52 protein-coding genes, 3 tRNA genes, 3 pseudogenes and 2 riboswitches (2 of these 60 only partly in view) are annotated in these 57,671 nt (G+C 43.6%); of the genes and pseudogenes, 48 read left to right on the top strand and 10 right to left on the bottom strand.

Annotated elements, in window-relative coordinates:
• The 3 genes in view from cbiQ to VZF35_RS14130 are tightly spaced (at most 14 nt apart) and all read left to right on the top strand, a layout consistent with a single transcriptional unit that may run on beyond the window.
• Positions 1-298 carry the end of a cobalt ECF transporter T component CbiQ gene (cbiQ, locus tag VZF35_RS14140; RefSeq protein WP_407305770.1) on the top strand. The gene continues 641 nt to the left of window position 1, outside the view, so 298 of the gene's 939 nt are visible here — the last part of the coding sequence; the start codon falls outside the window, past its left edge; its stop codon occupies positions 296-298.
• A gap of 14 nt (positions 299-312) precedes the next feature.
• Positions 313-675 carry an ATP-binding cassette domain-containing protein gene (locus VZF35_RS14135; RefSeq protein WP_407305769.1) on the top strand — a complete coding sequence of 121 codons (363 nt, stop codon included), beginning with the start codon at positions 313-315 and terminating at the stop codon, positions 673-675.
• Complete coding sequence (locus VZF35_RS14130) at positions 618-1,094, top strand: energy-coupling factor ABC transporter ATP-binding protein (RefSeq protein WP_407305768.1); 477 nt, start codon at positions 618-620, stop codon at positions 1,092-1,094. The genes VZF35_RS14135 and VZF35_RS14130 overlap by 58 nt, the downstream gene beginning before the upstream one ends.
• Before the next feature lie 24 nt (positions 1,095-1,118).
• Here VZF35_RS14130 and VZF35_RS14125 read toward each other — a convergent pair whose 3' ends face one another.
• The 3 genes from VZF35_RS14125 to VZF35_RS14115 form a co-directional block, all read right to left on the bottom strand.
• Entirely contained in the window at positions 1,119-2,306 is a 1,188-nt protein-coding gene (locus VZF35_RS14125; protein WP_407305766.1) for an MFS transporter, read from the bottom strand.
• Positions 2,307-2,363: 57 nt separating this feature from the next.
• Positions 2,364-2,705, bottom strand: coding sequence for a PadR family transcriptional regulator (locus tag VZF35_RS14120; protein WP_407305764.1), 342 nt, complete (start codon positions 2,703-2,705; stop codon positions 2,364-2,366).
• Positions 2,706-2,920: 215 nt separating this feature from the next.
• Positions 2,921-3,106, bottom strand: coding sequence for a ferredoxin (locus VZF35_RS14115; protein ID WP_407305762.1), 186 nt, complete (start codon positions 3,104-3,106; stop codon positions 2,921-2,923).
• 488 nt (positions 3,107-3,594) lie between these two features.
• On the opposite strand from VZF35_RS14115, the gene VZF35_RS14110 reads away from it, so the two are divergent.
• Both VZF35_RS14110 and VZF35_RS14105 read left to right on the top strand, forming a co-directional pair.
• Positions 3,595-4,263, top strand: a complete 669-nt coding sequence (locus VZF35_RS14110; RefSeq protein WP_407305759.1) for a GntR family transcriptional regulator — start codon at positions 3,595-3,597, stop codon at positions 4,261-4,263.
• 138 nt (positions 4,264-4,401) lie between these two features.
• The gene (locus VZF35_RS14105) at positions 4,402-5,502 is read left to right on the top strand and encodes a chromate transporter (RefSeq protein ID WP_407305757.1); all 1,101 of its coding nucleotides are present in this window, start codon (positions 4,402-4,404) and stop codon (positions 5,500-5,502) included.
• A 150-nt stretch (positions 5,503-5,652) separates the two neighbouring features.
• On the opposite strand, the gene VZF35_RS14100 is transcribed toward VZF35_RS14105, so the two are convergent.
• Positions 5,653-6,318 carry a uracil-DNA glycosylase gene (locus VZF35_RS14100; RefSeq protein ID WP_407305755.1) on the bottom strand — a complete coding sequence of 222 codons (666 nt, stop codon included), beginning with the start codon at positions 6,316-6,318 and terminating at the stop codon, positions 5,653-5,655.
• Positions 6,319-6,683: 365 nt separating this feature from the next.
• On the opposite strand from VZF35_RS14100, the gene rsgA reads away from it, so the two are divergent.
• From rsgA to VZF35_RS14005, 19 genes are all read left to right on the top strand, one after another.
• On the top strand, positions 6,684-7,739 hold the full coding sequence (rsgA, locus tag VZF35_RS14095) for a ribosome small subunit-dependent GTPase A (RefSeq protein WP_407305753.1): 1,056 nt from the start codon (positions 6,684-6,686) through the stop codon (positions 7,737-7,739).
• Between the two features lie 233 nt (positions 7,740-7,972).
• Positions 7,973-8,206: an exonuclease subunit SbcD gene (gene sbcD, locus VZF35_RS14090; RefSeq protein WP_407305751.1), complete on the top strand. Its 234-nt coding sequence runs from the start codon at positions 7,973-7,975 to the stop codon at positions 8,204-8,206.
• A 119-nt stretch (positions 8,207-8,325) separates the two neighbouring features.
• On the top strand, positions 8,326-9,282 hold the full coding sequence (locus VZF35_RS14085) for an exonuclease SbcCD subunit D (RefSeq protein ID WP_407305749.1): 957 nt from the start codon (positions 8,326-8,328) through the stop codon (positions 9,280-9,282).
• Positions 9,279-12,893 (top strand): AAA family ATPase, encoded by a 3,615-nt coding sequence (locus VZF35_RS14080; protein ID WP_407305747.1) that lies wholly within the window; start codon positions 9,279-9,281, stop codon positions 12,891-12,893. The genes VZF35_RS14085 and VZF35_RS14080 overlap by 4 nt, the downstream gene beginning before the upstream one ends.
• 276 nt (positions 12,894-13,169) lie before the next feature.
• Positions 13,170-13,946: an IclR family transcriptional regulator gene (locus tag VZF35_RS14075; protein WP_407305745.1), complete on the top strand. Its 777-nt coding sequence runs from the start codon at positions 13,170-13,172 to the stop codon at positions 13,944-13,946.
• Positions 13,947-14,276: 330 nt separating this feature from the next.
• Positions 14,277-15,527, top strand: coding sequence for a (Fe-S)-binding protein (locus VZF35_RS14070; protein WP_407305743.1), 1,251 nt, complete (start codon positions 14,277-14,279; stop codon positions 15,525-15,527).
• Positions 15,528-15,667: 140 nt separating this feature from the next.
• Positions 15,668-16,972, top strand: a complete 1,305-nt coding sequence (locus VZF35_RS14065) for an FAD-binding oxidoreductase (RefSeq protein WP_407305742.1) — start codon at positions 15,668-15,670, stop codon at positions 16,970-16,972.
• A gap of 18 nt (positions 16,973-16,990) precedes the next feature.
• Positions 16,991-18,367 (top strand): FAD-binding oxidoreductase, encoded by a 1,377-nt coding sequence (locus VZF35_RS14060; RefSeq protein ID WP_407305740.1) that lies wholly within the window; start codon positions 16,991-16,993, stop codon positions 18,365-18,367.
• A 242-nt stretch (positions 18,368-18,609) separates the two neighbouring features.
• Positions 18,610-18,957, top strand: a complete 348-nt coding sequence (locus tag VZF35_RS14055; RefSeq protein ID WP_407305738.1) for a cupin domain-containing protein — start codon at positions 18,610-18,612, stop codon at positions 18,955-18,957.
• Positions 18,958-19,261: 304 nt separating this feature from the next.
• On the top strand, positions 19,262-20,539 hold the full coding sequence (locus tag VZF35_RS14050) for an ATP-grasp domain-containing protein (protein ID WP_407305736.1): 1,278 nt from the start codon (positions 19,262-19,264) through the stop codon (positions 20,537-20,539).
• A 10-nt stretch (positions 20,540-20,549) separates the two neighbouring features.
• Positions 20,550-20,837, top strand: a complete 288-nt coding sequence (locus VZF35_RS14045) for a hypothetical protein (RefSeq protein WP_407305734.1) — start codon at positions 20,550-20,552, stop codon at positions 20,835-20,837.
• A 72-nt stretch (positions 20,838-20,909) separates the two neighbouring features.
• The gene (locus tag VZF35_RS14040) at positions 20,910-21,806 is read left to right on the top strand and encodes a CoA-binding protein (protein WP_407305732.1); all 897 of its coding nucleotides are present in this window, start codon (positions 20,910-20,912) and stop codon (positions 21,804-21,806) included.
• Positions 21,807-21,874: 68 nt separating this feature from the next.
• On the top strand, positions 21,875-22,756 hold the full coding sequence (locus VZF35_RS14035; protein ID WP_407305730.1) for an HpcH/HpaI aldolase/citrate lyase family protein: 882 nt from the start codon (positions 21,875-21,877) through the stop codon (positions 22,754-22,756).
• A gap of 95 nt (positions 22,757-22,851) precedes the next feature.
• A complete protein-coding gene (locus VZF35_RS14030) occupies positions 22,852-24,081 on the top strand; it encodes an NADP-dependent malic enzyme (protein WP_407305728.1) in 1,230 nt (409 codons plus the stop codon).
• A 191-nt stretch (positions 24,082-24,272) separates the two neighbouring features.
• Positions 24,273-24,404 carry a hypothetical protein gene (locus VZF35_RS14025; RefSeq protein ID WP_407305726.1) on the top strand — a complete coding sequence of 44 codons (132 nt, stop codon included), beginning with the start codon at positions 24,273-24,275 and terminating at the stop codon, positions 24,402-24,404.
• A 179-nt stretch (positions 24,405-24,583) separates the two neighbouring features.
• Positions 24,584-25,993, top strand: coding sequence for a group II intron reverse transcriptase/maturase (ltrA, locus tag VZF35_RS14020; protein ID WP_407305724.1), 1,410 nt, complete (start codon positions 24,584-24,586; stop codon positions 25,991-25,993).
• Between the two features lie 392 nt (positions 25,994-26,385).
• The gene (locus VZF35_RS14015; protein WP_407305722.1) at positions 26,386-26,889 is read left to right on the top strand and encodes a DinB family protein; all 504 of its coding nucleotides are present in this window, start codon (positions 26,386-26,388) and stop codon (positions 26,887-26,889) included.
• Between the two features lie 102 nt (positions 26,890-26,991).
• Complete coding sequence (locus VZF35_RS14010) at positions 26,992-27,915, top strand: RluA family pseudouridine synthase (protein WP_407305720.1); 924 nt, start codon at positions 26,992-26,994, stop codon at positions 27,913-27,915.
• A 53-nt stretch (positions 27,916-27,968) separates the two neighbouring features.
• The gene (locus VZF35_RS14005) at positions 27,969-28,280 is read left to right on the top strand and encodes a nitrous oxide-stimulated promoter family protein (protein WP_407305718.1); all 312 of its coding nucleotides are present in this window, start codon (positions 27,969-27,971) and stop codon (positions 28,278-28,280) included.
• A gap of 95 nt (positions 28,281-28,375) precedes the next feature.
• Here VZF35_RS14005 and VZF35_RS14000 read toward each other — a convergent pair.
• Together VZF35_RS14000 and VZF35_RS13995 are read right to left on the bottom strand one after the other, a co-directional pair.
• A pseudogene (locus VZF35_RS14000) lies at positions 28,376-28,947 on the bottom strand (NUDIX domain-containing protein).
• A gap of 38 nt (positions 28,948-28,985) precedes the next feature.
• A complete protein-coding gene (locus VZF35_RS13995) occupies positions 28,986-30,203 on the bottom strand; it encodes an MFS transporter (protein WP_407305716.1) in 1,218 nt (405 codons plus the stop codon).
• A gap of 175 nt (positions 30,204-30,378) precedes the next feature.
• Here VZF35_RS13995 and rbr point away from each other — a divergent pair, with 175 nt between their 5' ends.
• The 20 genes and pseudogenes from rbr to VZF35_RS13895 all read left to right on the top strand — a co-directional run bounded on the left by rbr (position 30,379) and on the right by VZF35_RS13895 (position 46,600).
• Positions 30,379-30,966, top strand: a complete 588-nt coding sequence (gene rbr, locus VZF35_RS13990) for a rubrerythrin (RefSeq protein ID WP_407305714.1) — start codon at positions 30,379-30,381, stop codon at positions 30,964-30,966.
• A gap of 342 nt (positions 30,967-31,308) precedes the next feature.
• Positions 31,309-31,737 carry a universal stress protein gene (locus VZF35_RS13985; RefSeq protein WP_407305712.1) on the top strand — a complete coding sequence of 143 codons (429 nt, stop codon included), beginning with the start codon at positions 31,309-31,311 and terminating at the stop codon, positions 31,735-31,737.
• A 269-nt stretch (positions 31,738-32,006) separates the two neighbouring features.
• Positions 32,007-32,306, top strand: coding sequence for a hypothetical protein (locus tag VZF35_RS13980; protein ID WP_407305710.1), 300 nt, complete (start codon positions 32,007-32,009; stop codon positions 32,304-32,306).
• A gap of 201 nt (positions 32,307-32,507) precedes the next feature.
• Positions 32,508-32,978, top strand: coding sequence for a CtsR family transcriptional regulator (locus VZF35_RS13975; RefSeq protein ID WP_407305708.1), 471 nt, complete (start codon positions 32,508-32,510; stop codon positions 32,976-32,978).
• A 13-nt stretch (positions 32,979-32,991) separates the two neighbouring features.
• Positions 32,992-33,507 carry a UvrB/UvrC motif-containing protein gene (locus tag VZF35_RS13970; RefSeq protein WP_407305706.1) on the top strand — a complete coding sequence of 172 codons (516 nt, stop codon included), beginning with the start codon at positions 32,992-32,994 and terminating at the stop codon, positions 33,505-33,507.
• On the top strand, positions 33,497-34,537 hold the full coding sequence (locus VZF35_RS13965) for a protein arginine kinase (protein ID WP_407305704.1): 1,041 nt from the start codon (positions 33,497-33,499) through the stop codon (positions 34,535-34,537). Before VZF35_RS13970 ends, VZF35_RS13965 begins: the two co-directional genes overlap by 11 nt.
• Positions 34,538-34,627: 90 nt before the next feature.
• Positions 34,628-37,069 (top strand): ATP-dependent Clp protease ATP-binding subunit, encoded by a 2,442-nt coding sequence (locus VZF35_RS13960; protein WP_407305701.1) that lies wholly within the window; start codon positions 34,628-34,630, stop codon positions 37,067-37,069.
• Between the two features lie 348 nt (positions 37,070-37,417).
• On the top strand, positions 37,418-38,803 hold the full coding sequence (radA, locus tag VZF35_RS13955) for a DNA repair protein RadA (RefSeq protein WP_407305699.1): 1,386 nt from the start codon (positions 37,418-37,420) through the stop codon (positions 38,801-38,803).
• A gap of 64 nt (positions 38,804-38,867) precedes the next feature.
• A riboswitch (FMN riboswitch) is annotated at positions 38,868-39,015 on the top strand.
• 123 nt (positions 39,016-39,138) lie between these two features.
• A pseudogene (gene ribB / locus VZF35_RS13950) lies at positions 39,139-39,794 on the top strand (3,4-dihydroxy-2-butanone-4-phosphate synthase).
• Positions 39,795-39,965: 171 nt separating this feature from the next.
• The gene (locus VZF35_RS13945; RefSeq protein WP_407305697.1) at positions 39,966-40,556 is read left to right on the top strand and encodes a poly-gamma-glutamate hydrolase family protein; all 591 of its coding nucleotides are present in this window, start codon (positions 39,966-39,968) and stop codon (positions 40,554-40,556) included.
• Positions 40,557-40,800: 244 nt separating this feature from the next.
• Positions 40,801-41,139, top strand: coding sequence for a DsrE family protein (locus tag VZF35_RS13940; protein ID WP_407305695.1), 339 nt, complete (start codon positions 40,801-40,803; stop codon positions 41,137-41,139).
• Between the two features lie 45 nt (positions 41,140-41,184).
• Positions 41,185-42,452, top strand: a pseudogene (locus VZF35_RS13935) (double-cubane-cluster-containing anaerobic reductase).
• A complete protein-coding gene (locus VZF35_RS13930; protein ID WP_407305693.1) occupies positions 42,449-43,189 on the top strand; it encodes an acyl-CoA dehydratase activase in 741 nt (246 codons plus the stop codon). The pseudogene VZF35_RS13935 and the gene VZF35_RS13930 overlap by 4 nt, the downstream one beginning before the upstream one ends.
• 82 nt (positions 43,190-43,271) lie before the next feature.
• Positions 43,272-43,745, top strand: a complete 474-nt coding sequence (locus tag VZF35_RS13925) for a C-GCAxxG-C-C family protein (RefSeq protein ID WP_407305691.1) — start codon at positions 43,272-43,274, stop codon at positions 43,743-43,745.
• A gap of 47 nt (positions 43,746-43,792) precedes the next feature.
• Positions 43,793-44,104, top strand: a complete 312-nt coding sequence (locus tag VZF35_RS13920) for a hypothetical protein (protein WP_407305689.1) — start codon at positions 43,793-43,795, stop codon at positions 44,102-44,104.
• Positions 44,105-44,183: 79 nt separating this feature from the next.
• Positions 44,184-45,671 carry a glutamate--tRNA ligase gene (gene gltX, locus VZF35_RS13915; protein WP_407305687.1) on the top strand — a complete coding sequence of 496 codons (1,488 nt, stop codon included), beginning with the start codon at positions 44,184-44,186 and terminating at the stop codon, positions 45,669-45,671.
• 91 nt (positions 45,672-45,762) lie between these two features.
• Positions 45,763-45,836, top strand: a tRNA-Gln gene (locus tag VZF35_RS13910).
• Positions 45,837-45,844: 8 nt separating this feature from the next.
• Positions 45,845-45,920, top strand: a tRNA-Glu gene (locus VZF35_RS13905).
• Positions 45,921-46,051: 131 nt separating this feature from the next.
• A tRNA-Lys gene (locus tag VZF35_RS13900) sits at positions 46,052-46,127 on the top strand.
• Between the two features lie 131 nt (positions 46,128-46,258).
• Positions 46,259-46,600 carry a HesB/IscA family protein gene (locus tag VZF35_RS13895; RefSeq protein ID WP_407305685.1) on the top strand — a complete coding sequence of 114 codons (342 nt, stop codon included), beginning with the start codon at positions 46,259-46,261 and terminating at the stop codon, positions 46,598-46,600.
• Between the two features lie 133 nt (positions 46,601-46,733).
• Here VZF35_RS13895 and VZF35_RS13890 read toward each other — a convergent pair whose 3' ends face one another.
• Positions 46,734-47,777, bottom strand: coding sequence for a permease (locus VZF35_RS13890; protein ID WP_407305683.1), 1,044 nt, complete (start codon positions 47,775-47,777; stop codon positions 46,734-46,736).
• A gap of 194 nt (positions 47,778-47,971) precedes the next feature.
• Between VZF35_RS13890 and VZF35_RS13885 the strand changes: the two genes are divergently transcribed.
• Complete coding sequence (locus VZF35_RS13885) at positions 47,972-48,148, top strand: rubredoxin (RefSeq protein ID WP_407305681.1); 177 nt, start codon at positions 47,972-47,974, stop codon at positions 48,146-48,148.
• Between the two features lie 116 nt (positions 48,149-48,264).
• Here VZF35_RS13885 and VZF35_RS13880 read toward each other — a convergent pair whose 3' ends face one another.
• Together VZF35_RS13880 and VZF35_RS13875 are read right to left on the bottom strand one after the other, a co-directional pair.
• A complete protein-coding gene (locus tag VZF35_RS13880) occupies positions 48,265-50,052 on the bottom strand; it encodes an ATP-binding protein (protein WP_407305679.1) in 1,788 nt (595 codons plus the stop codon).
• A gap of 116 nt (positions 50,053-50,168) precedes the next feature.
• Positions 50,169-52,655: an HD domain-containing phosphohydrolase gene (locus VZF35_RS13875; protein ID WP_407305677.1), complete on the bottom strand. Its 2,487-nt coding sequence runs from the start codon at positions 52,653-52,655 to the stop codon at positions 50,169-50,171.
• A 392-nt stretch (positions 52,656-53,047) separates the two neighbouring features.
• Positions 53,048-53,186, top strand: a riboswitch (cyclic di-AMP (ydaO/yuaA leader).
• 103 nt (positions 53,187-53,289) lie between these two features.
• Between VZF35_RS13875 and VZF35_RS13870 the strand changes: the two genes are divergently transcribed.
• The 3 genes from VZF35_RS13870 to VZF35_RS13860 all read left to right on the top strand — a co-directional run bounded on the left by VZF35_RS13870 (position 53,290) and on the right by VZF35_RS13860 (position 57,259).
• Positions 53,290-54,660, top strand: coding sequence for a citrate/2-methylcitrate synthase (locus VZF35_RS13870; RefSeq protein WP_407305675.1), 1,371 nt, complete (start codon positions 53,290-53,292; stop codon positions 54,658-54,660).
• 102 nt (positions 54,661-54,762) lie between these two features.
• A complete protein-coding gene (locus tag VZF35_RS13865; RefSeq protein ID WP_407305673.1) occupies positions 54,763-55,524 on the top strand; it encodes a MerR family transcriptional regulator in 762 nt (253 codons plus the stop codon).
• A 130-nt stretch (positions 55,525-55,654) separates the two neighbouring features.
• Positions 55,655-57,259, top strand: a complete 1,605-nt coding sequence (locus tag VZF35_RS13860; protein ID WP_407305670.1) for an IS1182 family transposase — start codon at positions 55,655-55,657, stop codon at positions 57,257-57,259.
• 341 nt (positions 57,260-57,600) lie between these two features.
• Here the strand turns inward: VZF35_RS13860 and VZF35_RS13855 are convergent, their stop codons facing one another.
• A protein-coding gene (locus VZF35_RS13855; protein ID WP_407305668.1) for a helix-turn-helix domain-containing protein crosses the window boundary here: on the bottom strand, positions 57,601-57,671 show its 3' portion. Its footprint extends 778 nt past the window's final position; 71 of the gene's 849 nt are visible here — the last part of the coding sequence; its start codon lies beyond the right edge, outside the window; it ends in the stop codon at positions 57,601-57,603.

Here is a 57,671-nt window from a genome sequence, read left to right as displayed (position 1 = left end):
TATATTTGTTTTAGTCACTGCTATGGAGGAGATGTTCCTGGCTCGGAAGGCTCGTGATGCTGGGCAATCAGCGCCAAAGGAACAGAGACGATTTGTGGGGTCGGCAGTGGGTGGTTTGTTTGGTAAGTCACTGCAAATGAGTGAAGAAGTTTATTGGGCCATGACTGCCCGTGGGTATTCTGGGGAAATACGCCTTCTGCAGCGCTCCCGTCTCAGTTGGCAGGAGGTAATCATCTTGTTGCTGGTGGTATTGGCAGGTCTTATCATAATTGTTGCGAACAAAGTATTGGGTGGATGAAAGGAGAGACCCGCTTGGACAAGATTTTTGATATCCATGATGTATCCTACTCGTATTTGCCCGGTCATCCCGTGCTCACTGGGATTAATTTAAGCATTCAGAAAGGTGAAGGCTTAGTAATACTGGGGGCAAATGGAAGCGGCAAATCTACGTTGCTTAAAATGCTCTGCGGTTTGATCCATCCTGATACAGGTCAAATCTATGCCTTTGGGCAAGAATTGACGGAAGATGCTTTGCGAGATTCTGAGTTCCTGCAAGATTTTAGGCAACGGGTGGGCTTTGTCTTTCAAAACTCGGACGCCCAGCTTTTTCGGCAACCGTGCGGGACGAGCTGGCGTTTGCTCCGTTGCAGGCAGGGCTTACGAAGGCGGAGGTAAACCAGAGGGTGGATGATATAACCGAGTTGGTTGGGATTCGAAGTCTATTAGACCGTGCGCCGTATAAATTGAGTGGGGGAGAAAAGAAAAAAGTCGCTTTGGCATGTGTCCTTACGGTTAATCCCGAGGTCCTGTTTTTGGATGAACCGACGAACGGTCTTGATCCCCGTACCCAGTTTTGGTTGGTCGAGTTCCTAAGTGCTCTGCAAAAGGCTGGCAAGACGGTCATTATGGCGACGCACGATTTATCAATTGTTGAAGAACTAGCTCAGCGTGTGATCATATTCCGAGAGGATCACACTATAGCAGCAGATGGAGTACCGTTACAAGTTCTCTCGAACAGAGAACTGCTGCTGGAGGTTAACTTAATCCATGAGCGGTCCCATTTCCATCTAGGCGGTAACCAGCAGCACCGTTAAGATGTCCTATTGTTTTGGTCAATGCTAACGGGCAGCCAAGCGTTGACTGCGAGCCGCCGGGTGACTTTTCATAAACAACCCAATGAGACCCGCTAAAATAGGAAGCAGGAAAATTACAGTGACCGCCGATGTAAGTCCCCAAATGTCACCAATGCAGCCGATAAGAATAACTGCCAGACCCCCTATTCCTCCCGCGAATCCCATGGTTAGCCCCGCAGCCAGCGCTTTGTTATCAGGAATAGCCTCTTGAGCAGCCACTACTGTAACTGAAAAGCTGGACAATAAAGCTGCCCCGGCTAAGGCTAAGAAAATCGTACTCAAGGTGCCTTGAGTATAGAGAAACCCAAAGAATAACGGCGTTGAGACAACTAGAGAGCCGACAATTAAACGCTTGCGCCCATAAAAATCGGAAATAAAACCGCCGATAACTCCGCCAATGGCTCCAGAGGCCAGCATAATAGTCACCAGATGACTTGCTGCAATGTTCGATAGATTTTGAGCTTTTAAATACAGAGGAAGGATTGTTAGCATGGCTGTATAAGCTAGAGAGCGAACAGCAATAACCCCAATGATGGCCACAAGTTCTGGGGCTGCAGATCTGAGAGAGCGTAAAACAACTGAAAAAGCTGTGTTTGAACCGGACAAAACATTGTTTCTTGGCGCATAAAGAAGCAGCAAAATAGCTACGAGAATACCAGGGATCACCGTAACGAGGGTAGCTTGTAACCCATAGGCTTGGAAGAGGGGAACTAGAAGGAGAGGACTCAAAGCAAAGCCAAAGTTCCCAAAAGCAACGAAACCAGAGAGTAAAACCGCCTTATGGTCGCCGCTTAAAACATTGACCATGGTGGATGCTTGGGGATGGAAGGCCGCTGTGCCAAGTCCGGCTAAAGCTGCAAGGAGAACAAGTAACCCATAGTTATGAACAATTCCTGTTAAACTGAGCATGATTCCCATCCATAAAGTTCCTACATAGACAAGCCAGCGTTTGCCTTGACGATCCAGGAAATAGCCGAAAAGCGGCTGAACTAACGATGATGTGATCGTAAATGCAGAAACTAAAATGGCTGCACGAGTAGCTGTAAAACCCGGTGTTAATGCTACCAAGAAGGGAAGCATTTGGGGAAGATAATTGCTGTATAAATCATTTAACATATGAGCTAAAGACAGTACCCCGATTTTGGAATAGTGTATCGGTTGTTTCTGGTTCATAGGAAGACTCCTCTCAAGCATAACGGCGTCCCGTTTTATGTTTCTCAGATGGTCATTTTAATCGGTGTCCTGGTCAAGAGTTTTGTAGCGGGATAGAAAAAACTCAAAATTAGCCCGGCGTTGCCGAATATCTTCTGCTTGTTCTTTGAGTTCTTGCCGTCCTTTTGCTGTAATGGTGTACCATTTTCTGGGTTGACCGCTCTCTCTTGTTTCCCAATGAGTTTCGACTGAACCGTCTTTTTCCATCTCTTGTAAGCAGCGATAAACATTTGCACTATCACTAAAACAATAGGGAAGCTCGTTTTGAAGCCTTGTTAGAAGCAAGGCCCCATAACTAGGGGCATCTTCCAAGAAAAGAAGTAAAAAGGCAGGAGTATGTCGCCCATGTTTTTTGAACATTTAAGAATTCACCTCGCTTTTCTAAAAATATTGTTTTAATACTGTTTGACCATAGATACTGCTTGGTAAAGCATACTGTTTATAACAGTATAATGAACATATACTAACCCTGAGCAGAAAATTAGTCAAGTGCTCAATCTGACTTTTTTGAATCTGAACGCCAAAGACATGTAAGCCTCCGCAAAGCTGGAAGCTTACATGTCTTTGCTTAAGAATCATTCCACTGTAATTGCTTCGACAGGGCAACTATTGGCCGCGTCTTTGGTCAATCGTTCGGCATCCTGAGGAACAGGATTTATGTAGGCCTCGGCAATCCCGTAACTATTCATCCTAAAAACTTGGGGACAAATTGCTTCACAAGCGGCACATCCGATACAATCAGAATTAACGGAAGCGAACATAGATTCGGCACTCCTTTCATCAGTAGTTATTAAAGTTAGGATACGTGCTAACGCCTTCGCAGTCAATAAGATTTTCCATGGCTAACGTGTAAAGCAGGAGCTTTATTACTACCATCTATGATGCCGATGCCATGGATAATGATGTTTCCAATGGTGATGTCCCCAATGATGCCCCCAACTGTTCATTTTTATCACTCCTGTTGCCGTTACTCATTACCATAATATAACAAATAAATTTGTCCCGTGCTTGTCATAAAGAAAGTCTCCTTAGTCGCTCAGGCTGTTTTTCAGGTCGTTTGCAGCCCCATCAAACAGGCCTGCTGTGGTAAATATATACCAAGAGTTTAAAAAATAGTTCAAAGATAAGTTAAGTACAGGCATTTTATTAAAGCTTTTTGGGATACGGTATACCATTTCTTCTTGCCTTTTTTGCGTATTGATTTATAATTAGTTTTATCACGGAGATTAATCTAAGGGGGGAGAAGGCAATGGACTATCAATTTTCACCCATCAAATACGATGACATGGGTCATATCCGTGATTCAGTGTTTTCTATTCTGAGGAATGCTATCCTTGAGAAAAAACTCGAGCCGGGACAGAGACTGGTGGAACGTAATATCGCAGAACAGCTAGGGGTTAGCAGGACTCCGGTTCGTGAGGCAATTCGAAAGCTGGAATTGGAAAGGTTGGTTACTCATATCCCGCGTAAAGGAGTCGTAGTCTCAGGGTTCACTAAGGATGACATTATTGAGATTTTACTCATAAGAGCATCTTTAGAAGCATTGATTTGCAGTATTGCAGCAACAAAAATTAAACCTAAAGAGATTGAGCGCTTGACGTTGCTCGCGAAGCAGATCTCAGATGAACAAAGCAAAGGAAATTTAAAAAAATCAAATCAATTAAATGATACATTTCATGAGATTGTCTACAAGGCCGCCGAAAGCCCGAGATTATACAACTTATTCAGTACTTTGCGAGAGTATATCACGAAATTCACCCAAGTGGCGTATTCTAAACCTGGCCGGCCCGAAGAAGTATGGGAAGAACACAATGAAATTATTGAAGCATTCCGTAACCATGATAGTTCTAGAGCCGATGCTGCTGCCAAAAGGCATGTAGAAAATTCAAACAAGGCTTTTTTGGAAATGGCCTTTTAGAAATACGATCTTATTGAAGGGTATCATGCTCAATACGTTAATTATTTTGGTATACGGTATACTAAAATATTTAAATAAATAAAGGGTAAAGCTTATACTTAGGTTCAAAACTAAAAATTGATAGGTGGGGGAGATAGCATGGGGATATATTTCGAAATGTTCATTACGTTTTTCAAAATCGGCTGTCTGGCCTTCGGCGGTGGCTATGCCGTTATAGCCATCTTGCAAAAAGAGGTCGTTGAATTAAAACAATGGGTGACCAATGATGAATTGACAGATATTATGGCTATTTCACAAACTCTGCCGGGAATTATCTTTGTTAATTCAGCGACGATGATCGGCTATCGGAAGAAGGGATTCCTGGGTGCGTGCGTTGCCACCATAACGTCATGCATCCCAACCTTTCTGCTGATCCTGCTTCTGACCTTCGTTATTTGGGGATTTACGGATAACCCCATAGTCCACAAAGCCTTTACAGGAATTCTTCTGGGCGTGACTGCTTTGATACTTAACTCAGTCAAGAAAACTTGGAAAACGGCGGTCAAACATTATACGGACGTAATTTTGGCCCTTCTGTCTGCTGGTCTGATGCTTTTTACTAACATTAACGTTGTTTTCGTTCTTTTGCTTTTAGCGGCATTAGGCTTTGGTAAGAATTTGTACTTTTTGATGATGGGGGCAGGCAACATGAATCTCATTGAATTATTTCTCGTCTTTTTAAAAATTGGAGCGGTTAGTTTCGGCGGCGGCTACGCGATGATTCCATTCTTTGAAACAGAGATGGTGTCCCATAACTGGGTATCGTTGGCTGATTACGTTAAGGTTATTGCTATTGCCCAGGTTGTACCAGGTCCTTTTGCAGTCGATTCATCGTCTTATATTGGTTTCAAAGTTGCAGGTATCCTTGGTGCCGTCATTGCTACTATAGCTCTCTGTATTCCTTCATTCACAGCCTCGGTCATTATCACTAAATTCTATACTCAGTTTAAAACGAACAAGTATGTAAACGCACTCTTAGTTGGAGTTAGACCAGCTGTGCTTGGCCTGCTCCTCAGTGCAGCTTACATTATAGGCGTTAAGCCTCTATACCAAGTGACTCATACCTTCTTGTCGCTGACAATGTTGAAAGCCATTATCATGATAGTTATTGGGTATTATGTACTAAACCAGAAAAAAATCAAAATTGGGACCTTCACATTTATTGCTGCTACAGCAGTTGCCGGTATAATTCTATTCTAAATTGTGTCAATGAAATCGCAGACGGTCAGATCATTACGTTGAAAAAGCGTGCGGGAAATTATTCCGCACGCTTTTCTACGTCTTTATTTTTTAGCGATATGATTTCTCAGTTTTAAAAAAATGGATAATAAACAATAGACGGATTTTCGATTAATTGATTTGCCAGTCTATCGGTGTCCTCTTCTGAGCGACTAAGAATGAATTGGCCTTGGAAAACGGTTTACTGCCAAAGAACCCCTTGCTGGCTGATAGAGGACTGGGATGGGCGGATTCGATGATTAAATGACGGGGATTCGTAATAAGCCTTTTTTTGGAGCGAGCATTATTGCCCCAAAGAATAAAGACCACAGGATCTTCTTTATCGTTGACTAAAGAAATGATTCGATCCGTAAATATTTCCCACCCCTTGTTTTGGTGAGAATTTGGTTTCCCCTCTTCTACAGTGAGAGCGGTATTAAGCAGCAAAACTCCTTGTTCTGCCCATTTCCGGAGGGAACCATGGCGAGGTATCGAACAACCTAGGTCCGATTGGAGCTCAGTAAAGATATTCTGAAGAGACTTGGGAAAAGGCACTCCAACATTTACGGAAAAGCTAAGGCCCATACCTTGCCCAATATTGGGATACGGATCCTGTCCTAAAATTACAACCTTGGTGTTTTCATAAGACGTAAAGACTAAGGCGTTAAACACATCTTCCTTTTTTGGAAAAACACGTTTTGTTCGATACTCATTCTTGACCCATGCCAATAATTCAAGGTAATAATCCTTTTGTATCTCATCTTCAAGTAATCGTTTCCAATCAGCTTGAACTGCCACAATGCTTGCCCCTTTCCTCCTGGTTTAAGACTATTGTCACAAAATCATGCGAGAAAATCAAATGAAACTATTTGAAATAGACAATAACTTAACTTTATTGTATATTGAAAAAGACGGTCGCTTAGATGAGAATAAAGGATATCTGACCGTTAGCTTGGCAAAGGAGTGATGTTTTGTGATTGAAAGAATCGTAACGAGGGATATTCCCGTTTAGGTCGGAATCCTCCATTGCAAACGTGTTGCTTTAGACGTTATTAGAACCAAGATAATCAGTAACCTAGTTTAATGGATAAAGATTCCGACCTAAAAGCATAGTTAAGCTTTAAGGAGGAATCCAACTGAATACGAATAGTTTTAAGTGGAGCTTGCCAAGTTTAGGGTGGAACTCTGAATTTGAGATGCATTTTAGGCCTTACGCTGCCCAAGGGTATGAGGTGGGTCGGGTTATTAGCGAACAAAAGCAAAGTTACCGCTTACTGACAGAAGACGGAGAATTGTTGGCTCAAATATCCGGAAGAATGCGCTTTCAAGCCGGTGCCCGTGAGGATTTTCCGGCAATCGGGGATTGGGTGGTTATCTCGCGTCACGACGCTGAAGAGAGAGCCAGCATCCGTGGAATTTTACCTCGCCAGAGTAAATTTGCTCGGAAAATTGCCGGAAATGAAACTATCGAGCAAATTATAGCAGCAAACATTAACACGGTTTTTTTAGTGAATGCTTTGAACTATGATTTTAATCTGCGGCGTATGGAGCGCTACCTCACGATGGCTTGGGACAGTGGAGCAAACCCGGTGATTGTTCTCAGTAAGGCCGATTTATGCAGCAAAACAGCTGAGCGTCTGGCTGAAGTGAAAGAGATTGCTCTAGGGGTACCGGTGCACGTTGTTAGCAGCTTGACTGGCGAAGGACTTGATCAGCTTGCCGAGTATCTCCAAGTCGGTCAAACGGTGGCGATGCTTGGATCATCCGGGGCAGGAAAATCGACGATGCTCAATTATTTCTATGGTCGTGAAGTTCAGAAAGTACAAGCCGTCAGGCAGGGAGACGACCGAGGTCGGCATACTACCACATCCCGAGAGCTTGTCGTGTTATCTCAGGGAGGGTTGATCATCGATACACCTGGCATGAGAGAACTGCAGCTTTGGGGAACTGAAAGCGGATTACAAGATAGCTTTTCCGATGTGGAAGAACTGGCTAGGAAGTGCCGTTTTTCCGACTGTCAGCATGAGCAAGAGCCTGGCTGTGCAGTGCAAGGGGCTTTACAGGCGGGGACTATGGCCCAGGCGCGTTATGAGAGCTATTTGAAGCTGAAGAAAGAACTGGCCTATCTCTCCCGCAAAATGAATCACGCAGAAGCTTTAGCTGAGAAAGCTAAGTGGAAAAAGATTCATCAGATGCAGAAAACATTTAAACACCGATAGAATAGATACTCCTGTAAACAGCTGGCAAAGGAAAGAGCATAATACAGAACTCCAAAGATTTCGGATATCTTTGGAGTTCTTAATTTATTGAACCTCAGACAGAAGCAGAATCATTTATTACTGTGAAGACAGTCTTTTGTCGAGGACATGTTTTATAATAGTAATTATATCCAGTACTTTTTTCCTGCATCGAATGAGATTTCAACACACGAAACATAAAGGAAGTGTAACCCATGCGTATCTTACATACTTCAGATTGGCACTTTGGGCGAATGCTTGAGGGTCGAAGCCGAATTGAAGAGCAAATACAGTTCATTGATGAACTTTGTACGATTGTGGAAGACGAAGCCGTGGATCTTGTCCTGATTGCGGGAGATGTCTTTGATACCGTAAATCCACCCGCTATCGCTGAAGAGCTGTTTTATGATGCTTTGAGCCGATTGTCTGCTGGGGAAAGCGGGCTGTAGTCGCAATTGCCGGCAACCATGATAACCCGGAGCGGCTTTGTGCGGCAAATCCTCTTGCTGTTAGGAATGGGATCACGTTATATGGTCTTCCCAAAGAAGTATTAAAACCCAGCCTCTTGGTGCAGCCGAATCAGGGTAAAGTAGTCACTGTTGCGGCAGGTCAAGGGTGGGCAGAATTACATATCCCCAGTTGCCCGGACCCGGCTATTGTAGCATTGATGCCCTATCCTTCGGAAGCCCGCCTCAATGAAGTGTTGAATGAGAGCTTGGATGAGGAGATCCTGCGCCAGGAATATTCAAAACGTGTGCAAGAACTATTTGCTGTCTTCAGTCAACCCTTTCGCCCAGATGCAGTAAATTTAGCAATGAGTCATATCTTCGTGCGTGGAGGGATGCAATCTGAGTCCGAGCGTCCTATTCAACTTGGAAGTGCTCCGACGGTTGAAGTAGAGGCGATGCCTCCGAGTGCTCAATATGTCGCTTTAGGGCATTTGCACCGCCCTCAAGCGGTTAAAGGGACAACAGTACCGACTCGATACTCAGGCTCGCCATTAGCCTATAGCTTTTCCGAGACCGGGTATGCCAAATCCGTCGTTTTAATTGAGGGGTTTCCAGGACAACCTATCAGGACTCGGGAAATCTTTCTCAGATCAGGGTTTCCTTTAGTAAAATGGCAGGCCAAAGAGGGCTTGGCACAGGTACAGCGCTGGATTGATGAAGGAAAAGATCTTCAGGCTTGGATTGACTTAGAGGTTCATGTCACGAGTGCGCTTAATCCACAAGATATTCACGGTTTGCGCCGTCAACGCGAACGGCTCGTAAATATTCGTCCGGTTTTTCCCGAAACGGAACGGATTTCCTTAGAAGCCCGCTCTAAACTGCCCCTGGATGAGCTTTTTTGTAAGTTCTATCAGGATAAAACCGGTGGAGCAGAACCAGATCAGGAGTTGGTCAGCCTATTCTTGACGTTGATTGACCCGGATAAGAGAGAAAACGAGGAGAGTCATTATGACCGTCAAAATGATTCTGCCCTATTGGTGGAGACGGTTAACAGCAAGGAGGCGGAGACGGCGTGAAACCCATTCGCTTGAAAATTGCCGGATTAAATAGTTTTCGTGAGGTTCAGGTAATTGATTTCAGTAAACTGTGTGAAACAGGGGTCTTTGGGATTTTTGGATCTACGGGAAGCGGAAAATCCACAATTCTCGATGCTATTACGCTGGCGCTTTATGGGACGGTGGAGCGGGCAGCTAATAATACCCAAGGGATACTAAACCATGGTGAAGAAAAGCTTACTGTAGACTATACGTTTTCCTTAGCTTTGGGAACTCAAAGAGTCACTTATCGCGCGGAACGCGCTTATCGTCGTTCTGGAGATCGGACAGTCAAGGCCTCGACGTGCCGATTAGTTGAAATAAAGGAGGGTACCGAAGCGGTTCTGGCGTCGAAGGCAGATGAGATGACCAAAAAAGTGGAAGAAATGTTAGGTTTAACAGTCGACGATTTCACCCGAGCAGTTGTTCTTCCTCAAGGGAAATTCGCGGAGTTTTTGACGATAAAACCAAAAGATCGTCGTTTAATGTTAGAACGGTTGTTTTCTCTTGAAGCTTATGGACGTGATCTCACAGCTCGACTCTCTGAGCGGCTTGACAGCGCCCGATTTTATCTTAATGGTATCGAACAACGGCTGCAAGGACTGGGAGATGCTTCCGCGGAGCAAGTTAAAGCCGCCGAAGAAGAGTCTCAGATGGCAAGGACTGTATCAGAGCAAATTTTCAATGATTTAAACCATCTAAAGCAGCAGTTCGAACAGGCTAAGGGGCTGTGGGGCTTGCAAGAACAATTGCATCATATCCTTGAAAAGGAATCTCGACGACTCACTATCCAACCTGAAATGGATAAAATGGCTGAATGTCTCAGTTCCGCAGAGCGTGCAGAAACTCTCCGTCCTGTTTTGGCGGACTTGAATCTCTCAAAGGAACGACTGCAAGAAGCCCAATGGAAGGCTGAAGAAGCCAAAAGGAACCTCGAAGAAACAAGGTTAACAAAGGAACGTGCTGAGAAAGAATGGCTGGAAAGCAATCAGCAGCGCCTAGAAAAAGAACCGCGCTGTCTGCGCCAATTAGAGCAGTTGGAACAAGCGAAACGCATCGAGGATGATATCCAAATACGCAATCAGCGTTTAACAGATACACGGCGTCAGTACGGCGAAGTTGATCGAACACGTAAAGGATTAGAGCAAGCCCTTCTTGAGGCAATGGAGAAGAAAAAGAAGTTCGAAAAACGTTCACAAGAAACCAGAACAAAGTTGAGCCAAATAACGATTGATCCGGCCCAACGCACCCGAGTTAATTCTTCGGCACAAGCGTTAGAGGCATATGAAATAGTTTCTAAGCAGGTCGGTGATTTACAAAGAGACCTTGAGAAAAACTCTGCCGAAATAAAGTCCAGGGAAGCCCAAGAAACTCATTCCGCGCAAAAGGTTAAAGCAGCTCAAGAAACAGTAGACTGCCTGAAGGCAGCCCTTGCAGCCAGACAGCAAGATCCTCCTTTACGAGAGGACATTCTGAGCAAACAGGCCCAAGACCTTGAACGCTATCGGCATAGGATTACCAATATTGAACGGGCTGAACGAGAAGAGCTTGAGGAACGTGAGCGCCTGAAATCTATTTCCCAGGATTGCCAGATGTCACGAGATGATTTGAACCATAAGGAATATGAACAGAGCTTGTTAACGCAGGAAATTCAAAAGATCAGAGAGCTGGCTGAGTTCAAAAAGGTTAAGGTTAAAGAACTGGAGCAGAAAGATCTTGCCGGTTCACTCGTTATGACGCTGGTGGAAGGGGAACCATGTCCAGTATGCGGCTCCGCACATCACCCGCAGCCTGCTCAAAAATTTGACAATCTGCTTATTAAGCAGGTCAATGACGAATTCGAGCAAGCCATTAGCCAACTTCAAACCCTGGAAAAACAGGAAGCAGAGGGCGCAACAAGGCTTGCAGTAGCGCAGGCTCAGTTAGTTTCCAAACGGGAGTCAGAGCAAACCCAGTATAATCTTTTAGCCGGTAAACAAAAGACGGTTGATGAGTATCGCAGGGAGTTACCATTATCTCTCAGGGATCTGGAGCTTCAAGAATTGATCGAATCGTTGCAGAAGCAGGAGGAGGATTTACTGTTCCAGCGTCGGCAATTAAGCGACTGGAATCAAAAGCAAGAGGAGACTACACTTCACTTAGAGCGTGCTCAACGTATTCTTGTAGAAACCGAGGAAGGATGGCATAAACTTCAAGCTCAGATTGCCTCCATTAAGGGTGTGGGTTCAGAGATTCAAAATCGTCTCAGCCAACTTCAGCAGGAACAATTAAATCTCCAGATGCGTTTGGACGATTTGCGCGGAGATATCCCGCAGTCCGAAATTCGAAGGACGCAAAAACAGTTTGCCCTTTGGGACCAGACTGCTAGCGCCTTAAATCAAGAACTAGCAGAACTGGAAGAGGAAATGCGAATAACCGATGAAGATCAGCAGAGGCTTATGCAGGAAAAGACCTCTTGTGAGCTTGAACTTCAGAACCTTAAAACCGTGGGAAGCGAAGCGGCTCGTACTCTGGCGGAGCTTAAGGCTCAATGCGACAGCTTAACAGGAGGCAAGCCGGCACTGGAACAAATTGCGCTGAGCAAACAGGTCTTAGCTCGTGTTATCGGGACGGAGGAACATCTAAAGAAGGGATATGAACAGGCAAAAGAAGGATGGACCAAAGCGGAACAAACTCTAGCGGTATGCAGTAAGACCTTGGAGTTAGCCCAGGAGGGTATGGATTCCGTCCTCCGTAAATTAGATCAGGGTCTTAAACTATCAAAATTTCAGACCATAGAGGCGGCCCAAAGGGCACTTTGCGATCCTGTGGATCGACTAAGTATGGAGCAAAGGCTTTCGAGCTATCAACAGGAAGGCCTGCTTCTCCGACAAAAGAGAGAAGACATTGAAGAACAACTGCAAGGACGGACTCTCCGTCCGGAAGAATGGTTAGCCTGGCCAGTACGGTTGAATGAGAAAGAAAAAGAGCATACTGAAGCTGTAGAGAGGAGAGGCGCCACTCTACAAAGACTCGAAAAACTTAAAGAACAACACGAAGAATGGATGCACTTAGAACGTGAACGGCAAGCGTCAAGCCATCGCCTGGATTTGCTTAAGACCTTGCAAGCCGTTCTCAAAGGGAATAGTTTTGTCGAGTTCCTGGCTCAGGAACAATTGGTGAATGTCTCTCGCCATGCTTCAGAACGGCTGAAACAACTGACAAACCAGCGTTATGCCCTAGAGGTCGATAGTGAAGGCGGCTTTATTATGCGGGACGATGCTAATGGAGGCGTGCGTCGCCCTGTCAATAGCCTATCGGGCGGGGAAACCTTTCTCACATCTCTTGCTCTGGCGTTGGCCTTATCGACTCAAATCCAGCTGCGTGGGGAATCCCCGCTTGAATTTTTCTTCTTAGATGAAGGGTTTGGAACGCTGGATGCTAATCTCCTTGAGACTGTAATGAATACTTTGGAGAAACTTCATGTTCAAAATGTGACGATTGGAATTATTAGCCATGTTCCAGAGCTAAAGAGTCGCCTGGCACGCCGCTTGATTGTTACTCCGGCCCAAGCCGGCGGGGCCGGGAGCAGGGTTAATTTGGAAATGGCCTAGATTTGATTGGAAAATCAGCGGGCTCTTCTATAAATTTAAATATTGTGAAAATTTAGGCGAGAGTTTAATTTATCCAATATTTAATGCTTGACTATACAATTTAAAGAAGTCATACTATTCAAAGTAAGGGGTATCTGAAACACAGTTTCTAAGTTATACTGGGAAACTATGAATATGAGCTAGTGAGTTGGTTCTTTGAAAGCTTAATGTTAGGGAATCAATCGATGCACCCCCTTAAAGGGTGATGACAAAAAAATGGTCAAAGGGGGACCAACAGTGACAGAAAAATATGTGCAAACACTTGAACGTTCGCTGGATGTCCTGGAGGTTCTTGCTCATGCGGAAGAGCCCTTGGGAGTAACGGAGATCGGAAACCGGATTCAACTCCATAAAAGTACAGTTCATCGAATTTTACAGACCTTATGTTACCGTGGTTACGTTGAGAGGGCGAAAGAAAATGAACATTATCAATTAGGAATTAAAATTGTGGAACTAGGGATTCGGTTCTTTAATGATCTTGAAATCCGTAAAGTGGCAGCTCCTGTTCTCAATGATTTAGCGAAATTACTGAATGAAGTTGTTCACCTAGTGCTTCCTGATGACGGCGAAATCGTTTATATTGACAGAGCTGAGAGTTCCCATGTTGTGGGCATGCACTCTAAAGTAGGGCGGAGGGCTCCTATGCATTGTACCGCTGTGGGAAAAGCTGTTCTTTCGACACTGCCCGAGGAAGAAGTTCGGCACATCTTAGAAACTAAAGGGATGACCCGCTATACGCCAAATACGATTATTGATCCTGATGTGTTGTTAAAAGAACTTCGGAGTATTAAGGAAAACAAAATTTCCGTGGAAAAAGAAGAAAATGAAATCGGGATTATCTGTTTAGGAACTCCTGTCTTTGATTATTCTGGGCGGGCCATTGGCGCAATCAGTGTTTCCGGTCCTGCCAGCAGGATTCAGGAGAAAGGCATCGAGAGGATTGGACAGGAAATGAAACGGGCTGGCGAAGAGGTTTCCGCAAAATTGGGATTTAACTATTTCCAAAAATTATGACCAACTTTTCTGACTTGATGTTTAAATTAATTTTTCAGAAATTTGTACTTGACGATTTAGTAGCTCAGGTGGATAATAGAGTCAGAAAATAGTGAAACATGGTTTCACTTGTAAAAACGGTTTGCCGAGTCTCATGGGTGGTTTCTAAAATTTGACTGCTGGTACTATGAGAGGCTTGGCAAAGCATATACTGATTAGTGAAACGGAGTTTCACCCACAGAAACATGTTTGCCAAGCCTTAGTGGAGTCTTAGAATCCGAGAAATGGTGCCGAGAAAGTTTTAAGTCCATCTGGTGGTCTGACAATCTGGCAGTGAAGGGGGAAATATAAGTGGGGGTTTTGACAGAAGTATATGAAATGTTAAACACATGTAACAAGTGTGGTGGTTGCCATACAGCCTGTAAAACCTATAAATTGACTGGGCAAGAAACAATGGTTGCACGTGGAAGAATCCAGCTCATCAAAGCTGTCGCCGATGGAAAATTAGAACCTAATCAAGAGTATGAAGATGCTATCATGAGCTGTCTGTTGTGTGGAGAATGTGCAGTCGCTTGCGCAAACGGGGTACATGGTAATGAGCTCGTCATGGCAGCGCGTCGAGATCTAAAACTAAGAAAAGGAATCAAGCCATTTGCAAAGTCTTTTGCTTTAAAAACTTTAGCTAGTCCGAAGAGGTTGGGTATGGGATTCAGTCTTTTCGGAGGAATGGGCAAAAGCGTTCTCAATAAAATTGATGGTATGGATTATTTTCGCGGTATTGATATTCGAAATTTCCCTACTGCAAAAAAACCATTTTTGGAGCAGGTCCCGGAGAGGATTACGGTGCAACGTCCGAAGCATAAAGTCGGATTTTATGTGGGCTGTTTTCTCAATTACTCCTTAGACCAAACCGCTCATTCTGTTGTTAAAGTGTTAACAAAAAATGACTGTGAAGTTATTATTCCAAAAGATCAAGTGTGCTGCGGTCTTCCTCAATATTGCTATGGTGACTTCGAAACAGCAAAAAGAAACGCCCGCAAAACGATTGATACCTTTTTAGATAAGTATAAAGATGCTGAGGTTGTTCTCACTGCATGCGCGTCCTGTGCTTCGATGCTTAGACATGACTATCCAACGCTCTTTGCCGATGAGCCGTCATATCTTCCAAAAGTTAAATTGTTTTCCGAGAAAGTGGTAGAGTTTTCGGAATATATGTCAAAAATTGGTGTCGACGAGAGCAAACTTCATAATTTAAGTCCTCTAAAAGTCACCTATCATGATCCTTGCCATATGATTCGGGGTCTTAAGGTAACAAAGCAGCCCCGGCAATTGTTGCAAATGATTCCTCGGGTTGAATATAAGGAAATGTTTGAAGCCGGTCGTTGCTGCGGGGCAGCCGGTTTAATACAAGCCTTCTATCATGAGGTATCAACAGATATCACAGGTCAGAAGGTACAAAACATCAAGGATACCAATGCAGATTTGGTAGCTACAAGTTGCCCAGCTTGCATGTTGAGACTTCAAGGCGGCATAAACAAAGCCGGTCAAAAACAAAAAGTTATGCATGTTGCCGATTTAATGGCCAACGCTTACAAAGACTAATTAACCGTAAGAATTACATTAACTTTGTATAGGGCCAGACCATTACAACTCATCATGGTCTGGCCGGGAATTGAAAAAATTTCCCTTTGCGGAACATGCTGACCGCAAGTTCTAGTAAATGAGTGGAAGGGCGGGTAGTCATGAGTAACGTCAATATCAGTAAGTTAAAGGGGATTGTCGGTGATGCCAATGTCATCGATTCCCCTTCCGAAATGGCTAAATATCTAAAAGGTCAAGGTAAGCCTGCAGTCGTCGTCTTACCTCAGAGTACTTCTGAAGTTTCGAGTATCGTTAAACTGGCAAATGAGCAGAATGTGAAAATAGCGGTAGGCGGAGCAGTCGCCGATACTCAGGGGATTGCGGGTGGGATCGCGATGATCATGTCACGGATGAACCAGATTTTAGAGATGGATCATCTGAATCTGGTGGCGGTTGTCGAGCCCGGACTTCTTCATAAAGAATTTCTTCTCAAAGTTGCGGAAGCCGGATTAAACTTTCCTCCGGAACCCTATGAAGTCGAAACCAGTTCGGTTGGCGGCTGCTTTGCGATTGGAGATTCCGATTCTAAATCCTTTGAATATGGTCCTACCCGGGGTTTCCTTTTGGGATTTGAAATGGTTCTCCCGACAGGGGAAATCCTGGAGATCGGAAATAAATGTATTAAGAATGTATCCGGTTTAGATTTCATCCACTTCGCTGTCGGAAGCCAAGGAACCTTTGGGATTTTCACCAAACTTCTGGTGAAGCTCTTACCTGTACCGGAAGCTAAAAAGGCAGTGATCGGAACCTTCGCATCTATGCATAAGGCTAATGCAACGTTCAATACTTTGATTAAGCGGAACGTGCATCCGACTCGGATGAATCTCCTCAATGCATCCCTTGCGAACAATGCCAAGCCAGGAACGGAAGGTCAACTTGTGATCATTGATTTGCAGGGATTTGAAAAGTCGGGTAAAAATATCGCTAATGAAATTGCTGCAGTTCTCACTTTAGGTGGAGGTACTGATGTAAAGATCATTGAGGATGAGGCTGAGTATGATCAAGTCATCAATGGTTGGCTTAAAGTCCGCGCCGGTCTTAATGCAAAACCGGATCGAACTCTGGAGTTTACGGTTGGACCAATGAAGATGCCTCAAGCCTTGACTCAGCTCGAAGCGCTCACAGGAGATCTGGGGGTTTATCCTGGCGTACTTGTCGAAGGGCTTCTCGGATATGTTTGTTTGGCTTTGCCTGAGGGAACCGATAAACTTGCTCTAGCCAGGAAAGTGAATAAATTGGCAATGTCCCTGGGTGGGAATATGAAGGGCCTCTTGGGTCATAAGCTCAAAGCTGAAGTTTACAATGATGCAGAAACGTGGCAGCAAACCACAGGCTTGCTCAGTGAACTGCGTCATCAATTTGACCCCAAAGGGATTCTCAATCCTGGGGTAAGTCTAGAGGCTTAAGAAGAAGGAGGTCTGAATATGTTAAGCCAAACGGTTGTTAATCGGTTGAAGGAAATAGTTGGGGAAAAAAACGTGGTTACAGACAAAGTCGGCCTGTTGACCTATGGCTATGACGGCACGTTATTATCTGGTGAAGCGTTAGGAGTCGTTTCTCCGCAAACAACGGAACAAGTCGTTGAAATCGTCAAATTGATGAACGAGCATAATATTAAACTTGTACCTCGGGGTGCCGGCACGAATGAAAGTGGTGGAACCATTCCTTCTCAAGAATCTGTGGTGATTAGCTTTACCAAAATGACTAAAATACATGAAATAGATACTGAAAACTTTGTGGCAGTCGTTGAGCCCGGAGTGATCAATTTTGATCTTCAAGTTGAACTCGAAAAGAAAAACTTTTATTTTCCTCCCGATCCGTCCTCCTATAAAGCCTCAACAATCGGAGGGAATGTAGGTGAATGCTCCGGGGGACCGAAATGTTTTAAATATGGGGTTACGCGAGATTATATTTTGGGTGTAGAAGTCGTTCTCCCGAATGGCAAGGTCATCCAAACAGGAGGGCGTAATTTCCAAAGTGAGCCGGGTTACGATTTGACTCGAATCATAGTTGGCGCGGAAGGAACTCTGGGATTGGTCACCAAAGTTTTCGTTCGTATCATACCGATACCTAGAGCCAAGAAAACAATGCTGGCTATTTACGACAAAGTTGAAGATGCTTCTCAGACGGTTGCCGATATCGTTGCTGCCGGGATTATTCCGACAACTCTGGAATTAATGGATAATTTGCTGATCAATACGACGGAAGATTTTAGCCATGCCGGGCTTCCCCGTGATGCTGGAGCTGTTCTCATTATTGAGGTTGACGGATATCCGGAAGATATGGACGGGCAAGTCAAGACGATTGGTGAAATAGCCAATAAAATAGCTAAAGAATTTAAAGTCGCTCAAACGGCAAGTGAAGTGGATCAAATTTGGACTTCAAGGCGCTGTGCTTTCGGATCGGTTGCTCGCGTTAGACCATCCTATGGTGTTAATGATATTACAGTTCCGAGGAGTAATTTCCCGAAAGCCATTGCGGGAGTCCTTAAAGTAGCAAAAGATTTTGGTGTGACGATCGGAGTTGTGGCCCATGCAGGTGACGGAAATCTTCATCCTCTGATTCTTTTCGATCAACGGGATAAAGAGGAAACTGAAACCGTCCATGCTGCCGAACAGGCGCTCTGCATGATGGCTCTTGATCTTAAGGGTACCATAAGTGGTGAGCATGGAATCGGGCTCGTCAAGAAGAAGTATCTGGATAAAGAGTTTACACCCGCTGCTATGGATGCTTTTAGAAAAATTAAGAGAAGCTTTGATCCGAGCAATCGCTTTAACCCAGGGAAGGTCATCGACCTGTAATCACTTCCAAGACACTCGCTTCCATAAAGATTTCAATCCGCTTTAACCCCGGAAAGATTATAAACCTATAACAGTCTAAAAATTCGCCTCAATAAGTCGTCTAAAGATGGCTTGGGAAAATCATCCTAAAGGATAATTTATAGCACTGTGGTTATGATAGATTGTGAGAATAGCAGGCAGTTGGTGAAATAATTCTAACGCCTGCTTTCTTATAATGAGTTAATAAGTTGGGAGGCTGTTTCGTGGAAGAAAGAGTTTTTTCGTTGGAAAAATTGGCTCGGTTTGATGCGAACGTTCCTCAGAAAGTGATGGTTTACCAATCGGATAAAACCTTAGGTGCAATGTGGTGTCTGGAACCCGGTCAAGAAGTATTTCTTCATCAACATCCTAATGCGGATGATGTTTGGATATGCCTTGAAGGAGAGTCCGGACTTTATTTTGCTGGGGATGGTCAAGAGGTTGATATTAAAAAGGGTATGGCAATTTTAGCGAAGGCTGGGCAAACTCATGGTATGCGTAATACCGGCACAAATCGCTTTGTGTTTATTGGCATTGCCGGTCCTACACCGGTGGAAACCATTAAATTATGAAAATAAAACAGTGTTTTAATCCATAAATTTATTTTATCGTAAGCCCCATAAAGACTCTCAATTAAAGTGTTGACTAATCTGAAAATACGTAAGATAATGGTGTAGGGGATAATGAAACCGTGTTTTGAATAATGAAACAAACCCTCTTGGAAACTTGTTATTAGCATTAAGGATTTTAGTAAGCCCTAACGCCAGTGGTATAACAGTGTAGGAGGGAGGGAATTTCTCTTCATTGTAATTTAGTAGCTATTCCAGGTTCGAACCCAAGTAGTTACAGAAAATTTCATTATGGAAGTGATAACGAATGGCAAAATTTCTCGAATATCAAGGAAAAGAATGGCTCAGGAAAGCTGGAATGCCGGTACCCCTAGGAAGAGTAGCAGCTAATCCTGAGGAAGCACGCCAGATTGCTGAGGAAATCGGCAAGCCTGTAGCTGTAAAAGGTCAGCTCCAAGCTGGAGGACGTGGTAAAGCTGGAATCGTTAAATTAGTCAATACGCCGGATGAGGCAGCTGCGGCTGCTGCGGAAATTCTCGCAAAAACAATAAAAGGTATGCCAATTCATCAAGTCCTCGTTGAAGAAAAATTGGATATTAAAAAAGAGTTTTATTGTTCGTTCGTGGTAAATGGAGCCCGAGAGGCGCGTTCTCCTATGCTGATGTTTAGTACAGAAGGCGGCATGGACATTGAAAGCGTACCGGAAGAATTACTTTTGAAAATAAATATTGACCCAATTAACGGTTTGCAGCCTTATGACGCTGTTGATCTTTGTGCTCGGGCTGGAATTCCGGCACAAGACCTAAGCAAGTTTGCAAGCTTCTTCACGAAACTTTCTCAGACGTATAAGAAATATGACTGTCAAACGTTAGAGATCAATCCGTTCGTTATGACCGGTGAGGGGAACTTAGTTTGCGCCGACTGCAAGATGGAGATTGATAATAGTTCCGTGGGGCGTCATCCGGAATTCGGCATTGCTATTGCTCGTGACTTACCGGGTGCACCGACAGAACTAGACCTTATCGGTTGGAGCATCGAGGAGACAGATGCTCGAGGAACAGGCTTCCTGATGAACATGGGCTATGATGAAGTGAGCCCCGGTTATATCGGCTACCATCCGATCGGTGGCGGTTCCGCAATGATGGGCTTGGATGCCTTAAACCAAGTTGGCTTAAAGCCTGCTAACTATGCAGATACCAGCGGTAATCCAGTTGGTTCGAAAATTTATCGAGTCGCAAAATGTGTCCTTTCCCAGCCGAATATTGACGGATACGTGCTCGGTGGATTCATGATGGCCAATCAAGAACAGTGGCATCATGCTCATGCAATCGTTAAGGCTCTTAGAGAAATCCTTCCTACTCAAAAGCCAGGTTTGCCTTGTGTCTTACTGCTCTGTGGCAACAGGGAAGATGAATCTCTCGAAATCCTCAAAAAAGGACTTGCTGATTTGATGACACCAGACGGTCCTGGCAGGAGAATCGAGATTTATGGTAAAGAGCACGTAACAGATACCAAGTTTATCGGCCAAAGACTCTTGGCTCTCAGTAAAGAATATCGAGCTGAGAAAGAAGCTCAAGGAAAGTAGGGGAAAACCAGTGCTGGAATTCGCAGAAAAAAGTCTTAAGGTAATCATCGATACCAGCAAGTGTGATACATGCGAAACTAAAGCATGTGCTGACGCGTGCAAAAAGTATGCCAGAGGGTTGCTCGGCATTAATGATCAAGGTAAAGCATCCGTTGAACACCGCACTACAGAAGAGTGCTTGCGTCTTGGTACAGAGTGCTTGGCTTGTGAGTTTGCCTGTAAAACCTTGGGTAATAATGCCATTACGATTGAAATTCCTATTAAAGGTTTGGATGAGTACCTTAAGAAACGTCAATAACGTCATGAACTTTGTAAAGTAGGTTTGGATATAGGGTATAAACCTAGCAAATTGTTAAATGAGGGATTTATAATGGGCATTTTGATCAATAAACAAACCAAAGTAATTGTTCAAGGGATTACGGGTCGAGAAGGGTCTGTCCGAACAAAGTATATGAAAGAATATGGTACCAATGTCATTGGCGGAACGAGTCCGGGAAAAGCCGGAGAACAAGTTCATGAAATACCCGTATTCAATACCGTTAAAGAGATTGTTCGTGAACAAGGCGAGATCGATTTCAGCGTTATTTTTGTTCCAGGCCGTGCCCTGAAGACCGCAGTGTTCGAGGCGGCCGATGCTGGTGTCAAAAATATTATCCCTTGTGTTGAAGGTACCCCTATTCACGACATTATGGAAATGATAGCTTATGCCGAATCCAAAGGTTCTAGACTTCTTGGACCAGGATCGATTGGAATTATCACTCCAGGAGAAGCCGTTGTCGGTTGGCTCGGCGGAAATAAGGAGTGGGCCAATAAATTCTTTATAAAAGGGAACATTGGTGTTTTCTCCCGCAGCGGCGGACAGTCTGGAACTATTCCTTGGCTGTTAAGAGAAGGTGGATTTGGAGTTAGTACCGTAATCCACACGGGAACAGAACCCGTTCTCGGGACTTCGATGGCTGATTTGCTTCCGTTGTTTGAAGCAGATCCGGAAACGGCCGGTGTGGCAGTTTATGCAGAAATCGGCGGATCTCAAGAAGAAGAGTGCGCTGAAGTCATTGCAGCAGGCGGATTTACCAAGCCTTTTGTCGTATACGTAGCTGGTGCTTGGGCTCCGGCTGGTCAGAGATTCTCTCATGCTTCCAACATCGTGGAACGAGGCCGTGGATCGGCGCAGAGCAAAATGGAAGCTATTACAAAAGCAGGCGGATTTGTCGCCGAAACGCCAACGGATATTCCCATTATCTTAAGAGAAAAAGTCAAAGCTTAATTAGTTTGTCTTTCCTAGAGTAGGATCTAGGGATCAACTTAATAAAAAATATTTAGGGGGTAAACATCATGGCAATTATGAGATCTGTTATGTATATTCCTGGTAACAATCCAAAAATGGTAGCGAAAGCTCCTGAGTTTCCTGCCGATATTATTACTCTGGACCTCGAAGACTCTGTCCCACCAGCTGAGAAAGAAGCTGCACGTAAAATAGTTGCTGAAAACCTCAAATATGCTGGCACAAACGGTGCACAAGTTTTTGTACGTATCAACAACTGGGAAACTGAATTGACCAATGACGACTTAGAAGCAATTGTATACGAAGGTCTCCACGGTGTCACCTTAGCAAAAACAGGCTGCGCTGCAGACGTGCAACGCCTCGATTGGAAACTGGAAGAACTCGAGCGTCGTCGTGGCTTAGAAGTAGGGAGCGTTAAGATTTCCATGCTTCTGGAAACTGCTAAAGGGATCATCAATGCTGCTGAGTGCTGCTTAGCCAGCAAACGTAATGTCAACGCTATCTTCGGTGCCGTAGACTATTGCCGTGATATGCGCGTGAAATTGACCAACGAAGGCGTTGAACAACAATATGGTCGTGCACATGTGGCTGTTGCCTGCCGTGCCGCCAGAATCATCGCTATTGATGCTCCATTCGTTGATTTCAAAAATATCGAAGCTTTCGAGAAAAACGTTGCCGAAGGCCGTCAAATGGGTTATGAAGGCCGTATGATTATCCATCCAGGACAAATCGAGCCTTCCAACCGTATGTATGCTCCAGATCCAGCCGATGTGGAATGGGCAGCCGGCGTTGTAAAAGTCTTTGAAGAAGAAGGCATTGCCAAAGGCAAAGCTTCCGTTTCTTACAATGGTAAAATGGTAGACACCCCAGTTTACCTTAATGCTCAAGATATTTTAGCAGCACAAGCTGAGATCGACGCCAAAAACGCCTAATGTAAGTGAAGCCTGGTCACTTCTTTAAGTGGCCAGGCTTTCTGATTCTTAGTCACTTTAAATCAAACGCAGGATGAGAAAGGATCGGTGTAGTTATGGGCCTTCGTGAAGATGCTCTTAATCTCCATAAAAACAACAAAGGCAAGATTGCCGTCGTAAGTAAAGTTCCTGTTCGCAATGGTGATGATCTTAGCCTTGCTTATTCTCCTGGAGTAGCAGAACCTTGCTTGGAGATTGCTAAAGACCCAGCTTTGGTCAATGTTTATACAAACCGTGAAAATTTAACGGCTGTCGTATCTACTGGGTCTGCGGTTTTAGGCCTTGGCAATATCGGTGCTCGTGCTGCCATGCCGGTTATGGAGGGAAAAGGAATTCTCTTCAAGACTTTCGGGAATGTAGATGCTTTCCCCATTTGCTTAGACACCAAAGACAGTGACAAAGTCGTTGAAGCTGTTAAGCTAATGGAACCTACGTTTGGTTCCATTAACCTGGAAGACATCAAAGCTCCTGAGTGTTTCTATATTGAAGAGAAACTCAAAGAGATTTATGATGGACCGATTTTCCATGATGACCAACATGGAACTGCCGTTGTCACCATGGCCGGATTGGTAAATGCTCTGAAAGTAGTTAAGAAAGAACTTAAAGATGTTAAGATTGTCGTTAATGGTGCCGGTGCCGCCGGAATGGCCATTACGAAACTCTTAATGAGCATGGGCCTTCAAAACGTAATCATGCTCGATACCAAGGGTACGATCTATGAAGGTCGACCTGAAGGCATGAATAAATACAAAGATGAAATCGCCCTGAAAACGAACCGTGACTTTGTGAAGGGTAATTTAGCAGATGCCTTAAAAGGCGCTGACGTCTTTGTCGGAGTTTCCGGTGCAAACCTCGTGACCAAAGAAATGGTTAAATCCATGGCTCCAAATCCAATCGTTTTTGCTCAAGCAAATCCGGTTCCAGAAATCTGGCCTGCCGATGCTAAAGAAGCTGGGGCTGCTGTTGTTGGTACAGGTCGTTCTGACTACCCGAACCAAGTCAATAATGTCTTAGCCTTCCCAGGAATTTTCCGCGGTGCCATTGATGCTGGAGCAAAAGCCATCAACGAAGAAATGAAAGTTGCAGCAGCTTACGCTATTGCTGGTATCGTAACAAGTGAAGAACTCAATGCAGAATATGTAATACCTAAAGCCTTTGACTTACGTGTTGGACCCGCTGTCGCTGCGGCAGTTGCTAAAGCAGCGATGGATACCGGAGTTGCTACTCACAACGTTGACCCCGAGGAAGTTGCCGCTAACCTTCGTAAGTATTACGAGAGTAAATAATTAGTCTGTTTTGACGGCATCGTCTCGAATAATGTGTTGACCTGCAGTTGAAGAAAAGAATTGACGGGATGCTTACTGGCCAGTAAGTATCCCGTTTCGTGTGCGCCACGCATGACGATTAACTAGACGGTGAAAGTCCGATATGGGGGTATGTAGCGACCAACCATTAGCTTAAGGCAAGGGTGTCCATCGTGAGGTGGAATCTGAAGGAAGCCGGCGGCAAAATTCTGACCCGAGGAACACGAACAGCATCAGGCGCAAAACGTGGGGTAAGACTGCACGACAAGTTAAAGCCCAAAAGCTACACAGACACGCCAGCGTAAATGTTGCGGGTACATGGAATGAAAGTGAATCGTCTTACCGTGGGAGGCCTCACGGACGGGTGGAAACAGAGTAAGAAACCCGGTTGAAACAAGATTTATCGTGAGGAGTCAGCAGAAGCCATAGTACAGAGGTGATCTAGACACCGACGGAAGGGCTGAACCAAAGGAGGTGTGGGTCAATGAAAGTTACTGAAAGTGGTAATTTAAAACACAGACAACTTCGAATTGAAGACTATCTGCAAAGGGTATCTGCGGAACAGAAAGAGTATGCAGAAGTGTGCGAGCTACCTAAGATGACTGAAACCGACAACACCAACACAAATGAGCAGACGAATGGGTTGCTTGAGCAAATCCTTAGCACTGAAAATCTAAACCAGGCCTATAGGCAGGTTAAAAGAAACAAGGGCGCAGGTGGAATTGATGGTATGCAGGTAGATGAACTTCTACCCTTCTTGAAAGAACACAAGGATGAACTATTGCAATCTCTCCGGGATGGTAAATACCGTCCAAAACCCGTACGGAGGGTAGAAATACCCAAAGAGAACGGAAAGACCAGAAAACTAGGAATACCCACCGTCTTAGACAGGTTAATTCAACAAGCGATAACTCAAGTTCTAAGTCCCATCTTTGAGAAACAGTTTTCAGACAATAGTTTTGGATTTCGACCGAATCGTAGTGCCCATGGGGCATTAAGAAGATGCCAAACCTATATAACAGTAGGTTACAAATATGTAGTTGATATGGATTTGGCCCAATATTTCGATACGGTAAACCAAAGTAAGCTTATCCAAATTTTGTCGGAGACGATAAGAGATGGCCGGGTCGTATCGCTGATTCACAAATTCCTGAAAGCAGGAGTTATGACCAATGGAATGTTTGAAGAAAGTCCAGAAGGTGTACCACAAGGAGGCCCCCTGAGCCCATTACTTGGCAACATAATGCTTAACGAATGTGACCACGAACTGGGAAAGCGGAAACACCACTTTGTACGTTATGCAGACGATATGATGATCTTCTGCAAAAGTAAAAAGGCGGCAAAACGAACACTTGATCACATTCTCCCTTATATCGAAGGGAAACTATTTCTGAAGGTAAATAGGGAGAAAACGAAGGTCGCTCATGTAAACTATGTCAAGTTTTTGGGATATAGCTTTTACATTTACAGGGGAGAAGGGCGCCTGAGAATCCACCCAAAAAGCATCCAGAAGCTTAAGGATAAAATCCGAGGAGTTACTGGGCGTAGCAATGGGATGGGAATCGAAGAGCGCAGAACTAAACTCAATCAAGTAGTACGAGGCTGGACGAATTACTTCAAACCTGCCGATGCAAAGAACCTACTCAAGGACCTGGATGAATGGACGAGAAGTCGCATACGAATGGCAACTTGGAAGCGATGGAAGAAAACCCGAACAAGGTTTGAGAACCTGAAGAAAGCGGGCATTACCAAGGAACAAGCATGGATGTGGGCAAACACAAGAAAAGGCTATTGGCGCGTTGCCCATAGCCCTATTCTGACAAAAGCTCTATCCAATGAGCGTTTCAGACGAATCGGATACCTTAGTTTTAGTGAATGTTATTCTGCGAAATAATGTATAAACTTTGGAAGCGCCGTATACCGAACGGTACGTACGGTGCTGTGGGAGGTCGGCTGATCAATTAATGATCAGCCTCCTACCCGATTTATACTAACCAGAAAGTATAAACTTGCGTTATATACTTTCTAAGCATAAGAGCAACTAGGCGGCCGCCTTCGCCAGAGGTTAACAAGTGCGAAGACAGTGTCTTCGGGCGCCAGCCAAGTTTTCTTTATGGATACCAGAATAATTTTCTGCAGAGACTTTAATAAAGAGTAACTAGGAAGGCCATTCAGTGAGGTCCGGCTAAAAGAGCAGGCCATGGAATAGGTAAGGCACTATATTGACCTGAAATGGAGTAACTGATAAGATGATGAGAAATTTAAGTTATTAAGGAGGAACCTAGTATGTTTACATCGATCGCTGCATTTCTAGAAACATGGGGAAAAGAAGCGGGATCAACGCTGCGAGTTCTTAATGCCTTAACCGACGATTCCCTGAGTCAAAGGGTCTCAGAGGAGGATCGTACCCTAGGCCGAATAGCTTGGCACTTAGCAATAACGATTCCAGAGATGATGTCCAGAACCGGGTTAGTGTTTGAGGGGTATCGAGACGATGAGCCCGCCCCGAATTCGGCCCAAAATATCGCAGATTATTACAAAGAAGTAAGTAAGATCATGGTTGCGGGAATTCGTGCTCAGTGGCAGGATCAGACTCTTTTGGAAGAGCGGGATATGTATGGAGAACAATGGGCAATCGGTTCAACTCTGAGCGCTTTGGTCGATCATCAGATTCATCACCGCGGGCAAATGACGGTACTAATGAGACAAGCAGGCCTGAAAGTGCCGGGCGTTTATGGTCCGGCTCGAGAGGATTGGAGTCAATTTGGCATGGAGGCTCCTTCGATTTAATGAGTACTCAGAGTCAGAAGCTTGTGCAGCAGGCAGCTCTCATAGTTTAAGACGGATGATGTTTAGGGCGGAAGCTAATAGGTATGAATAGGGGTAATAAGAATGCAGGCACTTCACGACGAGGGAAAAAGAGAAAGTGGTAAGGACAGGTTAAGGGGTAAACTGACGACCTTTGAGATTACGGAACCGGCTGAATTGATGAACTTTCTTCTTACCTATCTCCCGACAAAAAGTCGAAACGAGATTAAATCGTTGTTAGTCCATCGTCAAGTCTCCGTCGATAATCAAGTGGTTACGCAGTATAATTATCCTCTGTCCAGCGGGCAAACAGTCGTTGTCAATTGGGGTAAGGTTCCGTTGGAAACAAAACTCCAAGGACTCAAAATTTTGTATGAAGACTCCGACATTATTGTCATCGATAAAATGGCCGGTCTGCTTTCCATTGCAACAACTGGCGAAAAAGAGCCGACTGCTTATAACATCCTCAGTGATTATGTCAAGCGGAGTAATCCTAAGAACAAAATCTTCGTTTTACATAGATTAGATAGGGAAACTTCTGGAATTATGATGTTCGCCAAGAACGAGAACGTCCAGGAGCTTTTACAAAGCTCTTGGAAAAAAGCGGTCTTAGAACGAACTTACGTTGTAGTGGTCGAGGGCCCCCTAAATCAAGAACAAGGAACGATCATTTCATGGCTGACTGAAAGCAAATCCTATAAGATGTACTCCAGTCGAACACCAAATGGTGGTCAAAAAGCGGTGACTCATTACCAGTTACTTAAAAAGAATAAAAATTACTCTCTTCTAGAAGTGAAGCTGGAAACTGGTCGGAAGAATCAAATTCGTGTTCACATGCAGGATATTGGTCACAGTGTCATAGGAGATAAACAATATGGTGCAACTAAGCGCTCAATTGGGCGGCTAGGTCTGCATGCGCAAGTTCTGGCTTTTCGGCACCCAATAACAGGTGAAGAGGTCCGCTATGAGACGGACATTCCGAAAGATTTCCTCGGCTTATTCAACTAAACTAAACTCGGGGATGAAACAAATGATGGTTTAGACAAGGGAGTTAAGGAAAAATGACGAGTAGACTGGACTTTGAAAAGCAGACAGCAAGAACAATGCTCAGACTATATTGTAAGGATCATCACCGGACATGTGAGGGGTTATGTCAGGAATGTCAGGAGTTAGAGGATTATGCTCTGGCACGGCTGGACCACTGTAAATTTGGAGATCAAAAACCGACCTGCGGCCTATGCCCAGTGCATTGTTATAAACTCGACATGCGTCAACGGATGATAGAGGTCATGCGCTATGCAGGTCCCAAAATGATGTTCTCTCATCCGGTAATGGCTCTCAGACATTTAATCGACGGTATTAAATCCCGCTAGCAGTGAATAAGACGTGATGCTAAAAAAGCATTCCCCGTAAATGCGAGGAATGCTTTTTTTCGTAGCAGGTCGTGGAAATTTAACCTGATTAAGGCTTAAAAAATCTGATACAACGTTGATAACAGACCTAAAAGTTCTGCCTTCGGATTCAAAGCAAGACCTTGGGCACAGGAGTGGGAGGCTTCGAGAGCATTGAGCGTCAAGGAGGGTAAAGCGAGACTCTGGCATTCTTCCAAAGTAAAGAAGCCAAGATCGCTGACTTCCTCGACTTGTCCTTGAAGGGTTCCCCGATATAGTCCATGAGAAAAATGATATAGATGTCATGTTTCTCCCCAGGGCGGTCACGAAGAGCGATAAGCGAAAGAGGTCTGGTTTGGATGCCTGTTTCCTCGAGGATTTCGCGAGTGATGGCATCTCCGATAGGTTCGTCTTGATTAACATACCCGCCTGGGATCGTCCACATTCCTTTGCCGGGATTATGTCGGCGCTGAACTAAGAGGACCTTGTCTTCTCGCCAAAGAACTCCGCCTACACCGAGAGAGTAATCCCCCCAATGGATAAATGAACATTCCGTGCATATACTTCTTGGTTGGTTGTCAATGATCGATTTCTGAAGGGTTTTGCCGCAGACCGGGCAATAGTTGTAGGGCGTTGAATTGTAAGTCATAAATTATACTATCCTTTCATTGATACTGGGCAATCCAATTAAGTTGAAGAGAATGGCTCGTTTTCCGATGGAAAATGCAAGTGTAGAATACACCTGCCATAGATAAAGAACATAATTAAGGAGGCAGCCATAAACGTTAGGGCAAGAACCCAAACGCTTGATCCTCCACCGTAGTCGTAAATGATACCGCCGAGCAAGGGGCCTACCATTCGCCCTCCTGAAGAGGAGCCGCCTACGATTCCCTGATAAGCGCCTGTTTTCCCGGGCGGAGCCAGCTGAGCCGACGCTGCAGGAACGGCAGGTAAAACTAACATTTCACCAAGGGTTAGTATAAGCATAGCGATAATATAGGATACATACGGAAATTTCCCCATAATAATGATAAAACCAATGGATAAGAGAATGGAAGCTAAGTAAAACTGACGTTGAAATGATTGGGCCCAAGTTCTAATCACCCAGTTGATAAGGGGTTGCAGCGTCACGATAAAAACCCCGTTGAGTGTCCAGAGCACACTGTAGGAGAAGAGAGAAAATCCCAACTGGCTCATGACAACGGGCAAGATTGCCACGAGCTGGATATAAGCGCCCCAGACGAATAAAATGCCGCCCCCTAAGGCAAGCAGCACCTTAAAGCCGCTGTCCTTGGTCAAATGTCCAGTGTGCTGTTTCGAAGGAATAGTATGAATGGGGGTTTTGTGTTCGGAAATGCCAATTGACACTAACAGAAAATAAATCATAAAGGCTGCTGCATTCAGCGAGAAGGTGAGACGAAACGAAACTTGAGCAATCATTCCCCCAATAGCTGTACCGATGGCGACTCCTGCGTTATTTGAAACATAAAGAAGGTTGAACCCCCGCCTGCCGCCTTCAGGCCAGACGGTATGAAGGAGTGCGTTCAGAGGAACGAAGATAAACGCTTGCGCTAAACCAAACAGGATAAACCCTGGCGCATAAACTCCCCAGACAGGAAAAAGACCAATGGACCCAACCGTCAAAATTGCACCGACAAGGCCGACCATCATCACTCGCTTGGCCCCAAAACGATCTGCCATAAAGCCGCTTAGGAATTGTCCCAGCAAAGAGGCAGCGGACTGAAGGGCTAGCAGAGTTCCAGCTTCCGTTAAAGTGCGGCCCAAGACATTATGCATAAAGAGACTATTTAGCGGCCACATCAGGGAATTTCCGATGGACTGAATGAATCCGCCAATAATCAAGATAATGACAGCACGGGGAATACCCGGGAGCTTGAATTCCAAACTAAAAACCACCTTTTATCGATCTCAGAAGTAAATACTTCGACATACGTATAATAAAACCCTTTACGCAGTAATTTTAGGCAGATCTTGGTGAAGGGCGCTGGATTGCCAGTATCATCTCGCCGTCTAAAGGCTATACTTATAAAAATAAGTTTAGCTAAAGGAGAGGTAAAGCATGAATTTCCAGGAAACAGAAAGTTTTAAAAACCTAAGTAATGCCTTTGCTGGGGAATCTCAAGCCCGAAACCGCTATACGTTCTTTGCGAATGTTGCCAAGAAAGAGGGATACCATCGGATTCAAGCCGTTTTTGAAGAAACAGCAGCCAATGAAAAGGAACATGCTCAAGTTTTTTATAAGCTATTACTGGCACATACTCAGGGTAAAACGGACTTGATCCATGTAGATGCTGATTATCCTTTGGTTAACAAGGATACTTTCGCGAACCTTAAGGCCTCAGCAGCGGGAGAGCGGGAAGAATGGGAGGTACTCTATTCAAAATTTGGAGACGTTGCCGAAAAAGAGGGATTCCCTGATATCGCCAAGGCTTTTCGAACCATCGCTAGTGTAGAGGAACATCATATGAAGCGCTTTGAAAGCTATGCTGCCGGGATTCAAAATGGGACGATTTTCAAAAAAGATGCCCCCACGGTCTGGAAATGTACCAACTGTGGTTATATTCACGAGGGTCCGGAAGCACCGGGAATCTGTCCTGCTTGTGCACATCCACAAGGTTATTTTGAAGAGCTGCCGGAAACTTATTAGTTTTGAAAATTCTAGGCTTGACGAAACCTATTGATGATCGAGATTTTTCATCACCGTTTATGAGTGGTCAATACATAGGATAACTACATTATCCACTAGCCAGAATTCAGGGTTAGTGGGCTTTTTTTGCATTTTGTATCAATCCCTGCTGTTATAGGAAATAATTGAAAAAAGTTTGCAAAGACTGCATAATGAGTATATAGAAAAGAGGCAAGGTATCGATCAATAAGCCCCCGGGAACTGATCGTCTTCTCCTAGGATTGAATGTATATCGTTATGGGCATAGTGGGAATAGGATAGTAATAAGGGAGATAGTCCATATTTTATGAGGGAGTGATAGGATTGTTTAAAAAAGTTCTCGTCCCTACAGATGCCTCGGATTTCTCACGACGCGCTCTAAAATCCGCCATAGACTTAGCCCAAACCATTAAGGCTGAAGTCGAACTACTCCATGTTAGTTATACACCTCAGTCTTTTTGGGGATACACAATTTCATATGGTATTACTGTGACCCAAGATCAACTCGACCAAAACGGAGAACTAGCCCTAGAAGCTACCCTAACGGGCCTTGATACCTCCAAGGTCTTAATTAAGAAGAAAGTCGAATCCGGCCACCCTGTGACGGTGATTTTGGATGAAATTAAAAAAGAAGGAATTGACTTAGTAGTCATGGGAAGCCATGGTTACGGAGCGATTACCGGGTCTGTCCTTGGAAGCGTGAGTCAAAGAGTGCTGCAGAGAGCCGGTTGCCCTGTTCTAATTATAAAATAGGTATCGTTAAAGTTATTCTGGAACTCCAGAGCGCAAAATGTCGCAATCAAAGCTCGCTAAGCCGGCGGGAGAGATTTTCGGTAGTATTTTGGAAGGTTTTAGAGACATTTAGGTTAATCCTCCTTGCATTAATTGCAGGGATTTTTTTTTGAATCGCGAATAGCACAAGTAGAGAATTAAGTTTTTTTATCTTGGGCGACTGACATAATTATGATTTGGAGGTGCAGACGATGTCCTTTTGAGATAAAAGGAAACATCGTTTTACGTTCATGAAAGAGCATACGATTTGGCTTAGCCCTGAAGAACTCCAACAGATGCTGCAAGGTTCTCTGCATTGGATGGATGTCGCCCCGCGCGTAACGACGTCCCGGATAGGGATGCGAAAACTAGCAGAATGGACGTCGCCCCCAAGACTTGAGCTCGAAGGAATAGCTCTACTTGAACCGAAGCAGGCGAAAAAAAGGAATGAAACCAAGCATCTAGAGGGACAACCCGTTGTTTGGCTCTTAGGCAGTATCGGCCTTTTGACCTTGTCATCATGGTTTTATTTCGTTTTGTTTTCTAAGTGAATCCCAGACCGCTATTAGCAAATCCTCACGAGGGCCGTCTTAAAGATGGGTCCCTTTTTGTATTTGTATCTAAAATTTTTAAAAAACCCTTTGCAAATTTTGTGGAAAATGGGTATCATATAGATAGAAGGTCAGGAAAGGTCAATGTTTATTTGGGACTGGTTTATGTGAAGATTATTTAAACAAGGAGTACATCAAGCTATGGGAAATCTTGCGGATCGCATTGAAGAATATCTAAAAAGAATTCTGGAACAAACGTCAGAAGGGTATATTATATTACAACGTAGTGAGCTGGCGGGAGAATTTGACTGCGTTCCTTCTCAGATTAACTATGTTTTGGATACTCGTTTCACTGTAGAACGGGGTTATTTGGTGGAGAGCCGCCGAGGGGGCGGAGGGTATTTGCGTATAGTCCGCCTTGGGTTGGGTTTGGAAGGTCAATATCAACAAATTATGCGCCAATTGATTGGAGATCAGCTCTCTCGAGAGCGCTGCAATGGGCTGGTTGACAGGTTGCTCGATGAAGAATTGGTAACGATCCGAGAAGCAGCGTTGATCAAAGGGATCCTTTCGGGGAATGCCTTGCGCGGCGAATTTAGAGATTGGGACATACTGCGCGCCCGGTTGATGAAGACCATCTTGACCACATTGAGCAGGGATGATTTGCTTTAAAGGGGGATTTTATATGCTTTGCCAACATTGCCAACAGAGAGAAGCGAAAGTACAGATATCAAAAACAGAAAACGGACAGACTCATGAGGTATATCTCTGTGAAGTTTGCGCGAAGCAAACTCAGGAGGTCAGTTTCATATTTCACCCAGTCATAGTGCCGGAGTTCCTACAAGCGTTATTTGGTTTGAACCCTATGCTGCCGGAGCAACCTTCGGAAAAAGTCTGCCCCAAGTGTGGCATCTCATTTTCCAGGATCACTCAAGCCGGTAAGTTGGGGTGCAGCGCCTGTTATGAAACGTTCGAAACACAATTGGAGCCACTGCTGCGCCGAGTTCATGGCGGGGGACAAAATGTGGGCAAGGTTCCTGTGCGACGAGGGAGCGAGATTAAAAATAGGATGGAAGTACGAAAGTTAAAAGAAAAACTTCAGCAGTTAATTCAACAAGAAAACTTTGAAGAAGCTGCCAAGGTCCGTGATCAGATTCGGCAGATCGAGCAGTTGAAGGGTGGGGAAAACAATGACACGTAAAGAACTTCTTTCACAGAATAGTGCTTGGATGATTGAAACGGACTCACCTGTTGTGATTAGCAGTAGAGTGCGGTTGGCTCGTAATCTTGAGGATTTTCCCTTTCCCCATGTTTTAAGCTCCGAAGGGGCAAGTCAAGTGGAACAAACTGTGGCTCAGGTGCTGTCAACCATTAGGTTGGACCAAGATCCTTTCGAATATATTTCCCTCACGAAACTGAGCAGCGTAGAACATCAGGTACTCATTGAAAAACATTTAATCAGTCCGAGTCTGGGAGGAAACTCAGGCGCGAGCGGAGTTGCGCTTGCTGCTGATCATAAATATGCAATTATGGTCAATGAAGAAGATCATCTAAGAATCCAAGTGCTTTTGCCGGGGAGGCAGCTACTGGAGACCCATCGATTAGCAACAGCCTGCGATGATGCCTTAGAAGCAAAACTTGATTTCGCCTACCGTGAAAGTCAGGGATACCTCACAGCTTGTCCTACTAATGTCGGGACAGGTCTGAGGGCTTCGGTGATGGTCCATCTGCCCGGGTTGGTGATGACGAAGCAGGTACAACAGGTTCTGGGGGCATTGGCAAATTTGGGATTAGCTATCAGAGGGTTATACGGCGAAGGATCACAAGCCTACGGACATATGTTCCAAGTGTCTAATCAGATCACCCTCGGAAAAAGTGAAGAAGATATACTCACACATTTGGAAGCAGTGACCGGACAAATTTTGGAGCATGAACTTCAGGCCCGTGAATATCTTCGTCGGCAAATGCCCTTATTTCTGGAGGACAAAGTCTGGAGAGCTCGGGGAACGCTGCAAAATGCCCGGCTGCTTACTTCAGAGGATGCCATGCAGTTGTTATCCCTTGACCGGTTGGGTGCAGATATGGGTTTATTGCCTAAAAACAAAGATAGTTTTGCCGCATTGCTTGTTGCCACACGACCAGGATGTTTGCAGTACATCCTTGACCGCGAACTTGACCCCAGTCAGCGAGATGAAGAGAGGGCTCGTTTGATCCGAGAACGGACTACGTAGTTATAGCTTAGGATTTCTCAGTACGTTGAATTGAGGATCTTAACACAAAGGGACTTTGTAAGATTGTCATTAATGAAAGGATGAAAAGGAATGAAAGGACGATATACCGAACGCGCAGAGAAAGTTTTAACGATTGCCCAAAGTGAAGCGAAACGGATGGGGCATCATGTTGTAGGAACCGAACACATCCTGCTGGGTCTGATTGAGGAAGGAGAAGGGATTGCTGCCCAGGCCTTAAAAGGACTGAACTTGGATCTCGATAAAATTCGGAGCATTGTGGAAGAAGTCGCCGGTGTAGGTCAGCCAAGTAATGGGGCTGTTGAGTTAACTCCGCGAGTAAAAAAAGTCTTAGAATTGGCCAATGAGGAAGCCCATCGTCAAGATGTCAGTTATATCGGCACAGAACACATCTTGTTAGGGCTGATTATGGAAGGAGAGGGGGTTGCAGCTCGAATCCTGGCTAATCTCAATGTAAGCCCTGAGAAGGTCTGGAAACAAGTGGTCAAGTTGTTAGGGGGAGAATTAGATGAATCCGCTATCCCTGCCGCTAATTCTGTACCTGTCGCTAAAAACGCTGGACCAACTAATACCCCTTCCCTAAACGAATTTGGACGTGATCTGACGCAGCAAGCTCGGGAGGGCAGACTGGATCCTGTCATTGGGCGGGAAAAAGAAATAGAACGGGTTATTCAGGTCCTAAGCAGGCGTACAAAAAATAATCCGGCGTTGATTGGAGAGCCCGGTGTAGGTAAAACGGCGATCGCCGAAGGTTTAGCTCAAGGAATCATCAATAATCGAGTTCCGGAAATTCTTATTAACAAACGGGTCATTACCCTTGACCTTTCGGCGATGGTTGCAGGCAGTAAATATCGGGGCGAGTTTGAAGAGCGTTTAAAAAAGGTGATGGAAGAAATCCGCGCTGATGGAAACATCATTCTCTTTATTGACGAACTGCATACGCTTATTGGTGCCGGTGCAGCCGAAGGAGCCATCGATGCAGCGAACATTTTGAAGCCTGCATTGGCGCGTGGGGAACTGCAATGCATTGGGGCTACGACGTTGGAAGAATACCGTAAATATATAGAAAAGGACTCTGCCTTGGAACGGCGGTTTCAACCTATCACTGTCAGCGAACCGACCGTTGAGGAAGCAATCTTGATTCTTCACGGCTTGAGAGATCGCTACGAAGCTCACCATAGGGTGAAAATTACAGATGAGGCTATCGAGGCTGCCGCACGATTGTCCGATCGCTATGTTTCAGACCGCTTTTTGCCGGATAAAGCCATAGACTTAATGGATGAAGCCGCATCACGAGTTCGTCTCGCCAGCTTCACGGCTCCGCCAGACTTGAAGCTGCTTGAAGGGGAAATTGAACGCTTAAAGAAAGAAAAAGAGGCGGCTGTTTCCAGTCAGGAATTTGAAAAAGCCGCTCAGTTTAGGGATCAGGAACACAAACTTAAAGAAGAGCTAGCCAAACAACGAGAAGAATGGGACAGTCAGCGGCACAAAGAAAATGCGATGGTGACTGAGGATGATATTGCTCAAATCGTAGCCAGTTGGACTGGGATTCCTGTTAAGAAATTAGCGCAGGAAGAAAGTGAGCGCCTCTTAAACCTTGAGGAGCTTCTCCATCAGCGTGTGATCGGACAAGAAGATGCTGTTACCGCTGTTGCACGGGCTGTTCGCCGCGCACGGGCAGGCTTAAAAGATCCAAAGCGTCCAATAGGTTCTTTTGTTTTCCTCGGACCTACCGGCGTAGGAAAAACCGAACTCGGCCGATCTTTAGCCGAGGCTATGTTTGGGGACGAAAAAGCCCTGATTCGCATTGATATGTCGGAATACATGGAGAAGCACGCCGTCTCTCGACTGGTAGGAGCCCCTCCGGGTTATATCGGACATGATGAAGGTGGGCAGCTTACGGAAGCAGTCAGAAGAAAACCCTATAGTGTTGTCTTATTAGATGAAATCGAAAAAGCGCATCCTGAGGTGTTTAATATCTTACTTCAAGTGCTTGAGGACGGGCGGCTCACGGATACCAAAGGAAGAACCGTTGATTTCCGAAATACTGTCATTATCATGACCTCCAATGTCGGTTCTTCGTTCTTACGGAAAGAAGCCATGGGTTTTGCTGCCCAAAAAGATGAGAAAACAGAATACAAAAATATGCGTGGTCAGGTCATGGAAGAATTAAAACGAACCTTCCGTCCGGAATTTCTAAATCGTATCGATGAACTTGTGGTCTTCCATTCACTGCAAAAAGAGCATCTGGCAAAAATCACTGAAATTCTCACGTTCCAAATGAACAAACGTTTGATGGAGCACGGTCTTGAGTTACAAGTCGATCCTAGTGCCATCGAGCTCATTGCTAAAGAAGGAAATGATCCTACCTTTGGTGCTCGGCCATTGCGTCGGGCAATCCAACGTCTGATCGAAGATGCACTGTCTGAAAAGATCCTCGAAGGAGAGTTTAAAGCGGGAGATAAAATCCGTGCTCAAGAAGAAAATGGCAAGATAACGTTCTCTAAGAGCTAAGGGACGGCAGTGTTGATAGAATGCTGCTCAAACGGAAAATAGGAGTTTAACACATTCTCAAAACAAATGAGGTTGTAAGGATTGCTTACAGCCTCATTTTGCTTTTGCTTCTTTCTTAAGAATATTTGAGATAATTACTATAGTTTAGGCCTCGCCAGTTCGGCCCTCAAAAGAAATCCTTATGTCTATAAAATGCTTTATAATAGATATAGATATGACGTTTAAGAGCAGAGAAACTACGTCTTCAAAAAGCTCTTAAATCTAAATAATCTATGAAGTGATTTAATCTGCAGCTGGTGGGCCAGAGGGTATCCTGGCTAGATCCGATCATGAGAAATGAGGTTTGGTATGAAAGTTAAGATCATCTATCGATGTTCAAATTGTGGCAGCGAGAGTCCAAAGTGGATGGGAAAATGCCCAAATTGTGAAGAATGGAATACCTTCGAGGAACTTATTCATCAACCTGTATCTGAAGCATCTACCGCGAAACGGGCGACTTCAGCTAAGAGATTATCTGAGGTTTTATCCGGCAATAGTGACCGAATTGTAACGAAAATCCTTGAGTTTAATCGAGTTCTGGGTGGAGGCATCGTTAAAGATTCCATGATTATTCTGACAGCAAGGCCTGGAGCGGGAAAGTCAACCTTACTTTTGCAAGTGGCTGATGATGTGGCCTCTCAGGGCTATAAGGTTCTCTATGCTTCTGCGGAGGAGAGCGATACCCAAATCAAGAACAGAGCGGACAGGATTTTAAGCGGGAATCATAGTAACATTTGGATCTACTCGGATACGAGCATGGACCATGTTCTACAAACGGTTAATGAACTGGACCCGGATTTAATGATTATAGACAGCATCCAAACCTTCACTTTGGAAGAGCATCATTCCCGTCCTGGTTCTCCTATTCAGACAATGGGGTGTGCAAATGAACTCCTGAAAGTTGCTAAGAACAGCAGTCGTCCCCGGGCTGTGATTATGGTAGGGCAGATGACGAAAGAAGATGAGATAGCTGGACTGCGGGCTTTAGAGCATCTGGTAGATGCAGTCTTGATTTTAAATGGAGAAAATGGCGAAGAATTGCGGGGTGCTTGGTGTTCGAAGAACCGATTTGGCAGCACAGGAGAAATTGGTTTTTTCTCTATGACAGAACAAGGAATGTTATCCATAGATAATCCGTCAGAGTTCTTCATGACTCAAAGGGGAGAGGGGCAAGCGGTTTCCGGCAGTGCCTTGGCCGTGATAAAAGAGGGGTCACGTCCTATTATTGTAGAAGTTGAGAGTCTTGTCTCGAAATCATTTACACCCTATCCGTCAAGGATTGCGGAATGCTTGAGGCGTGACCAATTGAATACTCTTATTTCGATCCTGGAACAGCGGGGGAAAATCAGCCTTTACGATAAAAATGTGGTGATTAAAACGACAGGCGGGCTGCAGCTTAAAGAACAGTCCGTTAATTTAGCGATTATTATGTGCATTGTTTCTTCTGTGAAAGATAAAGCGATTCCTAATGATATTGTGTTTGTGGCTGACGTGGGATTGACTGGAGAACTTAAGAAAGTACCCTCCATCGAGTTGAGGGTGAGGGAAATCGACCGAATGGGATTTAAGCGCGTCTATGTAGCGAAAAACACCGTGCGAGATCCCGCAAGGTTTAAAAACCTAGAAATCATTGAACTTAACACGTTGTTTGACGTTATCAGGCATTTGGATATGAAGGCTCCTCCCAAGGATTAGTTTCAAAAATCAGTCAAATGAAGCTAGACAAACTGTAACGCGGGAGTATACTTAAACGTAAGTGACTTATTCTCAGGGCGGGGTGAGAGTCCCCACCGGCGGTATCCTAGTGGATCTAGGGAGCCCGCGAGCGCTCTTCGTTGTTTGAAGAGGTCAGCAGAACTGGTGCAAGGCCAGTGCCGACGGTACAGTCCGGATAAGAGAGGATAAGGCAGTCAGCAACAGAATTAGCGACTAACCCCAAGTGAATCTGGGGAATCCTTAATAATTAAAGGGCTGTCTGTCTCATTGCCCTGATTCAAGTAAGTCAACTAATTTTTAGGGGGCATACTATTATGAATCAGAATTTACTTGCACGATTTGGGAATCCGATGGAGAGAGTGGAAAGCGCGCTTGTCGCGCTGCGTAATGGTCGGGGAGTTTTAGTCACGGATGATGAACAAAGAGAAAACGAAGGAGATATTTTCTTTGCTGCTGAAACCTTGACCAACGACCAAATGGCTATGCTTATTCGGGAATGCAGCGGCATTGTCTGTTTGTGCTTGCCGGAGGAAAAAGTCTCAGCCCTGGGGTTACCCATGATGGTGGTTAACAACACGAGTAGTTATCAGACCCCTTTTACGGTCTCGATTGAAGCTGCAAGAGGTGTTACAACAGGCGTGTCAGCTGCTGACCGTGTTACAACTGTAAAAGCGGCGATTGCTGAAGGAGCTTCCCCGAAGATCTTCGTCGGCCGGGGCACATATTTCCCCTAAGAGCTAAGCCCTTAGGAGTGCTGGAACGTCCAGGACATACAGAGGCAAATGTTGATTTAATGCGCTTGGCCGGTTTAAAGCCTTATGGTGTATTGTGTGAATTAACAAATTCTGACGGCACTATGGCACGGCTGCCGGAAATAGTAGCCTTTGCAGAAAAGCATGATATGCCTGTACTTACGGTTGAGGATATCATTAGCTACCGCCAAGCAAGAGAAACGACAAAAGTAAGCTAATTTATGCGTATAGAATTGCCTTATTGGTCCGATGTGTTGGTTCTGAATGACTGATATAGTTAAGAAGTATTGCAGAAATAGTTTTGATGGGTTGTAACATGTAGGTTACAACCCATTTTTAAGAAGATATGGTGATAGCCTTGTTGAGCGATATTACGCTGGAGGAGAATAATGCCTGATTGCTACTTGAATTTTAAAGAGTTACAATCACATGAACAAGAAGGACAGGATTATAGTATAAGTATCAGTGGAGATTGGCGGCCGGTTTTAATCATCGCTCCGCATGGCGGGGGGATTGAGCCTTATACGACTGAAATTGCCAAATGGATTGCAGGCGAAGAGTTTGCTTGGTACTCTTTTGAGGGTTTGAAGGATGGTGTAGGTAACCGAAAACGCCACATCACCAGTCATCATTTTGATGAGCCCACCCTGCTGCGTGGTCTGGAGGAGGCTTGCATTGTTTTGGCCATTCACGGACTCAAGGATTCCAGTGAGGAATTCCTCATGATTGGCGGACTGGATTCAACATTTGGCCTGGAGTTAAGTACTGCTCTCCAACTGCAGGGATTTAGCGTTAAACAAAGTGAGCAAAGATATCTTGGCATACGAACGACGAATATTTGTAATCGTGGACGTATGGGCAAAGGGGTTCAATTGGAAATTAGTTTCGCTCTCAGAAAACGAGTTTTCGAGGATATTACTTATCGAATTCGGTTCGTCGACACGATTAGAACGATTATTAAAAATCGTGAATTTTTATAGATAGTCGCGATAAAGCCGAATCATAACCTTTAAGATACCTTATAAGACAGACAATTAGAAAGTCTGCTTTATGGGGTATCTCTTTTATTCTGTGCCCTCAGACATCGGCCAAGCTTTCTTTTTAATGCGCCGGGCCTCTGTCCTTGGATAATATACCAGTAAATTCTAAGATAGCCCTTCCGCACATATGTATTTAATGATAATATGAAATAAGGAAATTATTATAATTGGAGGGAAAAATTCAATGTCTTGCACTTACTTTGTCAGCTCAGATGTGATTGGCCATCAAGATCCGGAATTGGGCAAACGTCTGATGCACAGTTTTTTCCTGAAACTTTCGGAGGCAGCTGAAAAACCATCCCACATTGTTTTTTTAGAAAGAGGGGTACAACTTTTGCTGCCGGAATTCACGGCTTTCGATGCCTTGGAGATTCTGGAAAAGGATTGGGGTGTAACTCTCTTGGCTTGTGTAACTTGTCTGGATTATTATGGTATCAAAGATAAAATCAAGGTTGGAAAGGTATCTACGATGCCTGAAATTATTGCTGTTATGCATGCAAGTGACAAAGTGATACATATTTAAGCGTTTGGCTCTTATGTCGATAGAGTAGTGAGGAGGAGAAATAAAATGGATAATCGGGAATTATGGACAGCTTTAGGTATGGACTTGGAGAAACACGATGATTTTCTGGCCCCTGTACCGGCGATTTTTACAAGTTTATTTTTAGATAGGCCTAATCGCCCTAAAGCAATGGGATATTTTGATGCTGTCGTTGGAGATGTTCATGGAATTCGCGTGCACGAACTTTATGCTAAGAAACAAGCCGGCGCAAAGGTGTTTTCGACCTTCTGCGTCTACGTTCCAGAGGAAATCGTTGTTGCTACAGGCAGTGCGAGTATCGGCTTATGTGCCGGAGCTCAATATACCGTTTCTTCAGGGGAAAAAGTCTTGCCCCGAAACCTATGTCCTTTGATTAAATCAACGATGGGGTTTAAATTAGATCGGGTTTGTCCCTACTTCCAAGTTTCTGATTGGGTCATCGGAGAGACGACTTGTGATGGTAAGAAGAAGGCCTGGGAAATTCTTAATGAACATATCCCGACCTATGTCATGGAGCTCCCCCAAAAGAAAGATGTCAAAGACACTCGCCTCTGGGAGGATGAAGTACGTGAATTTGCTTCCTTTATAGAACGCGAGACCAAGGTGAATTTGACTGCCGAGAATCTTGCTCAGGGAATTCAGACGATCAACAATAAACGTCAAGCGCTTCAAAGATTAGCAAATTTGAGAAAACATTCTCCAGCGCCGATTCACGGCTTGGATGTTTTGTTAATTAATCAACTATCATTCTTCGATGACCCGGTTCGCTTTGCTATTCAAGTTAATGCTCTATGTGATGAGCTCGATGAGCGGGTCAAAGAAGGAATTGGCGTCGCACCTGCCGATGCCCCGAGGATTTTGATCACGGGAACCCGCAGCCTCTTCCGGCTTGGAAACTTCATGCTTTAATTGAACAAGCTGGAGCGGTTGTTGTCGGGGAGGAAACCTGTACAGGAGAGCGCTACTATAAGGATGTTACGGAACCCGCGGACAATGTTTCGGATATGCTTGCCAATATCGCCAAGCGTCCCTTAAAGGTGAATTGTGCATGTTTCACGCCGAACCCAGGACGCTTGGAAGATATCACTTACATGGCAGAAAATTTGAAAGCCGATGCCGTGATTGATTTTTCCCTCCAGTTCTGCCAGCCATACGGTGTAGAGAGCTATTTTGTGGGCAAAGAAATGGAGAAGAAAGCGATTCCTTTCTTGCGGTTAGAAAGTGATTTTTCAGAAGAAGATCAAGGTCAACTCTTAACCCGGATCGAAGCTTTAATTGAGATGATTCGAGCATGAAGCAAGCTGGGCTAGATCTCGGCTCGGTGAATACAAAGTTAGTCATCATAGAGAATGGTGAACGGATACACAGTCAGGTTATACCTTCTCGCTTCGATTCAGTGCAAGCCGGGATTACTCTGCTTAAGTCCTATGTCGAAGAACACGGAGAAAAACCCGAGAGACTTGTGGTTACCGGGTATGGGCGGGTAAACTTTCCTGAAGGAAGAGTTATTACAGAGATCTCCTGTCAGGGCAGAGGGTGCCATGCTTATTTCCCGGATCGAGCCTTTATTCTTGACTTAGGGGGACAGGACGCGAAAGTGATCCGGAAAAATACGGACGGCAAGGTCGTTCAGTTTATGATGAATGACAAGTGTGCCGCAGGAACCGGGCGCTTTTTAGATGTTATTTTAAAGGGTTTAGATCTAACGACAGAAGAACTGGCTTCCGCAGCAGACGCTAAACCGATGCCTATTAATTCAATGTGTACAGTGTTTGCGGAATCAGAAGTAATTACAATGCTGGCTAAAGGGATTCCCAAGCCCGAAGTGATCGCAGGTCTATTCAAAAGCACAGCCAAACGTCTTGCCAATTTTGTGGAGTCTGTGGGACATCCAGAATCGTTAATCTTTACCGGAGGCGGGGCACATTATACTCTTTTAGTTCACTTCCTCGAACAGGAATTAAAGGGGAATGTTGTGATTCCACCGGAACCGGAATTAACCGCAGCATTAGGCGCCGCTTTACTTGCATAAGGGTTGGGGATAGCACTTGCTCCATTAGCAAGTGCTATTCTAGTACTCGAATTACTCATAGACAAATATCAGGAGGAACATGATGGAAAGAGAGAAAATTATTGACGATGTACGAAGAAAGGCAGGAGGGTGTTTTCAAAAGGGAGAATTTTATTGCTCGGAATCCGTAATTCATACCCTCAATGAATTTCTTGGCTGGCCCTTTGATCCTTCGATAGTCCATTTGGCCGCTGGCTTTCCCGTAGGCATTGGAAGGTCCGGGTGTGTTTGTGGAGCGGTCAGTGGTGGAGTAATGGCCTTAGGGATGGTTTATGGAAGGGACCCCGGTAAAGAGATGGACAGCAGAATGTTTCCTGTTGCAGCTGAACTGCATGACCATATTAAGAAATTATATAAGAGTACTTGCTGCCGGGTACTCACAAAGGATTTAGTTTTTAACTCTCCGGAACGGAAAGCACACTGTGTGAAAATCACCGGGGAAGTAGCAGCTTGGTTAGCAGATAAATTTCTCAATGATGAAACACTCAAAGAAAAAATTCATCCTGTTAAGCTATAAGCATTGCCTGCCAGAACGTTTTAAAACGTCACCATGAGCATCACCCTGTGCAAGAATACTTCAGTCATAAATTTGCCCTAAAGGCATCGCCTTTGGGAATGATCTTTCACATCTATAAGCTTTGCTATGCGAAAGTTAAGTACTTTGATCAGAACTGGGAGGATTTCACCCCATGTATCTATAATTGGCAAAGCGGCTTGTTTGAGGAAACTAGGCTATCAGATATGGAGTTTATCAAACACTTAAGTTCCGGAATTATTCTAGATTTAAGAAATCTAGCTAGAGTTAATCGATATGAGGACTTTTTGGCGTTATGTCATTATCTGGACGATCAGAAGGCTTTAGCATCCTCTGGTTAAAACCATTAGCTGTGGATAGATTATCAGATTAATATGTGATGGCGTATCAAAAGCCAAATAATACTTGGGAGTCAACAAAATGGAAAAAGTCAGAGTCAGGTTTGCTCCGAGCCCTACGGGATATTTGCATATCGGAGGAGCAAGAACAGCGCTGTTTAACTGGTTGTTTGCGAAAAAACAAAATGGGAAACTAATTCTCCGTATTGAGGACACAGATACGGAACGACTAAAAGAAGATTCTGTGAGCCAAATCCTCAGCAGTCTGAGATGGTTAGGGATCGATTGGGATGAGGGACCGGAAAAGGGCGGTGATTTCGGTCCGTATTATCAGTCCCAACGACAGGGACTTTACACCAAGTACGCTCAGAGGTTAGTACAAGAAAACAGGGCTTACCATTGTTTTTGCAGTGTGGATCAATTAGAAGAAGAACGCCAAAAGCTGCGGCAGGCTGGCATTCCCTTCCGTTACCAAGGAAGATGCCGAGATCTAGGCCCCGAGGAAGTTCAATCTAAACTGAGGCAGGGTCTTTCCTCGGTGATCAGGCTGAAGGTGCCAGAGGCAGGCCAAATTGTCGTCGAAGATATTATTAGAGGAACAGTAAGCTTTGAAGCAGAACAGTTTGATGATTTTATTATCATGAAGTCGGATGGTACACCTGCCTATAATTTTGCTTGTGTTGTGGACGATCATGCCATGCAGATTAGCCATGTCATCAGAGCTGAGGAACACTTATCGAATACCCCCAAGCAGTGTTTAATCTATCGCGCTTTGGGATGCAAGATCCCCTTATTTGCCCATTTGTCTATGATTTTAGCACCTGACCGCAGTAAGTTGAGCAAACGGCATGGGGCAACCGCTGTTGGAGAATTTCAAGAAACGGGCTGCCTCCCCGAAGCTCTAGTAAACTATTTAACGCTTTTAGGCTGGTCTCCGACAGAGGGACAGGGGGAATTAGTTTCTCCAGAGCAAACGATCACGTCGTTTTCACTCGAAAAGGTTTCTAAAACTGCGGCAATCTATGATGTTCAAAAATTGATTTGGCTTAACGGGCAATATATGACCGAATGTGATTTAGATAGCCTGACACTTCAAGCCATTCCCTTTTTACTTAAATTGGGTTTGATTAATAGTTTAGACGTGGAGGAAAAGCGTGAGTATATTTGTGAGGTTGTCGGTGCAGTAAGGGAAAGAGTAAGGACATTAGGAGAACTGGCGGAGTCAAGCCGCTGCTTCTTTCAAGATATTGTTGCTTATGATGAAAAAGGGTTGGAGAAATATTTTCTAAACCAAGAAAGTGTGGAGGTTCTTCTTTCTAAAGGCAGGGAACGTTTGAACGTCCTTGAACAGTTTGATGTGGAAAATACTGAAAGGGCATATCGACAGCTAATAGCTGAACTTGCGATCAAAGGCGGCACGATTATTCATCCTACAAGGTTGGCCTTGACAGGACGTACAGTCAGTCCTGGACTGTTTGACGTCATGGCTTTATTAGGAAAAAAGAAATGTATAGAACGCTTGGATAAAGCTATTGATATGCTCAAGAAAAATAATTTTAAAAACAACTAGATTATAAATTATAAATAGGCTATACTATGTAAGTGTCATAAGCCAAACAAAATGATTAATCATATGTTTTTAGTGATGATTACTGTTATATTCCGGGATTGTGTAGCGGTAGCACATGTGACTCTGGATCACATAGCCTGGGTTCGAATCCTAGTCCCGGAGCCAAATTGCATGGCCCCATAGTCAAGAGGCCTAAGACGCTGCCCTCTCAAGGCGGAAACACGGGTTCGAATCCCGTTGGGGCTACCAAATCTAAGAGGAAAATTTTCAATTGCTGAGGCGATGCCCAATAAACGTAATCGTTACTCAGCAATGCCAGATAACTGATGAATGCTGCTCATTGACAACTATCAGTAAGGTATTCCATCAGGCATGCTTTTGCGCCACTAGCTCAGCTGGTAGAGCATCCGACTCTTAATCGGCAGGTCCCTGGTTCGAATCCTGGGTGGCGCACCATAGAATTATTAACCGTAAGTGATGGAGTTTCCAGTGCCAACTTACAAAGATTGGTTGAAACAAAAAATGTTATCTAGGAATATTTATGATATTATGATATAGAAAATTAGTGATAAAAAGGAGTGACATAGATGGTAACTATTACAGAACTCGCAGCCCAAAAAATCAAAGAGGTTTTAAAGGCACAGGATAAGGAAAATTCAATGCTTCGTCTCTATCTTGTCGGAGCTGGATGTAGTGGTCCGAATTTTGGCATGGCTCTGGATGACGAAAAAACAGAGGACGATATCTTGGATGAAGAATATGGTATTTCAGTCCTTATTGAAAAGAAACTGTCTACCTATTTAGAAGGAGCTATTATTGACTATGTTGAGTCAGAAAACGGCGGAGGTTTTGAAATACGTACTCCAAAGGCCAGTAATGGCGGAGGCTGTGACAGTGGCTGCTGCGGAGGCTGCGGCGGGAGCTGCTAAACTGTTCTGGTAATAAATACATTCCAATAATAAAAGCCTCAGGTTTTCATTGAAAACTTGGGGCTTTTATCGTACTATCCTTAAAATAGTCATTTTCATCTTTCGATGGTGCAGTATTAGCGGCATGGGGAGTCTAAAAAAACAGCATTGCAACCGCGCCACTAAAGATGCCGACCAACGCTACCGAGGTTGCTACAAAGAGCAGAACTTTTGTAGAGAAGACCCGTTTAACCATAAGCAGAGAGGGTAAACTCACAGCGGGTAAGGTCATCAGTAAGGCGACTCCCGGTCCGACACCCAAGCCAAAAGCCATAAGGGATTGAACGATGGGGATTTCACCTGCGGTTGGGATAATAAATAAAGTCCCCGCGACAGCTAGTCCGATCATGACCAACAAGCTGTTAGCCCATGCTGGGCCGATTACGGGGAATAACCAGGCACGAACTGCTCCGAGAATTACGACGACAATGAAGTAAGCCGGTATGGTGTCGCGAATGAGAGGAAGAAGTGCCCTCATCCAACGTATTAATAAGTTGCCTTGCTCCTCATCGTTATTGTGATCCTCGGACATAAAGCTCTCTGGAATCTCTTCATCCCTTGCCCATCGATTTGCAAAATATCCGATCCCAAAAACCATAATGACACCGGCAATAATTCTTAAAAGAGCGAATTTCCAAGAAAGTACGAAACCCATGAAGATGATCGTTGCCGGATTAAGGACAGGGTTCCCAAGCCAGTAAGCGAGCGCTGCTCCGACAGAAGCCTTTCTTTGTCTAAGGCCTACTACAACTGGAGCGGAGCAGCAGGTACACATCATCGATGGAATTCCAGCAATCCCTGCTAAGGCAGTAGATTTGAAATTAGCCCGGCCAAAAATTTTTGGTATCCAATTCTTTGGCAATAATATCTGAACAAGGGAGCCTAACAAAAGACCGAGAATAACTGCCTGCCAGACAGCTTTAAAATATGAGACTGTATAATTCCAAGCTGCGCTCCACGATGGAGCAGGGGGGGCAGCTGCTTTGCCTGAAATGATGGAATCTCCAATGGAATGTTTGCTGGCCGCGAGAAACGCTTTGTGATAATAAGGGTTCCATTTTACATACCAAACACCTACCAAAAAGATAATTGCGAATAAAAGAACATAGGGAAAATAAGTGCGGACTTTTTTAGTCATAATGTTCTTGTCTCTCCTCTTAACCTTAGAACGGTATTCTCGCCATTCTCTCAAATAAATTATAGATGATACTGTGGTATAACCATAACATTATACAACACAAATCGACATTTTGATAGATTTCTCTAATCATCAATCTAAAAATTTAAATTGTTATTTTTTAATGGTAAAATTAAATTAGGAGGTGAATAGTGATGAGTGAAGAGAATAAGATGTATCAATGTCAAATGCAAAGTTGTGGTTATATCTATAATCCTGAAAAGGGCTGTAAGAAAAGTAAAATACCAAAAGGTGTTCCGTTTGAGGAACTGCCTGATACATGGAGATGCCCATTGTGCGGAGCTAGTAAGAAAGCGTTTAAACCTGTTTAACCTTTAAATTTGAAAGTAAAAATGAAAAGAATGAGCTCTTATTCCTTGAAGAGGACTAAGAACTCATTCTTTGATGTTAGGCGAAGATTATTAAATGCTGTCAAATGTTCCGCTTTTTATAGGGGACCTTTAAAGCGAACCAAAAATCTGGTTCCGGAGGCTGAAGAGGTAACCTCAATTTTGGCATTATGTCGCTCTGCAATAGCGAAACATGTCGAAAGACCGAGGCCGGTGCCTCCTTCTTTGGTGGTTTGAAAGGGAGTACCGATTCGTTCTAGGATTTCATGGCTAATCCCAGTCCCCTGATCCTGCACAGCGAGGACAATACTATCGGCGTCCTGATAGGTTCTTATGGTTAATATCCCTTTGGGAGACATTGCTTCAAGGCCGTTTCTTGTGAGATTGAGGACGAGCTGTCGCATTTCTCGTTCATTCACGGATAATTCAGGGACATCTTCTGTATCAAGCAGCACTTGTTTATCCTGGTTTGTCGCATCAGCCATGACTAGAGGATATAAAGAATCCACTAGGTTATTGAGTTTTACTTGTGTAAATAATTGTTTGCTTGTTTTAGCCACCGATAAGAACTCCGTGAGGATGCTGTTCGCCCGATCCAGTTCGCTAATCATTAGATCATAGTACTCTGTGTTTTCTGGTATCGAGTTTTTGCTTTTTAAGATTTGTAAAAAACCACGTACTGTTGTCATTGGATTCCGCACTTCATGAGCGATACTTGCTGCCAACTCTCCAACAAGATTTAGTCTGTCTAAGTGCGCTATTTCCTCTTCAGCAAGCTTTCGTTTTGTAATATCCAGTAGCTGCATAAGAAACAACGGCGTTCCATCGAGATCATCAAAAGGATGTTGGTATACTTCATAAATCGTATCCTTAATAACGCACTGCCATTGATTGGAAATATTAGAGGCTAAGTTGAACTGACAGTGGCTGCAGGGCTCTTCTTTACTAAAGAGTATTTCATAGCATTTTCGGTTGTCCGGTTCGCCATGGGACTCCTTAAATGTGTGGTTGGCAAAAACAACCTTTCCCTCATGGGTACGGAGATAAACTAAACCGGGGAGCCCATTTAAAATAGCGTAAAGCCGTTTTTGTTCATCTTCCAGAGATTTCTCGAATTTCTTTTGTTCAGAAATATCTCTAAAATAAATCGAAAGGCCTTCTGGAGAAGGGTAAACATTGACCCTCACCCAGCCATCGGTTAGGGACGAGAATGCTTCGAAATAGATGTGTTTTTGGGCGAGCTTTGCTTCTGAAAATTTCAAAAAATAAAGGTCATCTGTTTCAGGAAATATATCCCAATAAAATTTGCCGAGGGTTTCCTGCTTTAAAACCTCTAAGAAAAGCTGAGCGGATGAAGTGTTAACATAGACAAACTTCCATTCATTGTCCAAGACATAAAAATAATCGGAAATATTATGAAAGACGTTATGGATCTTGATATCCGGTCTTTCAAGATCTTCTTCTTCTTTCATGGCGCTGCTTTCTATTATTCTATAAGCAATGGCGTAGAACACATTCTCTTGAATCAAGGGTATTAGCATCCATGAGAACCGTTGATAGGATCCATCGGGAAGTCGGTAACGATTTTCAAATCCATGAATACGGTGACCGTTAATCACAGTGTTGACCGCTTGAATGGTAAGTTCGAGATCATCCGAATGAACATAGCGCCGGATAATTTCGTGAGCAGTTTGACCTATGAAACTATCCTGGGTATCTCCTAAAAGAGTCGGTAAAACAGAATTGATGTATTGAATCCTTCCATCCAAAGAATTAATGCTAAAAACATAATTAAAATTGCTAAAAACACTCTTTAGCTTATTAAGTTCTTCCTGTGAAGTTACTCTAATACTTCCATCAAATGCAATCTCGTTTTTGGCACCCATCGTTGTATCAACTGCCCCTGCTTTATATTCATCTGAGTTATTTCTACAAATTAACCCTAAATACCTCTTTCATGTCTCTTCATTATGTTAACCATAAGCCTCGAAGATTAAAGGGGTTAACCAACGTTAAAATTAGAAGGGTTTTCGAGTAGAATACTCAGAAATTGCTCAACCATTTCGGGATCAAACTGTTTTCCAGAACAGTCTTTGACTTCTTGAGCCGCACTTTCTATGCTCATGGCCTCTTTATAGTGTCGCGTGTGGGTCATTACATCGTAAGAATCAACAATAGAAAGAAGACGTGACAATTTTGGAATTTCTTTGCCTTTAAGACATTGGGGATAACCACTGCCATCATATCGTTCATGGTGGGACAGGATTTCCTTTGCTACATGAGCTAATTCTGGGGTTGACACTGCAATACGATAGCCAATTTCAGAATGGGTTTTCATAATTTCCCATTCATCTGAGGTTAGTTTATCGGATTTAAGTAAGATGGCCTCGGGTATACCGATTTTTCCGATATCATGAAGCAAGCCAAGCAGAACGACTTCATCAAGCTCTTCCTGGGTCAGCCCCATTCTCCTACCGATTTGTACACAAATGTGGGCGATTCTCCGGGTGTGTTCTTCGGTTTCAATATGCTTTTCATGCAGGGATTGCTCAAGAGAGCTCAAAATTGAACTTTTAGCGCTTCGACTTTCCAGTAGCTTATTGCGGTACATTCTTTCTTCGGCCAGTTTTATAACCGCTTTCATGTCCTTATTCAGGTTATCTTTGTTAGCCCGACCCCAAGAAATACTAATTGGGGTCGGGAAACCCGTTATATTACAACACTCTTTTTTAATATCCCAAATTAAGTTATCAACATAGTCTGCTTGGTTATCTTTAATTAGAATAATAAATTCGTCCCCGCCCCAGCGTGCAGGAACATCCTCCGACGAGCAGCATTTCCTGAGGATCTCTCCGATCATGCGCAAGAGCCGATCCCCTTCCGGATGCCCAAAGGTGTCATTGATCAGTTTTAGTCCGTTTACATCTCCCATGATAATCCAACTTTGACATAACAGACATTTATCCGCTTTTTCCAACAAGGCTTCAACAAAAGTCCTGTTTTTGAGCGTTGTAACCACATCCGTCTGGCTCAAATACAGATTTTCTATTTCATAGTTTTTTCGTTTGGTAATATCCGAGATAGTGCCGATTAAACGTCTGGGGTTCTTCGAATCTTCATATTCAACGACCTTTCCGCGAATTTGCAGCCACAACCATTCCCCGGACTTTTTCTGTGCCCTGAATTCGACGATTAAGTTCTCAGTACTGCCGTTCAAGCATTCATTGAAAGCAGTAAGATAGTGGTCTCTATCCTCAGGATGAATTATTTTAAGGACTTGATTATTAGCTAGATAGATTTCACTATTCTCGTATCCAAAATATCTGAGCCAGTCAGGGTTGATATAGGATTTATTCTTTAAGAGATCAGTATCAAAATAGCCATCGTTGGTTGCTTTTATGACCAATTTGAAGCGTTCTTCATTGATTTTAAGTTCTTCATAATAGACGGCAATTTCTCTAAGCATATTATTGGCGCTTGTAGCAAGATTTGAAATTTCGTCCTTCCCCGGTAAGTAAATTGTCTCAGACATATTCTTTTTATTTTTAACAGAGTTCATAAATCCATTGAGCTTTTCAATTCGGCGGAATACTAGAAGTTCTAAGACAAACAAGCTTAGGCCAGTAATAACGAGGAAAATTGTAATAAACGCCGCACTCGAATACTTGATGATAACCAATCCATCGTGATACATGGGTCTTCCGGTATTAAGTATCATAAAAATCTTAGAATTATTGTACACATTAAGAACTTGAGCAAAGCTCTCAACAGATTCAGTTGTCTTCTTGATGTAAAAGATAGAGTCCTTAAAGGGAACCTTTAGATTATCCTGTTTTAACAATTCGTAAATCTCAGGATCTTGTAGAGTATCAAACTTGATATCTACCATCAAGACCTCTTTTAGGTAATCTAACAACTTTTGATCAAGGAACTTGCCAAAGACTATAACCCCATCATTAGGAGATTTTCTGTCAGATGTCGTAACAGGCGATATGGAGATAAACAAGGGTTTTCCAGAAATCATCAATAGCCCTGTAATAGGAGTAGTGCTAGATAGCAAATGTTGATAGTTTTCTCCCGTTTGCAAACTCTGAAACAATTCTTCTTTAAAGGAACTTTCTGCTGCTTCATCAATTCCATAGGTTTTTGCAAAAACGGTATCCCCTTTAAGATCAAAAAAACCCATATAATTAAGGTTTAAAGAAGTGAAGGTTGAATCTTGAAGGTTTACATCGACATAATTGTTGTAAGTACCGTCAAGATAACGGAATGTATCATCCCAATAAGCCCAGTCCTTCACTGAGTTTTCTAGGGAAGATTCTTCGTGATGTATAATTGACATGGCACGGTTAAAATCTTGAGTAATGATTGTATTTTCTGATTTTTCTGCATAGACCATAAACAGAGTTCTAAGTAAGATCATGGAAACTAGTACTACAAAGAGTATTCCGGAAACTGCCACTAGGGAAATTTTTTGCCTGACCTTCAAAAGGATCACTCCTAAAGCTGCTGTAATAGATTCCGTCGAGGTTCGGAAAAATTAAATTCTTATAGCGAATAATATCGAAAATGCTCGAATAACCTCAAGTTATATATACCTTCTACATTTTCGCATTAAATACCTTTTTTAAACAATTATATTTACTTACAAATACCTAATTTCTTTAGAATTTCACCCCAAGGTTAATATGTTAAATTCAAGCTAATAATCTTAAGCAAACATTAAGGCTTAATTCAGGTAGAGTTCAGATGAATTTCAATTCACTTCAATACATTACTTAAAGTGAATAAATTACTTAATTGATTAAGCATAAAATATATGGTATAATTAGTGATATTTTCTTATGTGACAAACTTTGAAGCTAATTAAATTTAACTTAATATCCACTATCGCTTAATTCTGTCTAGAAGCGGGGGAACCATTTTCTGGGGTGAATCTTTCACAGATAATATGTGAAAGTAGGGTTACTTTCGACCCGAATCCGTCAGCTAACTTCGTAAGCGTTGAAAGGAAGGACAACAAGCATTGCTGCTGTAGCTTTGCTTTACTATTCCTTGGCTTTTTGCGTTAGCTGAACCCAGACGTTGTCTGGGCTTATTTTATTTAGGGGAGGAATAGTCTTATGCAAAATTACAATTTAGAACAGTTTGACGAGAAAGTCCTTGACGATTTAAGTAAGGTTGCTAAAAAAAGCAGCTTTATGAATCCCGAATTATATAGTAAATATCAGGTGAAACGAGGACTCAGGGATTTAGACGGGAGAGGTGTACTGGTTGGCTTAACTGAAATCGGTGAAGTTCATTCTTACATTCTCGATGAAGGTGAAATCATTCAAGTACCGGGTCGTTTAATTTACCGCGGTTATGATATTGCGGATTTGGTCAAAGGATTTATAAGGGAAGACCGCTTTGGGTTTGAAGAGTGTGCTTATCTATTACTCTTTGGACATCTCCCGAAACAAAGAGTTCTGGAAGAATTCGAACAACTTCTGGCCAGTTATCAAAGACTTCCTGAAGATTTTGCACGCGATGTCATCCTTAAAGCGCCGAGTAAAGATATTATGAATACTCTGGCGAGAAGTGTTTTAGCCTTATACTCCTTTGATGATAATCCGGATGATACTTCCATCAACAATGTTTTAAAACAATGTTTGCGTTTGATTGCCTGTTTCCCTTCTTTGGCAGTCTATGGATATCAAGCATTATCCCATTATCATGGAAATCAAAGTCTCTATATTCACAGCCCTCGCCCGGAATTAAGTACAGCTGAGAATATCCTTTCAATGTTGAGACCGGATAGCAAGTACTCAAAACTTGAAGCGACACTACTTGATCTAGCCCTAGTACTTCATGCTGAACACGGTGGAGGCAACAATTCAACTTTCGTAACCCACGTAGTGACCTCGACTGGCACAGATACCTATTCAGCAATGTCTGCGGCCATAGGCGCACTTAAGGGGCCACGGCATGGTGGAGCGAATATTAAGGTTGTCCAGATGTTCGAAGATATTAAAAGCCAATTGAAGGACTGGGAAGATGATGAAGAAATAGAACGCTACCTAAACAGGATCCTTACGAAAGATGCCTTCGATCATTCGGGCTTAATATATGGGATTGGCCATGCTGTTTATTCTATCTCAGATCCAAGGGCGGTAATTCTTAAAGAATACGTTGCTCAACTCGCGCAGGAAAAAGGGCTTGAAGATGAATTTAAACTCTACGCAGCCGTCGAGAGACTTGCTCCCCAAGTGATTTCGAAATCGAATAAAATGTATAAAGGTGTCAGTGCTAATATCGATTTCTTTTCCGGTTTCGTATACAGAATGCTTAATATTCCCGTCGAAATGTTTACGCCTATGTTTGCCATTGCCCGAATCGCAGGTTGGAGTGCTCATCGTATTGAGGAAATCGTCAATGCGGGGAAAATCATCAGACCAGCCTATAAGAGCGTTGCGCCAAGGCAAAACTATATTAAGATGATTGAGAGAGTGTAATTCCTGTTAATCGATGGCTAAAAAGCAAAATAGTTCTTAAAATATCTCTTTACATTGACGCAGCGTAAAGGTGTATAGTGACTTTGTCAGGAGGTGAGCAACATGGAATACACAGTGCAAAAGCTAGCTCAAATCGCAGGTGTAAGCACTAGAACTTTAAGATACTATGATGAGATAGGGATTCTTAAGCCGGCAAGAATTAACCCATCAGGGTATCGTATTTATGGACAGTTTGAAATTGATCAGCTGCAACAAATTCTATTTTATCGTGAGTTGGGTTTGAGCCTTGATAAAATTAAAGAGATCGTGACGTCGCCTTCCTTTGATGGAGCTGAAGCACTGAGGGAACACCGTGTGAAGCTTCTTGAAAAACGAGTGCAATTGGATTTGCTGATTTCTAATGTTGATAAATCAATTGCCTTGAAAGAGGGGAAGATCACTATGATGGATAAGGAAAAATTTGAGGGCTTTAAGCAAACGTTAATCGATGATAATGAAGCGAAATACGGTCAGGAAATACGTGAGAAGTATGGGGAAGAGGCAGTTAAGAAATCCAATCAAAAGGTGAAAGGCATGTCTCAAGAAGATTATGATAAGGTAACAAGGCTGGGAACTGAGTTGAAAGAAACCCTTCATGCGGCCTTTCAAACAGGAGATCCTGCTGGGGTATTAGCTCAAAAAGCGGCCGATTTACATCGTCAGTGGTTGTGCTTCTATTGGGATAGCTATACTAAAGAAGCGCATGTTGGAGTCACTCAGATGTATGTCGATGACGAACGATTCACAGCTTATTATGATGAGAAACAGCCTGGAACGGCCGCCTTTCTAAGAGATGCTGTCCTCATATATACAGGAGCTAAATAATAATCTAGAATTGTAAAAAGGGGGCGTTGCAAAACGAACTAAAATAGTTCGTAAGCAACGCCCCTTTTTTTCCTACTAGAAACAAAACTGCAGGTCCCAAAGAACCCGCAGTTGTCGTATAATTTGAGTTATGCTAACAACCAAATTACACTCTAAAAATTATACTGAATTAAGTGGACACTATCAATTAGTTCTACCATTTAATTTTGATGTGTTAATACCGGAGGATGACTCAGTTCGACTGCTAAGCCACATTTTGGAGGGATTGAATTACGAAGCGTTGTATCAGGCCTACTCTTCCACTGGAAGAAAACCTGTAGTCGAACCCAAAATCCTGTTCAAAGTAGTAGCCTATGCCTATATGAACAACATTTACTCAAGCCGCAAGATTGAAGTTGCTTGTAAAAGAGACATTAACTTCATGTGGTTGTTGGAAGGATGCAAGGCACCAGACCACAGCACCCTTGCTCGATTTCGGAAGAACTATTTAAAGGAATCCATAGAAGACCTCTTTTTCCAAATGGTGACGTATTTACACAAGCTTGGGGAAGTAGAGTTTAAGAACCTTTTTGTCGATGGAACAAAAATTGAAGCCAATGCTAACCGTTATACGTTTGTCTGGAAGAAAGTCGTTACTAAGAATGAGACCAAAATGTTCTTGAAAATTCAATCCTGTCTTGAGGAGATCAATTTGACCTATCTAAAGGACTTCAAGGCAACCAAAGAAACGTTACTTAAGGACCTTAAGGCGGCCCTCTCCTACCTAGAAGAAAAACGTCAGCAAGAGCAGATTGAATTTGTCCATGGTATTGGAAAACGGAAATCAGAGCTACAAAAGTTTACAGAAGACCTGAAGGAATTCTATACCCGTCAAGAAAAGTACAACAGACATCACCAATTCTTCGAAGGAAGAAATAGCTACTCCAAAACCGATCCTGATGCGACCTTCATGCATATGAAAGATGACCATATGCGCAACGCTCAGTTAAAGCCGGCTTACAATGTTCAGATTGGCGTGGAAAGTGAATATGTAACAGGGGTTGGGATTTTCCAGGATCGTAACGACATAGCCACACTCATCCCTTTCTTAAACACGCTGGAATCTAAACTACAGGCCCATTATGAAAATGTTACTGCAGACTCTGGTTATGAGAGTGAGGAGAATTATCTTTATCTCGAAGGGAAAAAGCAGACCTGCTACATAAAGCCGCAAACCTATGAACAATGGAAAAAGAAACGCTTCAAAAAGGATATCAGCAAGCGAGAAAACATGGTTTACAATGCAGAAATGGATGAATACACCTGTCATAACGGAAAACAACTCAAACTAGTGGGAATTACCCATCGAACATCGGCAACGGGCTACCGATCTGAAATCACGATCTATGAATGTGAAGACTGCCGTGATTGTCCTTGTAAAAGTCAATGTACAAAAGCTAAAGGCAATCGAAGAATGCAAGTATCTAAAACGTTTGTGGCCAAACGCCAGGTATCGTACGGAAACATTACCACCGAAAAAGGGAGACTACTCAGAGTAAATCGATCCATACAGGTCGAAGGAGCCTTTGGGGTACTCAAAAATGACTATAACTTTAATCGCTTTTTGACACGAGGTAAAAACAGTGTAAAAACTGAATTTATGCTGCTGTGTTTTGGGTATAACGTGAATAAACTTCACGCTAAAATACAGAATGAACGAATTGGTAAACCCCTTCATCCATTAAAAACGGCTTAAAAAGGGGTCGAAAAAACAGTCTCATCTAGAAGGCTTATTTTGCTATACACAAATTTAAGTAGAAAATAGAGATTGAGCATTGCAATCAAACCACTTAATATTTTCCACAGTAAAAAGAAATGGGGAGCATCGCTTGCTACTTCAAAATAGTAGTTTTGCGACACTCCCTTTTTTCTTACTGATCAGAAAGTTACTTGCGTTACATACTTTAGTATCAGTGCAACTAAGGCAGCCGCCCTTCACTAAGGCTAACAAGTGCGAAGACAGTGTCTTCGCACTTGTTAGCCAAGTTTTCTGTACCAACTTGCAGAAGGCAGCTGTTCAGAATTATAGCAAAGTGATTAAAATGGCGTGTTTCTAAACTCGCGTGGCGTAACTCCAACATTATTATGGAAATTGACTAGAAAATTTG

It is taken from the genome of Desulfosporosinus paludis, from assembly GCF_045689965.1.
Lineage (GTDB): Bacteria > Bacillota > Desulfitobacteriia > Desulfitobacteriales > Desulfitobacteriaceae > Desulfosporosinus > Desulfosporosinus paludis.
Note: the sequence above shows the minus strand (reverse complement) of the source record. Positions and strands in the feature narration are given on the sequence as shown.

Coding starts and splice junctions, on each gene's coding strand:
- VZF35_RS14125 (WP_407305766.1), bottom strand. CDS start 2,306: ATGAACCAGAAACAACCGATACACTATTCCAAAATCGGGGTACTGTCT.
- VZF35_RS14120 (WP_407305764.1), bottom strand. CDS start 2,705: ATGTTCAAAAAACATGGGCGACATACTCCTGCCTTTTTACTTCTTTTC.
- VZF35_RS14115 (WP_407305762.1), bottom strand. CDS start 3,106: ATGTTCGCTTCCGTTAATTCTGATTGTATCGGATGTGCCGCTTGTGAA.
- VZF35_RS14110 (WP_407305759.1), top strand. CDS start 3,595: ATGGACTATCAATTTTCACCCATCAAATACGATGACATGGGTCATATC.
- VZF35_RS14105 (WP_407305757.1), top strand. CDS start 4,402: ATGGGGATATATTTCGAAATGTTCATTACGTTTTTCAAAATCGGCTGT.
- sbcD (WP_407305751.1), top strand. CDS start 7,973: ATGCGTATCTTACATACTTCAGATTGGCACTTTGGGCGAATGCTTGAG.
- VZF35_RS14065 (WP_407305742.1), top strand. CDS start 15,668: ATGAGTAACGTCAATATCAGTAAGTTAAAGGGGATTGTCGGTGATGCC.
- VZF35_RS14060 (WP_407305740.1), top strand. CDS start 16,991: ATGTTAAGCCAAACGGTTGTTAATCGGTTGAAGGAAATAGTTGGGGAA.
- VZF35_RS14050 (WP_407305736.1), top strand. CDS start 19,262: ATGGCAAAATTTCTCGAATATCAAGGAAAAGAATGGCTCAGGAAAGCT.
- VZF35_RS14040 (WP_407305732.1), top strand. CDS start 20,910: ATGGGCATTTTGATCAATAAACAAACCAAAGTAATTGTTCAAGGGATT.
- VZF35_RS14035 (WP_407305730.1), top strand. CDS start 21,875: ATGGCAATTATGAGATCTGTTATGTATATTCCTGGTAACAATCCAAAA.
- VZF35_RS14030 (WP_407305728.1), top strand. CDS start 22,852: ATGGGCCTTCGTGAAGATGCTCTTAATCTCCATAAAAACAACAAAGGC.
- ltrA (WP_407305724.1), top strand. CDS start 24,584: ATGAAAGTTACTGAAAGTGGTAATTTAAAACACAGACAACTTCGAATT.
- VZF35_RS14015 (WP_407305722.1), top strand. CDS start 26,386: ATGTTTACATCGATCGCTGCATTTCTAGAAACATGGGGAAAAGAAGCG.
- VZF35_RS14010 (WP_407305720.1), top strand. CDS start 26,992: ATGCAGGCACTTCACGACGAGGGAAAAAGAGAAAGTGGTAAGGACAGG.
- VZF35_RS14005 (WP_407305718.1), top strand. CDS start 27,969: ATGACGAGTAGACTGGACTTTGAAAAGCAGACAGCAAGAACAATGCTC.
- rbr (WP_407305714.1), top strand. CDS start 30,379: ATGAATTTCCAGGAAACAGAAAGTTTTAAAAACCTAAGTAATGCCTTT.
- VZF35_RS13980 (WP_407305710.1), top strand. CDS start 32,007: ATGAAAGAGCATACGATTTGGCTTAGCCCTGAAGAACTCCAACAGATG.
- VZF35_RS13975 (WP_407305708.1), top strand. CDS start 32,508: ATGGGAAATCTTGCGGATCGCATTGAAGAATATCTAAAAAGAATTCTG.
- VZF35_RS13970 (WP_407305706.1), top strand. CDS start 32,992: ATGCTTTGCCAACATTGCCAACAGAGAGAAGCGAAAGTACAGATATCA.
- VZF35_RS13965 (WP_407305704.1), top strand. CDS start 33,497: ATGACACGTAAAGAACTTCTTTCACAGAATAGTGCTTGGATGATTGAA.
- VZF35_RS13960 (WP_407305701.1), top strand. CDS start 34,628: ATGAAAGGACGATATACCGAACGCGCAGAGAAAGTTTTAACGATTGCC.
- radA (WP_407305699.1), top strand. CDS start 37,418: ATGAAAGTTAAGATCATCTATCGATGTTCAAATTGTGGCAGCGAGAGT.
- VZF35_RS13945 (WP_407305697.1), top strand. CDS start 39,966: ATGCCTGATTGCTACTTGAATTTTAAAGAGTTACAATCACATGAACAA.
- VZF35_RS13940 (WP_407305695.1), top strand. CDS start 40,801: ATGTCTTGCACTTACTTTGTCAGCTCAGATGTGATTGGCCATCAAGAT.
- VZF35_RS13930 (WP_407305693.1), top strand. CDS start 42,449: ATGAAGCAAGCTGGGCTAGATCTCGGCTCGGTGAATACAAAGTTAGTC.
- VZF35_RS13925 (WP_407305691.1), top strand. CDS start 43,272: ATGGAAAGAGAGAAAATTATTGACGATGTACGAAGAAAGGCAGGAGGG.
- gltX (WP_407305687.1), top strand. CDS start 44,184: ATGGAAAAAGTCAGAGTCAGGTTTGCTCCGAGCCCTACGGGATATTTG.
- VZF35_RS13895 (WP_407305685.1), top strand. CDS start 46,259: ATGGTAACTATTACAGAACTCGCAGCCCAAAAAATCAAAGAGGTTTTA.
- VZF35_RS13890 (WP_407305683.1), bottom strand. CDS start 47,777: ATGACTAAAAAAGTCCGCACTTATTTTCCCTATGTTCTTTTATTCGCA.
- VZF35_RS13885 (WP_407305681.1), top strand. CDS start 47,972: ATGAGTGAAGAGAATAAGATGTATCAATGTCAAATGCAAAGTTGTGGT.
- VZF35_RS13880 (WP_407305679.1), bottom strand. CDS start 50,052: ATGGGTGCCAAAAACGAGATTGCATTTGATGGAAGTATTAGAGTAACT.
- VZF35_RS13870 (WP_407305675.1), top strand. CDS start 53,290: ATGCAAAATTACAATTTAGAACAGTTTGACGAGAAAGTCCTTGACGAT.
- VZF35_RS13865 (WP_407305673.1), top strand. CDS start 54,763: ATGGAATACACAGTGCAAAAGCTAGCTCAAATCGCAGGTGTAAGCACT.
- VZF35_RS13860 (WP_407305670.1), top strand. CDS start 55,655: ATGCTAACAACCAAATTACACTCTAAAAATTATACTGAATTAAGTGGA.